The organism is Clostridium carnis, assembly GCF_054657435.1.
Map to the genome: position 1 here is coordinate 57,672 of NZ_BAAHYS010000001.1, position 57,671 is coordinate 115,342.

59 protein-coding genes, 1 tRNA gene and 1 other RNA gene (2 of these 61 cut by a window edge) are annotated in these 57,671 nt (G+C 26.5%); 15 read left to right on the forward strand and 46 right to left on the reverse strand.

Annotated features, from left to right (window positions below; genetic code table 11):
* Together ACYQ1T_RS00320 and ACYQ1T_RS00325 are read right to left on the reverse strand one after the other, a co-directional pair.
* Positions 1-420, reverse strand: partial view of a TspO/MBR family protein gene (locus tag ACYQ1T_RS00320; protein WP_459830669.1) — the 5' portion only. The gene continues 153 nt to the left of window position 1, outside the view; only the first 420 of its 573 coding nucleotides appear in the window; its start codon is at positions 418-420; the stop codon falls past the left edge of the window.
* Positions 421-480: 60 nt separating this feature from the next.
* On the reverse strand, positions 481-1,029 hold the full coding sequence (locus ACYQ1T_RS00325; RefSeq protein WP_459830671.1) for a sensor histidine kinase: 549 nt from the start codon (positions 1,027-1,029) through the stop codon (positions 481-483).
* A 142-nt stretch (positions 1,030-1,171) separates the two neighbouring features.
* On the opposite strand from ACYQ1T_RS00325, the gene ACYQ1T_RS00330 reads away from it, so the two are divergent.
* A protein-coding gene (locus ACYQ1T_RS00330; RefSeq protein ID WP_459830674.1) for an IS3 family transposase occupies positions 1,172-2,340 on the forward strand; the annotation gives its coding sequence in 2 pieces (ribosomal slippage) (positions 1,172-1,436 and positions 1,436-2,340; 1,170 coding nt in all).
* A 128-nt stretch (positions 2,341-2,468) separates the two neighbouring features.
* Here ACYQ1T_RS00330 and ACYQ1T_RS00335 read toward each other — a convergent pair.
* From ACYQ1T_RS00335 to ACYQ1T_RS00345, 3 genes are all read right to left on the reverse strand, one after another.
* The gene (locus ACYQ1T_RS00335) at positions 2,469-3,887 is read right to left on the reverse strand and encodes a hypothetical protein (protein WP_459830676.1); all 1,419 of its coding nucleotides are present in this window, start codon (positions 3,885-3,887) and stop codon (positions 2,469-2,471) included.
* Positions 3,868-5,820 carry a HAMP domain-containing sensor histidine kinase gene (locus tag ACYQ1T_RS00340; protein ID WP_459830678.1) on the reverse strand — a complete coding sequence of 651 codons (1,953 nt, stop codon included), beginning with the start codon at positions 5,818-5,820 and terminating at the stop codon, positions 3,868-3,870. Before ACYQ1T_RS00340 ends, ACYQ1T_RS00335 begins: the two co-directional genes overlap by 20 nt.
* 164 nt (positions 5,821-5,984) lie before the next feature.
* The gene (locus ACYQ1T_RS00345; RefSeq protein ID WP_459830680.1) at positions 5,985-6,902 is read right to left on the reverse strand and encodes an alpha/beta hydrolase; all 918 of its coding nucleotides are present in this window, start codon (positions 6,900-6,902) and stop codon (positions 5,985-5,987) included.
* A 206-nt stretch (positions 6,903-7,108) separates the two neighbouring features.
* Between ACYQ1T_RS00345 and ACYQ1T_RS00350 the strand changes: the two genes are divergently transcribed.
* Both ACYQ1T_RS00350 and ACYQ1T_RS00355 read left to right on the forward strand, forming a co-directional pair.
* Positions 7,109-8,467: a MurT ligase domain-containing protein gene (locus ACYQ1T_RS00350; RefSeq protein ID WP_459830682.1), complete on the forward strand. Its 1,359-nt coding sequence runs from the start codon at positions 7,109-7,111 to the stop codon at positions 8,465-8,467.
* Between the two features lie 15 nt (positions 8,468-8,482).
* Positions 8,483-9,208 (forward strand): type 1 glutamine amidotransferase, encoded by a 726-nt coding sequence (locus ACYQ1T_RS00355; RefSeq protein ID WP_459830684.1) that lies wholly within the window; start codon positions 8,483-8,485, stop codon positions 9,206-9,208.
* 58 nt (positions 9,209-9,266) lie between these two features.
* Here ACYQ1T_RS00355 and ACYQ1T_RS00360 read toward each other — a convergent pair whose 3' ends face one another.
* On the reverse strand, positions 9,267-9,941 hold the full coding sequence (locus ACYQ1T_RS00360; RefSeq protein ID WP_459830686.1) for a polysaccharide deacetylase family protein: 675 nt from the start codon (positions 9,939-9,941) through the stop codon (positions 9,267-9,269).
* Positions 9,942-10,187: 246 nt separating this feature from the next.
* Between ACYQ1T_RS00360 and ACYQ1T_RS00365 the strand changes: the two genes are divergently transcribed.
* The 3 genes from ACYQ1T_RS00365 to ACYQ1T_RS00375 all read left to right on the forward strand — a co-directional run bounded on the left by ACYQ1T_RS00365 (position 10,188) and on the right by ACYQ1T_RS00375 (position 13,162).
* The gene (locus ACYQ1T_RS00365) at positions 10,188-11,480 is read left to right on the forward strand and encodes a D-alanyl-D-alanine carboxypeptidase family protein (RefSeq protein WP_459830689.1); all 1,293 of its coding nucleotides are present in this window, start codon (positions 10,188-10,190) and stop codon (positions 11,478-11,480) included.
* Between the two features lie 101 nt (positions 11,481-11,581).
* The gene (locus ACYQ1T_RS00370; protein WP_459830692.1) at positions 11,582-12,208 is read left to right on the forward strand and encodes a flavin reductase family protein; all 627 of its coding nucleotides are present in this window, start codon (positions 11,582-11,584) and stop codon (positions 12,206-12,208) included.
* A gap of 87 nt (positions 12,209-12,295) precedes the next feature.
* Positions 12,296-13,162, forward strand: coding sequence for a 50S ribosomal protein L11 methyltransferase (locus ACYQ1T_RS00375; protein WP_459830694.1), 867 nt, complete (start codon positions 12,296-12,298; stop codon positions 13,160-13,162).
* Between the two features lie 54 nt (positions 13,163-13,216).
* Here the strand turns inward: ACYQ1T_RS00375 and ACYQ1T_RS00380 are convergent, their stop codons facing one another.
* From ACYQ1T_RS00380 to glsA, 4 genes are all read right to left on the reverse strand, one after another.
* A complete protein-coding gene (locus ACYQ1T_RS00380; RefSeq protein WP_459830697.1) occupies positions 13,217-13,762 on the reverse strand; it encodes a lytic transglycosylase domain-containing protein in 546 nt (181 codons plus the stop codon).
* A gap of 10 nt (positions 13,763-13,772) precedes the next feature.
* Positions 13,773-14,375 carry a dephospho-CoA kinase gene (gene coaE / locus ACYQ1T_RS00385; RefSeq protein ID WP_459830699.1) on the reverse strand — a complete coding sequence of 201 codons (603 nt, stop codon included), beginning with the start codon at positions 14,373-14,375 and terminating at the stop codon, positions 13,773-13,775.
* A gap of 13 nt (positions 14,376-14,388) precedes the next feature.
* The gene (gene polA / locus ACYQ1T_RS00390; RefSeq protein ID WP_459830701.1) at positions 14,389-16,992 is read right to left on the reverse strand and encodes a DNA polymerase I; all 2,604 of its coding nucleotides are present in this window, start codon (positions 16,990-16,992) and stop codon (positions 14,389-14,391) included.
* 120 nt (positions 16,993-17,112) lie between these two features.
* Positions 17,113-18,030, reverse strand: a complete 918-nt coding sequence (gene glsA, locus ACYQ1T_RS00395) for a glutaminase A (RefSeq protein WP_459830703.1) — start codon at positions 18,028-18,030, stop codon at positions 17,113-17,115.
* A gap of 173 nt (positions 18,031-18,203) precedes the next feature.
* Here glsA and ACYQ1T_RS00400 point away from each other — a divergent pair, with 173 nt between their 5' ends.
* Positions 18,204-19,436 (forward strand): aminopeptidase, encoded by a 1,233-nt coding sequence (locus ACYQ1T_RS00400; RefSeq protein WP_459830705.1) that lies wholly within the window; start codon positions 18,204-18,206, stop codon positions 19,434-19,436.
* Between the two features lie 64 nt (positions 19,437-19,500).
* Here ACYQ1T_RS00400 and ACYQ1T_RS00405 read toward each other — a convergent pair whose 3' ends face one another.
* The 10 genes from ACYQ1T_RS00405 to ACYQ1T_RS00450 all read right to left on the reverse strand — a co-directional run bounded on the left by ACYQ1T_RS00405 (position 19,501) and on the right by ACYQ1T_RS00450 (position 29,986).
* Positions 19,501-19,665, reverse strand: a complete 165-nt coding sequence (locus ACYQ1T_RS00405; protein ID WP_459830707.1) for a small, acid-soluble spore protein, alpha/beta type — start codon at positions 19,663-19,665, stop codon at positions 19,501-19,503.
* Between the two features lie 76 nt (positions 19,666-19,741).
* A complete protein-coding gene (locus ACYQ1T_RS00410; RefSeq protein ID WP_459830709.1) occupies positions 19,742-20,563 on the reverse strand; it encodes a glycerophosphodiester phosphodiesterase in 822 nt (273 codons plus the stop codon).
* Between the two features lie 157 nt (positions 20,564-20,720).
* The gene (locus tag ACYQ1T_RS00415) at positions 20,721-21,932 is read right to left on the reverse strand and encodes an NADP-dependent isocitrate dehydrogenase (RefSeq protein ID WP_459830712.1); all 1,212 of its coding nucleotides are present in this window, start codon (positions 21,930-21,932) and stop codon (positions 20,721-20,723) included.
* Positions 21,933-22,221: 289 nt separating this feature from the next.
* Positions 22,222-23,265, reverse strand: a complete 1,044-nt coding sequence (locus tag ACYQ1T_RS00420) for a YeiH family protein (RefSeq protein WP_459830714.1) — start codon at positions 23,263-23,265, stop codon at positions 22,222-22,224.
* Between the two features lie 97 nt (positions 23,266-23,362).
* Positions 23,363-24,247, reverse strand: a complete 885-nt coding sequence (locus tag ACYQ1T_RS00425) for a LysR family transcriptional regulator (protein WP_459830717.1) — start codon at positions 24,245-24,247, stop codon at positions 23,363-23,365.
* Positions 24,248-24,335: 88 nt separating this feature from the next.
* Positions 24,336-24,626 (reverse strand): hypothetical protein, encoded by a 291-nt coding sequence (locus tag ACYQ1T_RS00430; protein WP_459830719.1) that lies wholly within the window; start codon positions 24,624-24,626, stop codon positions 24,336-24,338.
* A gap of 171 nt (positions 24,627-24,797) precedes the next feature.
* Positions 24,798-26,222 carry an amino acid permease gene (locus tag ACYQ1T_RS00435; protein ID WP_459830721.1) on the reverse strand — a complete coding sequence of 475 codons (1,425 nt, stop codon included), beginning with the start codon at positions 26,220-26,222 and terminating at the stop codon, positions 24,798-24,800.
* Between the two features lie 347 nt (positions 26,223-26,569).
* Entirely contained in the window at positions 26,570-27,886 is a 1,317-nt protein-coding gene (locus ACYQ1T_RS00440; protein ID WP_459830723.1) for an NCS2 family permease, read from the reverse strand.
* Positions 27,887-28,268: 382 nt separating this feature from the next.
* Positions 28,269-29,270 carry a GGGtGRT protein gene (locus ACYQ1T_RS00445; RefSeq protein WP_459830725.1) on the reverse strand — a complete coding sequence of 334 codons (1,002 nt, stop codon included), beginning with the start codon at positions 29,268-29,270 and terminating at the stop codon, positions 28,269-28,271.
* A 23-nt stretch (positions 29,271-29,293) separates the two neighbouring features.
* A complete protein-coding gene (locus ACYQ1T_RS00450) occupies positions 29,294-29,986 on the reverse strand; it encodes an iron-sulfur cluster assembly scaffold protein (RefSeq protein ID WP_459830727.1) in 693 nt (230 codons plus the stop codon).
* 251 nt (positions 29,987-30,237) lie between these two features.
* Here ACYQ1T_RS00450 and ACYQ1T_RS00455 point away from each other — a divergent pair.
* Positions 30,238-30,321 (forward strand) — tRNA-Leu (locus ACYQ1T_RS00455).
* Positions 30,322-30,656: 335 nt separating this feature from the next.
* Here the strand turns inward: ACYQ1T_RS00455 and ACYQ1T_RS00460 are convergent.
* Both ACYQ1T_RS00460 and ACYQ1T_RS00465 read right to left on the reverse strand, forming a co-directional pair.
* Positions 30,657-31,013 (reverse strand): TSUP family transporter, encoded by a 357-nt coding sequence (locus tag ACYQ1T_RS00460; protein ID WP_459830729.1) that lies wholly within the window; start codon positions 31,011-31,013, stop codon positions 30,657-30,659.
* A complete protein-coding gene (locus ACYQ1T_RS00465) occupies positions 30,955-31,440 on the reverse strand; it encodes a TSUP family transporter (RefSeq protein WP_459830730.1) in 486 nt (161 codons plus the stop codon). The genes ACYQ1T_RS00460 and ACYQ1T_RS00465 overlap by 59 nt, the downstream gene beginning before the upstream one ends.
* Positions 31,441-31,700: 260 nt before the next feature.
* Between ACYQ1T_RS00465 and ACYQ1T_RS00470 the strand changes: the two genes are divergently transcribed.
* On the forward strand, positions 31,701-33,806 hold the full coding sequence (locus tag ACYQ1T_RS00470; protein ID WP_459830732.1) for a sensor histidine kinase: 2,106 nt from the start codon (positions 31,701-31,703) through the stop codon (positions 33,804-33,806).
* 33 nt (positions 33,807-33,839) lie between these two features.
* Here ACYQ1T_RS00470 and ACYQ1T_RS00475 read toward each other — a convergent pair whose 3' ends face one another.
* Positions 33,840-35,213, reverse strand: a complete 1,374-nt coding sequence (locus tag ACYQ1T_RS00475; RefSeq protein ID WP_459830733.1) for an MATE family efflux transporter — start codon at positions 35,211-35,213, stop codon at positions 33,840-33,842.
* 252 nt (positions 35,214-35,465) lie between these two features.
* Here ACYQ1T_RS00475 and ACYQ1T_RS00480 point away from each other — a divergent pair, with 252 nt between their 5' ends.
* On the forward strand, positions 35,466-36,008 hold the full coding sequence (locus tag ACYQ1T_RS00480) for an NADH peroxidase (RefSeq protein ID WP_459830735.1): 543 nt from the start codon (positions 35,466-35,468) through the stop codon (positions 36,006-36,008).
* A gap of 40 nt (positions 36,009-36,048) precedes the next feature.
* Positions 36,049-36,366: a DUF1540 domain-containing protein gene (locus ACYQ1T_RS00485; RefSeq protein WP_459830737.1), complete on the forward strand. Its 318-nt coding sequence runs from the start codon at positions 36,049-36,051 to the stop codon at positions 36,364-36,366.
* A gap of 51 nt (positions 36,367-36,417) precedes the next feature.
* On the opposite strand, the gene ACYQ1T_RS00490 is transcribed toward ACYQ1T_RS00485, so the two are convergent.
* The 3 genes from ACYQ1T_RS00490 to ACYQ1T_RS00500 all read right to left on the reverse strand — a co-directional run bounded on the left by ACYQ1T_RS00490 (position 36,418) and on the right by ACYQ1T_RS00500 (position 39,058).
* Positions 36,418-37,191: a response regulator gene (locus ACYQ1T_RS00490; protein ID WP_459830739.1), complete on the reverse strand. Its 774-nt coding sequence runs from the start codon at positions 37,189-37,191 to the stop codon at positions 36,418-36,420.
* Positions 37,192-37,472: 281 nt separating this feature from the next.
* Positions 37,473-38,504, reverse strand: a complete 1,032-nt coding sequence (locus tag ACYQ1T_RS00495; protein WP_459830740.1) for a pyruvate kinase — start codon at positions 38,502-38,504, stop codon at positions 37,473-37,475.
* A 122-nt stretch (positions 38,505-38,626) separates the two neighbouring features.
* Positions 38,627-39,058 (reverse strand): hypothetical protein, encoded by a 432-nt coding sequence (locus tag ACYQ1T_RS00500; protein WP_459830742.1) that lies wholly within the window; start codon positions 39,056-39,058, stop codon positions 38,627-38,629.
* Positions 39,059-39,175: 117 nt separating this feature from the next.
* On the opposite strand from ACYQ1T_RS00500, the gene ACYQ1T_RS00505 reads away from it, so the two are divergent.
* Complete coding sequence (locus ACYQ1T_RS00505) at positions 39,176-39,664, forward strand: DUF4883 family protein (RefSeq protein ID WP_459830744.1); 489 nt, start codon at positions 39,176-39,178, stop codon at positions 39,662-39,664.
* A gap of 26 nt (positions 39,665-39,690) precedes the next feature.
* Here the strand turns inward: ACYQ1T_RS00505 and folK are convergent, their stop codons facing one another.
* From folK to ACYQ1T_RS00540, 7 genes are read right to left on the reverse strand one after another with little or no spacing between them, the layout of a single operon-like run.
* Positions 39,691-40,512, reverse strand: coding sequence for a 2-amino-4-hydroxy-6-hydroxymethyldihydropteridine diphosphokinase (gene folK / locus ACYQ1T_RS00510; RefSeq protein ID WP_459830745.1), 822 nt, complete (start codon positions 40,510-40,512; stop codon positions 39,691-39,693).
* 10 nt (positions 40,513-40,522) lie between these two features.
* Positions 40,523-41,332, reverse strand: coding sequence for a dihydropteroate synthase (gene folP, locus ACYQ1T_RS00515; protein ID WP_459830747.1), 810 nt, complete (start codon positions 41,330-41,332; stop codon positions 40,523-40,525).
* A 14-nt stretch (positions 41,333-41,346) separates the two neighbouring features.
* The gene (locus ACYQ1T_RS00520) at positions 41,347-41,820 is read right to left on the reverse strand and encodes an HD domain-containing protein (RefSeq protein WP_459830748.1); all 474 of its coding nucleotides are present in this window, start codon (positions 41,818-41,820) and stop codon (positions 41,347-41,349) included.
* Positions 41,821-41,831: 11 nt separating this feature from the next.
* Complete coding sequence (gene folE / locus ACYQ1T_RS00525; protein ID WP_459830750.1) at positions 41,832-42,383, reverse strand: GTP cyclohydrolase I FolE; 552 nt, start codon at positions 42,381-42,383, stop codon at positions 41,832-41,834.
* Between the two features lie 3 nt (positions 42,384-42,386).
* Positions 42,387-43,145, reverse strand: coding sequence for an aminotransferase class IV (locus ACYQ1T_RS00530; protein WP_459830751.1), 759 nt, complete (start codon positions 43,143-43,145; stop codon positions 42,387-42,389).
* Positions 43,145-44,500: an aminodeoxychorismate synthase component I gene (gene pabB / locus ACYQ1T_RS00535; protein ID WP_459830752.1), complete on the reverse strand. Its 1,356-nt coding sequence runs from the start codon at positions 44,498-44,500 to the stop codon at positions 43,145-43,147. The genes ACYQ1T_RS00530 and pabB overlap by 1 nt, the downstream gene beginning before the upstream one ends.
* Complete coding sequence (locus tag ACYQ1T_RS00540) at positions 44,500-45,081, reverse strand: anthranilate synthase component II (protein ID WP_459830754.1); 582 nt, start codon at positions 45,079-45,081, stop codon at positions 44,500-44,502. The genes pabB and ACYQ1T_RS00540 overlap by 1 nt, the downstream gene beginning before the upstream one ends.
* Before the next feature lie 104 nt (positions 45,082-45,185).
* On the opposite strand from ACYQ1T_RS00540, the gene ACYQ1T_RS00545 reads away from it, so the two are divergent.
* On the forward strand, positions 45,186-46,028 hold the full coding sequence (locus ACYQ1T_RS00545) for a PHP domain-containing protein (RefSeq protein WP_459830755.1): 843 nt from the start codon (positions 45,186-45,188) through the stop codon (positions 46,026-46,028).
* A gap of 50 nt (positions 46,029-46,078) precedes the next feature.
* Here the strand turns inward: ACYQ1T_RS00545 and ACYQ1T_RS00550 are convergent, their stop codons facing one another.
* The 7 genes from ACYQ1T_RS00550 to ACYQ1T_RS00580 all read right to left on the reverse strand — a co-directional run bounded on the left by ACYQ1T_RS00550 (position 46,079) and on the right by ACYQ1T_RS00580 (position 50,680).
* Positions 46,079-46,315, reverse strand: coding sequence for a phage holin family protein (locus ACYQ1T_RS00550; protein ID WP_459830757.1), 237 nt, complete (start codon positions 46,313-46,315; stop codon positions 46,079-46,081).
* Positions 46,316-46,401: 86 nt separating this feature from the next.
* Positions 46,402-47,793, reverse strand: a complete 1,392-nt coding sequence (locus tag ACYQ1T_RS00555; protein ID WP_459830759.1) for an aminopeptidase — start codon at positions 47,791-47,793, stop codon at positions 46,402-46,404.
* Positions 47,794-47,876: 83 nt separating this feature from the next.
* Complete coding sequence (gene hprK, locus ACYQ1T_RS00560; RefSeq protein WP_459830760.1) at positions 47,877-48,785, reverse strand: HPr(Ser) kinase/phosphatase; 909 nt, start codon at positions 48,783-48,785, stop codon at positions 47,877-47,879.
* Between the two features lie 28 nt (positions 48,786-48,813).
* Entirely contained in the window at positions 48,814-49,020 is a 207-nt protein-coding gene (locus ACYQ1T_RS00565; protein ID WP_459830761.1) for a DUF896 domain-containing protein, read from the reverse strand.
* Positions 49,021-49,731: 711 nt separating this feature from the next.
* Positions 49,732-49,923: non-coding RNA, 6S RNA (gene ssrS / locus ACYQ1T_RS00570), on the reverse strand.
* Between the two features lie 68 nt (positions 49,924-49,991).
* Entirely contained in the window at positions 49,992-50,390 is a 399-nt protein-coding gene (locus ACYQ1T_RS00575; protein ID WP_459830763.1) for a hypothetical protein, read from the reverse strand.
* Positions 50,391-50,407: 17 nt separating this feature from the next.
* Positions 50,408-50,680 (reverse strand): DUF1292 domain-containing protein, encoded by a 273-nt coding sequence (locus ACYQ1T_RS00580; RefSeq protein ID WP_459830764.1) that lies wholly within the window; start codon positions 50,678-50,680, stop codon positions 50,408-50,410.
* 240 nt (positions 50,681-50,920) lie between these two features.
* On the opposite strand from ACYQ1T_RS00580, the gene ytaF reads away from it, so the two are divergent.
* Both ytaF and ACYQ1T_RS00590 read left to right on the forward strand, forming a co-directional pair.
* Positions 50,921-51,544: a sporulation membrane protein YtaF gene (gene ytaF, locus ACYQ1T_RS00585; protein WP_459830765.1), complete on the forward strand. Its 624-nt coding sequence runs from the start codon at positions 50,921-50,923 to the stop codon at positions 51,542-51,544.
* An 82-nt stretch (positions 51,545-51,626) separates the two neighbouring features.
* Complete coding sequence (locus ACYQ1T_RS00590) at positions 51,627-52,121, forward strand: L,D-transpeptidase (RefSeq protein WP_459836410.1); 495 nt, start codon at positions 51,627-51,629, stop codon at positions 52,119-52,121.
* A 49-nt stretch (positions 52,122-52,170) separates the two neighbouring features.
* Here ACYQ1T_RS00590 and ACYQ1T_RS00595 read toward each other — a convergent pair whose 3' ends face one another.
* From ACYQ1T_RS00595 to ACYQ1T_RS00620, 6 genes are all read right to left on the reverse strand, one after another.
* Positions 52,171-53,787, reverse strand: coding sequence for a cell shape-determining protein (locus ACYQ1T_RS00595; protein WP_459830766.1), 1,617 nt, complete (start codon positions 53,785-53,787; stop codon positions 52,171-52,173).
* Positions 53,788-54,184: 397 nt separating this feature from the next.
* Positions 54,185-54,313, reverse strand: coding sequence for a hypothetical protein (locus ACYQ1T_RS00600; RefSeq protein ID WP_459830767.1), 129 nt, complete (start codon positions 54,311-54,313; stop codon positions 54,185-54,187).
* Between the two features lie 96 nt (positions 54,314-54,409).
* Complete coding sequence (locus ACYQ1T_RS00605) at positions 54,410-55,384, reverse strand: calcium/sodium antiporter (RefSeq protein WP_459830768.1); 975 nt, start codon at positions 55,382-55,384, stop codon at positions 54,410-54,412.
* Between the two features lie 219 nt (positions 55,385-55,603).
* Positions 55,604-56,278, reverse strand: a complete 675-nt coding sequence (gene deoC / locus ACYQ1T_RS00610; protein ID WP_459830769.1) for a deoxyribose-phosphate aldolase — start codon at positions 56,276-56,278, stop codon at positions 55,604-55,606.
* A gap of 100 nt (positions 56,279-56,378) precedes the next feature.
* Positions 56,379-57,425, reverse strand: coding sequence for a DNA polymerase IV (locus ACYQ1T_RS00615; protein ID WP_459830770.1), 1,047 nt, complete (start codon positions 57,423-57,425; stop codon positions 56,379-56,381).
* Between the two features lie 12 nt (positions 57,426-57,437).
* On the reverse strand, positions 57,438-57,671 hold the final stretch of the coding sequence (locus tag ACYQ1T_RS00620) for a DUF4003 family protein (RefSeq protein WP_459830772.1). 717 nt of this gene lie beyond the right edge of the window; 234 of the gene's 951 nt are visible here — the last part of the coding sequence; the start codon falls outside the window, past its right edge; its stop codon occupies positions 57,438-57,440.

A 57,671-nucleotide genomic window follows, 5' to 3' on the forward strand; every position in this document is an offset into this window, starting at 1 on the left:
TATAAATGATATGGCATATAATCTAAATGTAAAGAATATAAAACTCCACATAAAATTAAATATTAATTGCACTAAATAAAAGAAATATGCTCCCTTATCATCATAGCCTTGTTTATTCTTCATATAAATCCTATAAGCTGCTATTCCCATTAATATATATAATATACTCCAAACTATAGGGAAAATATATGAGGGTGGTGTAAATATTGGTTTTTTTAAGGCTTCATATTTTCCCATTACATTACTATTTAAAAATCCAACTAATAACCCACCTAAAACTGGTATTAATATATTAATTACTAATGGTATAAATTTAAATTCACCATTTACTTTAAATATGTTTAAATTACTTTTCTTTTTTTTATTCTTTTTTATCTTTGGCTTTTTTTCTTTAAGCTTTTTTTCTTTTTTCTTTTTCATTATGCACCTCAAATAATTACTTTAATTATTATATATGCATTATTTTTATAAAGTATGAAATTAGAAATATATATCCGAAAACTCTATATCTACTTTTTCTTCTAATTGATTTATCTCAGGATTATAACTTAAAGTGTTTTTATATTGTATTTTTTCATATGGAAGTATTATTGTAAATGTATTTCCAATATTTTTACCTGAATATATATATATTTCTCCTTTATGCAACTCTACTAATCCTTTAGTTAAAAATAATCCTAATCCACTTCCTTCTGATGGTCTATTTAACGAACTATCAATTCTTGTAAATTTTTCAAATATTACTTTTCTCTTATCTTCTGGTATTGCTTTAGCATCATTTGTAACTTGTATTTTAATCTCATGATGGTTTTTTAATATTCTAACATAAATATTCCCATTTATTTTTCCATATTTTAATGAATTTGAAAGAATATTAAGCATTATTCTTTCAATGTAATCTTTATCACATAAAATATATACTTCTTCATCTTGCGGATCAAAGATTAAATTAGTTTTCTTCAGCTTCATATATTTATTACATAATAATATTATATTCTCTATTATATCTACTAAATTATATACTTTCATATTAGGCTCTAAAAAACCTTCGGATAATTTATTGCTATCTATAAAGTTATTAATAGTCCGTATTAATCTTATGGAGTATACCCAATTTGATAGACACATAGAAAGTACGTATAATAAGAATTAAGAAGGATGTGTTTATTAAATGGGAAACCAAAGAAGATTTACTAAGGAATATAAAGAAGAAATTATTAAGTTGGTAATAGATCAAGGTAAAAAAGCAACTCATGTTGCAAGAGATATAGGTGTTAGTGAAGCAACTGTTAGAGGGTGGGTTAAAAAATATAAAGAGCATGGAGAAACTGCCTTTCCAGGTAGCGGAAAACTAAGACCAGAAGATGAAAAATTAAGAATATTAAAAAAGAAATTAGCAGATATTCAAGAGGAAAATGAAATACTAAAAAAAGCTATACGCATCTTCACAAAGCCAGAGAAATAAAATATAAATTTATTCTTGATAATAGCTCCGTATTTCGAGTGGAGAAGATGTGTAATATATTAGATATAAAGAGGAGCTCATATTATGCATGGTTAAAAAGACCGCCATCTGAAAGGACAATTAATGATGAAAAGCTCGTTTTAGAAATAAAGAGAGTTCATAAAGAATCTTATGGCACCTATGGTGCTAGACGGATAAAGGCTCAACTTAAGTATTATGGAATAGAATGTGGTAAAAATAAGATTTCTAAATTAATGAAGGAAAATAATATTTCTAGCAAGATTACTAGAAAATACAAAGCTACTACTTATTCAGATCACAATTATGCTGTTGCACCTAATTTGTTAAAACAAGACTTTAACGTAGAAGCACCTAAAAAGGCTTATGTTGGTGATATTACTTATATAGGAACTGAAGAAGGATGGCTATATTTAGCGACTGTAATTGATCTGTTTGATAGAGAAGTTGTTGGTTGGTCAATGGATTCTACTATGACTAGAAAGTTAGTTATAGATGCGTTTAATACTGCTATACTAAAAGAACAGCCAAATGAAGGTTTTATTTTTCACTCTGATAGAGGGGTTCAGTATGCATCTTATGATTATCAGGATTTATTAAGAGAGAATGGATGTATCCAAAGTATGAGTGCTAAAGGATGTTGTTATGATAATGCTTGTGCAGAATCCTTCTTCTCATCTTTAAAGAAGGACTTTCTTTATGGAAGAAAATTTAAAACGAGAGCGGAAGCAAAGCAAGCTGTAGTTGAATATATTGAATTATTTTATAATGCAAAAAGATTACACTCTACCTTAGGGTATAAGTCACCAAGGGAGTATAGAAAAAGTTATTATAATAATTTAAAAGAAGTTGCTTAAAATTTAATTATGTGGTACTTGTATAAAATGCACACTACACTTACAAAAAGTTATAAATATATAAAAAAATAGAAAATTGAGAAATCCTAAGAAAATCAGAAAAAAATCGTATATTCTATATGTCTAATCTACTCAGAACACTCCATTAAGCAATTTTGCCTTATAATTATATAATTTTTATCTATCTTTTGTAGTTTTTCTAAAGTATTTAAATTATCACCATTTAATACAACTTCATTTAATTGTAATGCAGAAAAAATAACATTAATGGGCGTAATTAATTCATGAGATATATTAGAATAAAATTCATCCTTTATATTTTCTTCTAATATCTTTTTTTCTAACTTTATTTTATTCTTTTCAAAATTAGTTAATTCTGTAATATCATTAATAAACAAAACTTTATTTAATCTATCAATTACAATTAAATTAATTTCAATAATAACTTCATTATCTTTATTTTCATTAATATAGATTATTTTTGAAAATCCGTTATTAATATTATCCTCTGTTATTTCACCTTTCGTAAGAATACATAAAATATAAAATAGATTTCCTTCTTCATTTTTTATATATTTTTTTAAAAATTCTGTACCTTTAATATTAGAGTATATCAAAAATTCTTCATTAAAAATTATCATTCCCTCTGAAAATGTCTTTAGTATTTCACTATATTTTTTACGACTTCTTTCCATTTGCATTTTTACATCTACAAGTAACTTTTCTCTTTGAACAAGCTCATTATTTAACTGTTTTTTGTTTTTTTGTACTTCTTCTAAAGATTCTAAAGCTTTCTCATAAGCACCTTTAAGAACTCTTTTTTCAACATTTCTATATATAATAAAATAAGCTATAATCTTAAAAATAAAAACAAAACAAGTTAAATTTTCGTCAAAAATAAAGTTCAATACTGAAAAAAGATTACTTATCATTATTAAGGATATTACTTCTAATTTCCATAAATGTTTTTTTAAGTTTTTATATTTTTTTATTTCCTTATAAGTAATAAAAACTAATATAACGTATACTGCTTGATTAAGAATCGTTATATTTTTGACAAAATGTAAATTATACCAATTATTAATACTTACTTTAATTAAAAAAGCCATAATTAGAATCAATGATATAAATGTCTTATGCATTATAGATTTAGATAACTTTTTATTATACATAATCAGCGGTATAAAAATAGCTAATATTTCCAAGTAGTTAAAACCTGAAACAAATGCCATATGAATACCTATAATATCTGTATTTACAATAAATTGTAGCTCAAAAAATCTACATATTCCTATATAAAAGAATCCTACTCCAACATATTTAAAATAGTTAAAATTCTTATCTTTTACATTTATCCTAATCATAACAGCTATTAATATCGATAATAAAAAATATAATATTCTTAATATATATATAAGTTCTTGTCCTTTATCATAAAATATCATCATAAAAGTTAAACATATTAATAATGGAATTAAAAATCTATCTAATAATCCAGTATTTTCATCCATGAATTTTAATTCCTTTTTATAATTGTACCTCTTCATAATTGCTCTCCTTAGGTAACTCAATAGTAAATTGTGTTCCCTTTCCTACCTCACTGTCAAGTTTTATGTCTCCACCTTGAATTTGAATTAAATTATATACAACAAACAATCCTATTCCACTACCGTTTATTACATTATTACTTTTTCCTTTTTCCATGGAGTATTTTTCAAAAGCTTCCTTAGTAAAGGTTTGTCCCATTCCTATACCAGTGTCTATTATTTCTATACAAATCCTTTTTTCATGATTTTTTATATTTACATATATTTTTCCATCTGTAGGAGTAAATTTTACAGCATTTGAAATAAGATTCAATATTATTCTTCTCATCATATCTACATCAAAGAAAATATATATCTCTTCTTCGTCTGTATCAAAGATTAATTCTATATTTTTACTTCTTATATAATATTCTAGTGATAATACATTTTCTTCTACAAACTCTACTATATTTCCTTTAGTTAAAGAAGGGGTTAAACTCTCCATACTTATTTTACTTATATCTATTAGATTATTTGCAAATCTTGCAAGAGTAACACAATTAGACTTACATATAAAATTATATTTTTTTATTCCTTCAATATCCTCTTTCTTTTTTAATATTTGTTCTAATTGAATAGCAGAATATATTACATTAATTGGTATTTTTAAATCATGAGAAATATTTGATAAAAAGTTCTTTTTTATTTCATCATTCATCTCCTTATTTGCTAACTCTTTTTTCATTTCTTCAATTTTCACTTTTTCTGTTATATCCTCAATAATCATTACTACTTCCATTTTATCTTCACTAGAAATAATAAATTTTATATTAAATATCTTGTTACTAATACCATTTACAAATATTTTGTATGTTTTTTCATTATTTTCAAAATCAACTTCTTCATTTATCATTGAAATATCAATAAATCTCTGTACCTTTTTATTTATAATATTTCTTAAATTATCTTCGCCTATTAACTCCATAAAACATTTATTACAATACAAAATTCTTTTGCTAAATCTACTATATGTAATTACTGGTTTACTTAAATTCTCTAAAAAGTTTTTATATAAATTTTGATATTCCAATCTAGTTTTTTGTGATTTTAAAAGTTCATAATTTCTATCTATTAATTCATCATTAATTTTTTCTAAATTCCTATTTGTTTCATATATTTCTTTATATACATAATTATAATTTTCTTGAGATATATTTTTTATTATACAAATTATACTTACAATAAATACCAAACTTTGTATTTTATAAATTGCCGATGAAACAAGAGCATTATCTAAAAAATATGAAATTAAATTTATTACTGCTGTAATTGTAAGCATAATAAAATTTAATTTAAATAAATTTAGTTTTCCATTCCAAAGCAATGTACTTCTTCTCATGTAAACATTAGTTTTTAAAAATAATATTATTATACTTAATACATACGTATATATTAATATTTTGTGGCTATTATAATTTAATATCAAACTAGACTGTATAATTAAGTCTAAAAGAAATACACAACCATACTCTAAATAAATTAATTTATCATTTGAATTTTTATATTTTGCTAATAAATAATAAATCCCAAATAAGGTTATAGAATCCAACCTATAACTCCTCTTAAATCCAACAGAATTTAATATGTATTTTAATTCTGTAAATTGCCCTTCTGGTGTTAATATTAAAATTCCAATAACACAATTAATAATAAAAAAAATCTCTATAACAACATATATCCTTCTATCTCTTATATCTCTTATATGAATAATAAACATCAATAAGATTATATTAGATACTAATATGCAAATCTTTTCTAAAAACAAAGTAAAATTAGGTAAATATACCTCGAAGGCTAAAGTCATTAAATAAGCTATCAAACCCAAAGATATAAATTTATCTATATTTTTCATATCAGTATAATATATTTTATCTTCAAAAGTATAAACTTCCAATAAAAATTACCTCAACTTTCATTATGTTTCTGCATATATTTTACATCATTTTTTTTTAAATATAAATTATTTTAATAAAACAATAATATTTTTTTACTTTTTTCTTTATAAAAATATTAAAAGCTACAAAAAAGAGTAAGGGTTTCTTACTCTTTTTTAATTAGCTATATTCTATTTTTAATCCAAAGCACTATGTCTTTTATAACTTCATCCTTATTACTTTCATTTAACATTTCATGCCTTCCATCTTTATATAGCTTATATTCCACATCTTCTATTTTATTTTCTTTATAAATTTCATATAAATTAATTATGCCTTTACCTAGATATCCTACTGGATCCTTATCTCCAGCAAAAATATAAATTGGAAGTTTCTTAGGTACTGCTTTTTTATTTTCTTCTTTATGAATATCCCATAATCCTCTTATTAAATCATAATAAAATGAAGTAGAACATATAAAACCACATTTTTCATCATGAATATATTTATCTACCTCTTCTTCTACTGAGCATAACCAATCAAATTGTGTTCTTGTAGGATTAAAATTTTTGTTAAAATCTCCGAAGGATAACTTATCCATAATTTTACTTCTAGCTTTTCTTCCCTTAAACATAATTTCTATTTTAGAAACTATAATACCAAGTTTAGTTATATTTTTAGGTCTACCATTTGTTCCTGAAAGAATAAGTGCATCTATTTCATTACCATATATTTGTGCATATCTCTGACTTAAAAAAGACCCCATACTATGTCCAAATAATATTAATTTTAAATTTGGATTCTCTTCTTTTATTATATTAGAAAGTTCCTTTATATCATTTACCATCCAATAAAATCCTTCCTTGTCAGCTATATAACCAAGTTCCTCTTCTGATGATGCTGTTTTTCCATGCCCTCTATGATCATGTGAATATACTATATATCCTTCTTTGCATAAAGCTTTAGCAAAATAATCATATCTTAATGCAGTTTCAGTCATTCCATGCACAATTTGAACTACTGCTTTAGGCTCACATTCTGGAGTCCACTTATAACAATTTATAACCTTTCCTTCCTTATCAGTAAAAATAAAACCATCCATACTTTACTCAACCCCATTTAAACTATTTTTCTTTTATTATCCTCTCAATTATATTTCATGTCAATTTATTATAAAAGTTAAAATATATTATTTTGTATAAAATAAACTTGTGATATACTATTGATATTCATAATTTAGAAATCTTTTTAATTACTGATTAACAAATAGTATTATTGTAAATAATACTTGATAAGTATTACAAGGTGGTGAAAAAAATTAGTATTAAATCAATAATAAGCATAATAGCTTCAAAAATCACAATTTTTCTAACAAAAACAATACTAAAAGGGGGAACTACATTTCCTGGAAGGGTAGCCTTGAAAATTGATAAAAATATATTATCTAAAGTTTCTAAAGGTTATAAGGTTGTATTAGTAACAGGAACAAATGGAAAAACTACTACAACAAGTATGATTTACAATATAGTAAAAGAAAGTGGTCACACTGTTATCACTAATAATACAGGTGCTAATTTATTCTCTGGCATAGTTACAACATTTATCGACAACTATAGTTTCTTTAATAAAGTAACAAGCTCCTATGCGATTATAGAAGTCGATGAAGCCAATATAAAATATATAACTAAATTTATAGAACCTAAAATTATAACTGTAACTAATCTTTTTAGAGATCAATTAGATAGGTATGGTGAAGTATATACTACTCTTAATAAAATTTTAGATGGTGTTAATTTAGTTCCAAATACTACTCTTGTTTTAAATGGTGACGAATCTCTACTTGGAGATTTAAAACTTCCTAATCCAACTGTATTTTATGGATTTAACGCTAAAATTAATGAAAATAAAACCATAGATGTTAATGCAGATGCTAAATTTTGCAAATTCTGCAAATCCCCTTACAATTATAACCACATTACATATAATCATTTAGGTGATTTTTACTGTACAGGCTGTGGTTTTAAAAGAGAATCTTTAAAATATGCTGTGGAAGAAATATTAGAGCTTACTCCTGAAAGCTCTACAGTTAAGTTTAATAATCTTGAAATTAACATAAGCCAATCAGGAGTTTATAATATTTATAATGGTTTATGTGCTTATGCTATTACTAAAGAGTTAAAAATATCTGATGATATAATAAAAAAATCATTAGAAAAACAAAGTTCTAGCTTTGGTAGACAAGAAATGCTAAATATTGAAGGTAAAGATGTTAAGATTATTTTAGTTAAAAATCCTGCTGGATATAATCAAGCATTAGATACACTATGCCTAAACAAAGAGGAATTTGCTACAGCCTTTTTATTAAATGATAACTATGCAGATGGTAGAGATGTATCTTGGATTTGGGATGTTGATTTTGAAAAGCTTCATTCTCTTAATATCAAAGAAATATTTGTTTCAGGTATTAGGTGTTATGATATGGCTGTTCGTTTAAAAATAGCTGGCTTAGATCCAAATAAATTCATTTTAGAAGAAAATTTTGAGGCTTTAACTGAAAAAATCAAAAATGGTAATAGTCAAAAAGTATATATACTTGCTACTTACACTGCTATGATAAACTTTAGAAAGTATCTTCACTCAAAAGGATACATTAAAAAACTTTGGTAACAGGAGGAACTTTAAATGGAGTTAAATATTTGTCATCTTTATCCTGATTTACTTAATGTTTATGGTGATGTAGGAAATATATTAATCATTAAACATAGAGCTGAAAAAAGAGGGATAAAGGTTAATGTAATACATTGTTCTTTAAACGACACTTTCGATGAAGAAAATACAGATTTTCTCTTCTTTGGTGGTGGCCAAGATTTTGAACAATCAATAGTTTCTGATGACTTAAAAACTATAAAAAAAGATTCTTTAGAAAAATATATTGAGTCTGGTAAGGTTACTCTTGCGATATGTGGCGGATATCAACTTCTTGGTAAATACTACATGGCTCCTACTGGTGAAAAAATAGAAGGTTTAGGTATTTTAAATATCTACACTATTAGTGGAGAAAAGCGTTTTATAGGAAATACTGTGATTTTCAACGAAGAGTTTAACGAAACATATGTAGGTTTTGAAAATCATTCAGGAAGAACTTATATAAATCGGTTAAATCCACTTGGAAAATGTAAACATGGTTATGGTAATAATGGTGAAGATAATGAAGAAGGATGTATTTATAAGAACACGTTCTGTACATACTTCCATGGATCTTTATTAGCTAAAAATCCAGAACTTGCTGATAGATTCTTAAGACTTGCTCTTGAAAAAAAATATGGTCCAATTGAACTTAAGCCATTAGATGATAGTTTAGAACTTAAAGCAAAAGATGTAATGATAAATAGACTTTCTTCTAACTAAATTTACATTAATAAAAAATAATCCTAACAATTAGTACGAATTGTTAGGATTATTTTTATTATTTATTTAATACATGTATTTTTTCTAAATATTCTATTTCCCATTCATCTATATTATCTAATGTTTTAAATTCATATCCTTTTCTTTTGTAAAAGTCAATTACATTTTGTAATGAATCCACTGTTGTTTGCTTATTACCTAAATCATGCATTAAAACAACTTCAACCTTATAAAGCCCACCATATTCTCTAATATGCGAATTAATTAATTCTACTGTGCAATTGTATCCCTCACTATCTCCACTGTCTACAGACCAATCTATATTATATATTCCTTCCTCTTTAAGGGTTTCCCTTATTGAATCTAATATTTTCCTATCAGCTATATTATTATCTGAGCCTCCTGGCATTCTAACAAACATTAACTTTCCATTTCCTATTACTGATTCTATTGTTTCTATACAATTATTTAAATCCTTAAAATATTCGTCTTTACTACTATAAATATTTTTATATTCATGTATGTCAGTATGAGGCATAATACTCATACCATTATTCTTTAACTCTTTAATTACCTTTGGAAAAAGTCTAACATTAGATCCAACAACAAAGAAAGTTCCTTTAACATTATTTTTTAATAAAACTTGTGAAATTTCCTTTGTAATTCCTGGAGATGGTCCATCATCAAAAGTCAAATATACAACTTTCTTATTTTCTTGTGAATTGAAAGCCAAAACTTGGATATAATTTATACTATTGATAACTATTGCAAAAATAAATATAATTAATAATTTTTTAAATTTATTAATTAGAACCACCTCCTATATTAACCTATAAGTATATTCTATACATTAGTATCATTAAATATAATATGTAAATTCAACCACTTTTTTAATTCTCTTATATGTTGTTATTATGTAACGTAAATGATATACTAAAAAAAGTGAATTTAAATTTTATACAGAGATGGGGAGATGAATTTGAGAAAAAGAAATTTACTAAAATCATTTGCAGTAGCTCTTTCCATATCATTAGTAGCACCTTTTGCTAGTAGAGTTAATGCACAAGAGACAAATATTACAGCACCTGAAATAATAGGACAGTCTGCAATAACTATGGATATGGATACTGGAGAAGTTATTTATTCTAAGGATGCTGATATTAAATTATCACCAGCTAGTACCACTAAACTTATGACATCACTTATTTTCGCTGAGAATAAATCTAAGTCAGACACACTAACCTTTACTCCAGATGTCATTAAAGTTACTGAAACATCTTTAAATAACTTTAAGCACTTTAATCCAGGTGATACTATTTCTGCTAATGATATAATGAATGCTGTTATGATTTACTCAGCCAATGATGCAGCATATCTTATGGCAGACTCTGTTGCTGGAAGTGTAGATACATTTGTAAAAATGATGAATGAAAAGGCTCTATCACTTGGTTTAAAAAATACAAAATTTGAAAATCCAAGTGGACTTGAAATCGATCCTCTTAATCCAAGCAATACTAATACAAATCTTACTACAGCTCATGACTTAGCCATTATTGCTAAAGAGGCTTTTAAAAATGATTGGATTAGAGAAACCATTTCTCCTAAAAATAGTAAAGCAACTATAGACCTTAAGGGATCACCTTTTCCTATTGAAACAAGAAATAAAATTCTTGGTAAAAATGGAAACATAGGTGGTAAAACTGGAACTGAAACTAAAGCTGGTCATTGTTTCGTAGGATTTTATGAAAAAGATGGAAGAGATTTAGTTACAGTTGTTTTAAATTCAGAATATGGTGCAGATGGATTAAATGTATTTCATGATACTGAAAAAATAGCTGATTATAGTTATAATGTACAAAAAGATATTTACAAAAAATCAGGAGATGAAGTTGGAACAATAGATTTAGAGTATAAGATTTTTAGATTCTTTGGACCTAAGAAAATAATCACTGCTCCTATATTATTGGCTGAAGATGTAAATTATTATAAAAATGATTTAAATGATAAAATTCTTTCTATTAATTATAATGATGATACAACTAATGCTTGGAAAGTTACTAGTGGTAAGGAAGTTAAATTATCATTAACAGTTGCAGATTCTACTAAGGAAATCAAGGGAACTGTTAAGTTAACATCTGGAGACCTATTTAAAGCAAACTTTGCTTTTTACTTAGCTGCATTACTAATTATAGTTGTTATAGGAACTTTAATTATCATAATAGTTAAAATTATAAATATGAAAAAAAGAAGAAGACGTAGAAGAAGATACTAATATAAAATGGATTAGCTAATTAGTTAATCCATTTTCTTATTTTTTATTTTTTTCAAGTATGCTATAATCCTAAATAAACTGTATTTAATAAGGAGTATTATATGAATAAAGTTAATTTTAAAGGCAGTGTTGTATTAAACCCTGTTCCTGTTGTATTAATAACTTCAAGAAATAAAGAAGGAAAAGAAAATGTATTTACAGTAGGTTGGACTGGAACTATTTGTACAAAACCTCCTATGCTTTCAATATCAATTAGACCAGAACGATTGTCTTATGAATATATAAAGGATACAATGGAATTTGTAGTAAATATGCCCTCTTCAAATATGGTTAAAGCAGTTGACTATTGCGGAGTAAAACCTGGAAGAAAATTTAATAAAATAAAAGAAATGGGCTTTACAATGAGAGAAAGTGAGAATATAAATGTACCTTATATAAATGAATGTCCTGTGAGTATTGAATGTAAAGTAAAACAAATTATACCACTTGGAACTCATGATATGTTTATTGCTGAGGTTGTTGGATCTCATATAAATGAGTCTCTTATAGATGAAAAAGGTAAAATACACTTTGAAAAAGGTAATTTACTTACTTATTGTCACGGTGAATATTATAAAATGCCTCAAAACTCCATAGGAAGTTTTGGATTTTCAGTAGCTAAAAAAAAATTATCTAAAGCAAAAAAATCTTCTAAAAATATTAATAAAAAAAATAAAAAAAGTTTATAGGAGTTTTAATTACATTCCTTGACATTATCTAAAAATCTATCTATACTACTATAAGTATTACAAAATGATTAAAGTGAGGGATACACCATGTTCGTTCTATCTTATAATATTAATTCTAATGATCTAGATAATAAAATTGAAACACTTCAAATAAATGATATTTTTGATGTATTTTATGAAACGCCTCTAGAAATAACTACTGATGATTATGGTTATGGCTACTTAGAAAAACCTTCTGAAACAATTGAATTAAAAATTGCATTTCAAGGTGAATCAACTGAGGTTAATTCATTTAAAGATCAAGTAGATGCTTTATTAAATTCACACGCTATAAAAATAGAGAAAATTACTACTGATTATACAAACTATGATTTTCCTAGTGTGAGTATAAATGACGAATGGGTACTAGCTTCCCCTAATGATATTATAGATAATAAAAAAAATAAAATTAGTTTTATTTCTCAAGGTGCTTTTGGTACTGGTCTACATGAAACTACTCAAGATATTTTAAATATAATACTTACTAAATTAAATTTAGTAAGTAAATCGGTATTGGATATTGGTACTGGATCTGGTATCTTATCAGTTGCATCATCAATTATAGGTGCTTCACATGTAACGGCTTTAGATATTAGAGATGTACGCGATGAAGTTCAATTAAATGCATCATTAAATGGATTATACAACATTAATGTCATAGTTGGAGATGTCTTGTCTTCTGAAGTTGAAATCACCGATAAATATGATTGGATTTATATAAACATAGGTGGTGAAGAAACTCAAATGTTTATGGAATTTATATGTGAGCATTTGTCTCCTAACGGCAAGCTTTTAGTTTCTGGATTAGTAGAATGGAGTTTTGAAAAAGTCAAAGATATTGTAGAAAGTTATGGCTTTACTCTTAATGAAAAATACCAAACAAATGAATGGATAACTGCAATATTTTCAAATTAAGATAAAAGGACTTAGAATATTAAATAATTCTAAGTCCTTTTTTAATAAAGCAAACTATTTTCCATATAAATATTTATATACACTATAATTTGTTTTTACCTTATCTACATATTTTTTAGTTTCCTTAAATGGAATATAATGCAGTTTTTCACCATCCTGAGAATACTCTTCATCACTAAGCCACTTATTTACATTACCTCTTCCACCATTGTATGCTGTAATTACTAACTCCATATCTCCAAACTCATTCATTAAATTTTTTAAGTACCAACAGCCAATCCTTATATTAAATTCAGCATCATATAGCATTGATGGTAAAAAATAATTTATTCCAATTTCATTAGCTGCCCATTCACCTGTTTTATCCATTATTTGCATTAAGCCTTTTGCCTCTTTATTTGATACTGCCTCTTTATTAAAATTGCTTTCTGCTTTCATAACAGATAATACTAATAATGGATCAACTCCAAACTCTTCACTATATTTATCAACATACTCCTTATATCTATAAGGAAATATATATTGCTTCATTATAAATGTTATTCCAAAGTAAACTACAACTATTGCTACTAGAACTGTTAAAATACGTCTAAACTTCATTCTTTTCTCCTTACTTGCAGATTACCTTTAAGAACTCAGCCACACCATTTACCTGCTTTTTAGTTTTTAAAATATCTCCATTATTATCAATAATTATTGTCGCATACTCTCTTTTTTTATCTAAAGGTATCTGAGCATTTACTCTATTTATTGCTTCATCTCTTGAAATCATATCTCTATTTTTCACCCGCATTATTTGAGTAGTATTATCAACCCAAACTATTATAATATGATCCATTTCAAGATGAAGATTATGTTCAATTAATGTTGGAGCATCTAAAATAATCATTTTCTCTCCATTTTTTTCCTCTTTATCTATTGCCTCAAAAATCTCTCTTTTTATATAGGGTATAATTATATCCTCATATTTCTTCCTTTGTTTTGGGAATCTAAAAATATGACTTCCGAATTCTTTTCTTCTAAATTCCCCTCTCCAATCAAAAAAACCTGATCCAAATTCTATTTTTACCTTCTCTAGAATTTCTGGATACTTAGAAAGAACCGTTCTAGATATATTATCAGCATCTATTATTTTAAATCCCGTATCATTAAGAATTTTTGAAACAGTGCTTTTACCAGATCCAATTCCTCCTGTTAACCCTATCTTAATCATTAATTAAGCCCCCTTATTTAGCTTCATACCAAGTCTTTCCTAAATTAATATCTACTTCTAAAGGAACAGCAAGCTCTAATACATTTTCCATTTCATTTTTTACAATTTCACTTACTTCATTAAGTTCTTTTTCTTTAATATTTAATATTAATTCATCATGAACCTGTAATATTATCTTACTTTCTAACTTTCTTTCATTTAATTTGTTATATACATTAACCATTGCCAATTTAATAATATCTGCTGCACTTCCTTGTATAGGGGCATTCATTGCCAATCTATCCCCTAAAGCTTTTACAATTCTATTTGAAGATTTTATTTCTGGTATAAATCTTCTTCTATTTAAAATAGTTAAAACATATCCTAACTCTTTTGCTTCTTTAATAGCTCCATCTAAATATCCTTTTATCTTAGGATATCTATCAAAGTATATCTCCATATATTCTGAAGCTTCTTTTTTTGTAATTTTTAAATCTTGTGAAAGACTAAAATCACTTATTCCGTAAACAATACCAAAGTTAACTGCTTTTGCTCTTCCTCTCATTAAAGGTGTCACTTCTTCTACTGGAACTTTAAACACTTCTGATGCAGTTTTTGTATGTATATCACTATGGTGCTTAAATGCATCAATCATATTTTCATCTCCAGACATATGAGCAAGAACTCTTAACTCAATTTGAGAATAATCGCAAGATAATAAAATATCACCAGGTTCTCTTGGAATAAATACCTTTCTAATTTCTCTACCCATTTCATACTTTATAGGTATATTTTGTAGATTAGGTTCAGTACTCGATAATCTACCTGTAGTTGTTACTGTTTGATTAAAATTAGAATGAATGTAGCCATCTTTATCTATTACATTTTTAAGTCCTTCTACATAAGTTGAGTTTAATTTTGTAATTTGTCTATAGTAAGTTATCTTAGGTATAATCTCATGCTTATCTTGTAGTTTTTCTAGCACTTCAGCATTTGTTGAGTATCCTGTTTTAGTTTTCTTTATTACAGGTAAATCTAACTTTTCAAATAATATCTTGCCAAGTTGTTTTGGAGAATTAATATTAAATTCTTCTTCTGAAAGAGCAAATATTTCTTTTTCAGTTTGTATTATTTCTTCTTTAAACTTAACAGCTAGTTCATCTAACTTTTCACTATTAATGTTAAATCCTAAAGTTTCCATAGAAGATAAAACAAATATTAATGGATGTTCAATCTTATAATAAAGTTCCTCCATTTTATCTTCTTTAAGTTTATCATTTAATATATTATATATATCCTTTAATTTTCTAACAACTTTTCCTGCAATGTTTATGCTATCTTCTTTTATATCTTCACCAAGATATTCGTTAATAAGTGTTATAAGGTTATACTCTGACTTAGATGAATCTATTAAATAAGCAGCTATTGCTGTATCAAAATTAAAAGATTTAATAGAAATTCCTAATTTGTTTAATGCAGTAACTAAAGCCTTTCCATTATGTATAACTTTTGTTACTTCATCTTTTTCCATTAAATACTTTAAAACTTCTATTGCTTTGTTTTTTTCTTCATTACAAATACTTGTAAAATCTATAATATATACTTTATCATCATTCATAATATTTAATTTGTCTATTTGTAATTCTGAATATTTAGATGAATTTAAAACATCATAAGTTATATATAACTCATTGGAAATATTATTAAAAAGCTCTTCAAAAGTTTTAATGTCTTTTACTTCATTTACTTCAATTTCTTCTTCTTCAAAATTTTCATCATCTTTTATTTTACCTATAAGAGATTTCATTTGTAGTTTAAAGAACATCTTTTTTAGATTTTCTTTATCATAATTTTCTTGGCTCTTAATTTCTTTAAGATCAAAATCTATAGGAACTTCAGTCATAATAGTAGCTAACCTTTTACTAAATATTGCCTGCTCACTAAAAGCTTCAAGATTTTCTTTTAGCTTTTTACCACTAATACTATCTATATTCCTTAATACATCCTCTACAGAACCATAAGTTTGTATTAATTTATATGCTGTTTTTTCTCCTACACCTGGAACCCCTGGGATATTATCTGATTTATCTCCCATTAGCCCTTTTACATCTATAAATTGAGTTGGTGTAACTTTAAATTCTTCTATAAATCCTTTTTCATTATAAACTGCAGTTTCCGTTACTCCTTTTTTAGTTATTACAACATTTATATTAGTTGAAGCTAACTGAAGAGCATCTTTATCTCCTGTAACTATAAAAACTTCTATTCCATTTTTCTCTGCATATTTAGCTAGTGAACCTATTATATCATCAGCTTCAAATCCATCTATTTCATAAGTTGTTATTGATAAAAGCTTTAACATATCCTTTACTAATGGAAATTGTTCTGCAAGTTCAGGTGGCATCTTCTTTCTACCTGCTTTATAATCTTCATATTCTTTATGTCTAAATGTAGGTGCTTTTCTATCAAATGCAGCTACAATATAATCTGGATTTAATTCTTCTTTCATTTTAAATAGCATATTTGCAAATCCATAAACTGCATTTGTGTGTATTCCTTCTTTTGTAGTTAATGGTGGTATTGCATAAAAGGCTCTATTTAAAAGTGAGTTAGAATCTAAAATAAGTAATCTTTCCATCTTTTCCTCCATATTAAGGATATATTTCCTTAATGTTATTATCAAATTAAATTATACTATTTTTTTAATAATAAATCATTAAATCATACTATTTTTTATAATAGTTTAAGATATTAAAATTTAAAAAATACTTAAGTCTAATTCTTCAGATAAATCTTTCATAAAATGAAGTCCAGCTATGCTATTACCTTTTTCGTCTAAAGATGGTCCAAATATTCCTATACCATATTTTCTTGGTACTGTTGCTAAAACTCCCCCACCTACTCCTGATTTAGCTGGTATTCCAACATGAACAGCAAATTTTCCTGAAGCATCATACATTCCACATGTAACCATAATAGTTTTAACTATTCTACAGACTTCCCTTGACATTAATCTATCATCACTCCATGGAGTAACACCATCATTAGCTAAAACCGATCCAAACCTAGCTAAATCTATAGCTGTAACCTCAATAGAACATTGCCTAAAATATAAATCTAAAATTTCTTCAACATCACCATCTAAAATACCAGTACTTTTCATAAAATAAGCTAGAGATCTATTTCTATCTCCTGTAGCTTTTTCTGATAAATAAACTTCTTCATTTACAGTTATATTAGGATTATTTGTAGCTAGCCTTAAAAAATCTAATATTCTAGCAAATTTCTCATCCTTTGTTTTTCCATCTATTAAGGAAGTTGTAACAATAGCACCTGCATTAATCATAGGATTATATGGTCTTCCAGAATCTCTAACTTCTAAGTTTACTATGGAATTAAAGCCCATACCTGTTGGTTCAACATTAACCTTTTTAAAAACATTTTGTCTTCCGTTATCTCTTAATGCTAAAATTAATGTAACTACTTTAGATATACTTTGAATAGTAAACTTTTTATCACATTCACCTGCATAATATTCTTTACCATTTAAATCTACTACACAAACACCTAAATCATTTGGATTTGCTTTTAATAATGCTGGTATATATGACGCTACCTTTCCATCTTTTCCATATATCTTATTTCTATCAACTAATGTATTTAATAAATTAAACATTAATATCACCTCTCACTATCTTTAGTATGCTCAAAACTTAAGTATTTCTATTATAGTTATATTTATTGTTATATACAAGGGAAAATATACCTAAAATATTTTCACTAGACTACTTTAGAAAATTATGTAAAAATGGATATATTGGTTATAATATAAATCTAGAGGTGATATAAATGAATATAGAAACAATGTTAAAAAAATATGCAACTTTAACTGTTAAAAAAGGAGTAAATGTACAAGAAAATCAAACTGTAATTGTAAATTCTCCAATTGAATGTTCTGATTTTGCAAGAGCAATTGCTGAAGCTGCTTATATTGCTGGAGCTAAAGATGTAGTAGTACATTACAGTGATCAAAATTTACAAAAAATCCGTTTAACTCATGCTTCTAATGACACTTTATCAAATGTTCCAAGTTGGGTAGTGGATTCTTATACAACTTATGCTAGAGAAGGGGCTTGTGTTATTTCTATCTCTGCTTCAGATCCTGATTGTTTTAAAGGAATTCCTATGGAAAAAATATCAATTATGCAAAAGGCTCGTCAAATAGCACTTGAAGAATATTATTCATATTCTATGTCTAATAAGATAAGATGGACTGTTGTTTCTGTTCCAACAGAGGCTTGGGCTTTAAAGGTATTTCCTAATGAAAGTGCTGAAAATGCAGTAAGTAAACTTTGGGAAGTAATTTTTAATGTTGTAAGAATTGATAAAGATGATCCTGTTAAAGCTTGGGAAGAACATAATAAAAACTTTAAAGAAAAACTTAAATTTTTAAATGATTCTAAATTTAAAAAACTTCACTTTAAAAATAATATAGGTACAGATTTAACAATTGAACTTCCTGAAAATCATATTTGGTTTGGTGGTTCTGAGGATTGTGCTAATGGTATAGAATTTAATGCTAATATGCCAACTGAAGAAGTATTTACACTTCCTAAAAAAGATGGGGTTAACGGTGTTGTTAAGTCCTCTAAACCTTTAAGCTATGGCGGAAATTTAATTAACAACTTTTCACTAACATTTGAAAATGGTAAGGTTATAGATTTTTCAGCTGAGGAAGGTTATGATGTGCTAAAAAAACTTTTAGATAGTGATGATGGTGCTAAACATTTAGGAGAAGTTGCACTTGTTCCTTTTGATTCTCCAATTTCTAATTCTAATTTAATTTTCTTTAATACACTTTTTGATGAAAACGCAGCTTGTCACTTAGCATTTGGTAAAGCATATCCTATATGTATTGAAAATGGTACAGAAATGACTAGCGAAGAGCTAAATAAAAATAGTGTAAATACATCTTTAATTCATGTAGATTTTATGATTGGTACTTCTGACTTAGAAATAATGGGATTTACTAATAATAAAGATGGTATAAAATTATTTTCTAATGGTAATTGGGCAATTTAATAAAATAATAAATTAAAATAAAAAATGCATTTCCATATGAAATGCATTTTTTTATTTTAAAATTCTAATTATTATCTTTAGCTCTTAATTTATTTTTTCCAAGCTTTCTAGATTCCTTTGAATAACCAACTTCATCTGCTGTTTCAACTTGCATCTTTTTTACTTCTGCTTTTGTTTTTTGACTTGATTTTTTATTATCTTTAGAATTTTTATTATTTTTATGAGACATAAAAACACCTCCTTTGCTTATATATATTTTTAGCTTATAAAGTGTTTTTATTCTAACTAATTTTACTTATTTACCCTTAATATTCCTCATATATAATGTTATCACAATTTAATTTAGCTTTTTCATAATCAGCATTGCTCTTAATGGTCCAACCAAGTACTGGCACACCTTTCTTTCTTTGCTTTTCTATAAATGATTTAGGCAAATAATTTATGTCATAAGAAATAAATGCTGGCTTACTTTCAAAATTTAATAAAAGGTTACTTAAAATAAATCTTTTATAAGGTTCCATATCTGAATCATATAATCCTCCTGATAACTGCCCTCTTATAATTTCTGGTGCATTCTTTCTAAACCATGAAAGTACATATGGATTAAATGCTTGAATTGCCATTTCACCTTTATAACCTTGTATAATCTTATAGACCTCAGCCTCTATTTCACCTACTTTTCCTTCATTTTTTATTTCTATTAAAACAGGGACTTTTCCATCTACTAATGTTAATACTTCATCTAAAGTCGGAATGTACTCCTTAGTTCCAAGCAATTTTAAATCTAATAGATCTATATAATTTAAATCTGATATATTTTTAGAAATTCCAGTCATTCTTGTTAACTCATAATCATGAAAAACTACAACCTTCTTATCCTTACTTAGTTGTACATCGAGTTCTATAGCTACATTATTTTCGACTGCCTTTTTAAATGCAGACAAGGAATTTTCAGGAATCCCTTCTTTATTATTATATAATCCTCTATGCGCTATTTTTACACTTTTGATCCAATCTATATTTTTATTTTCTACTAATTCACATTTTCTCATATATGAAATAGTAAAAAATAAAGTAACTATCACTACTATTACTATAGCTATAATACTTATAATTTTATTTCTCATAATATCCTCCTATACCATATCATAAGTTATAGTCTTTTAATTGGCATATTATTTTATTCATATTTTCACATAAATATTTTAACATATTTTAGCAAGTTTGGGATAAAATTTTAAGGTATAGCTAATAAAATTTAACTATACCTTGTATTTTATAACTTTAAATATATAAATTTTCTAAGTTTACTCTTATTTTTTTTATAAATTCAAAAGAATTCACAACTTTAATATTTTCTAATGATGATAATGATGCTAGATCCTTTGTCATAAATCCATTATCTATAGTACATAATGAAGCTTTTTCTAGATTATCTGCAAATAATTTTAATTCATTAATGTTATCTAATTCACCCCTTTTTCTTAAAGCACCTGACCATGCAAATATCGTTGCAATAGAATTAGTTGATGTTTCTTCTCCTTTTAAATGTTTATAATAATGTCTTTGAACTGTTCCATGAGCTGCTTCATATTCATAATTTCCTTCGGGTGAAACTAATACCGATGTCATCATTGCAAGGGAACCAAATGCAGTTGCAACCATATCACTCATAACATCTCCATCATAATTTTTGCAAGCCCATATATATCCACCTTCTGATTTTATTACTCTTGCTATTGCATCATCTATTAGTGTATAAAAATACTCTATACCTACTTCTTTAAATTTATCCTTATACTCATTTTCAAATATTTCTTTAAAAATATCCTTAAAAGTATGATCATATTTTTTTGATATAGTATCTTTAGATGCAAACCATAAATCCTGTTTACTATCTAATGCAAAATTAAAGCAGCTTCTTGCAAAGCTTTCTATAGATTTATTTAAATTATGCATTCCAAGAACTACACCATTATCTTTAAAATCATGAATTAATTCTCTTTTTTCTTCACCATTTTTACCTGTAAAAACAAGTTCTACCTTTCCTTCTGATTCTATTTTCATCTCAACATCTTTATAGACATCTCCATAGGCATGTCTAGCTATTGTTATTGGCTCTTTCCATGTTCTTACATAAGGCTTTATAGAGTCAATTAAAATAGGTGCTCTAAATACTGCTCCATCAAGAATTGCTCTTATTGTTCCATTTGGACTTTTCCACATTTCTTTTAAATTATATTCAGTAACTCTATCTGCATTTGGAGTTATAGTTGCACATTTCACTCCTACCCCATATTTTTTAATTGCATTTGCAGAATCAATAGTAATCTTATCATTAGTTTTATTTCTATATTCTAATCCTAAATCATAATATTCTGTCTTTAAATCAACAAACGGTTTTATAAGTTCTTCTTTAATCATGCCCCAAAGAACTCTCGTCATTTCATCTCCATCCATTTCTACTAATGGTGTTATCATTTTTATCTTTTCCATATTTTTGCCCCCTTTATATGTTTAAATATTACAACACTATAATTATACCTTAATAGTAATATCTTTACAATTAATTTAAGAAGTTTTTTGTCCATTTTTGAATATTTATATATCTAATCTTTCATTTTTAAAAGTAATTCAATTTTTCTTACATATAAAAAACCTCCTCCTCACTCTCATAAATCCTTTTAATTTCAATAAAGTTAATCTATTAAATAAAAAACGAGATGAATTTCCTTCAAAATCCATCCCGTATAAATGCAAGTTTTTTTATACATAATTCATTTCGTTACTTTATTAAAAGTCTAATTAATATTATTGCAAATATTATTTGACACCCACCTACAAGTAATCCATATAACATCGCCATTGGTCCTTCTTTAATTAGATCTCTAATTTTAACACGCATTCCAATACCAGCTAAAGCTATAATTTCAAAATTACTACTTATCCATTTAAACGCCTTTGATATAAAGTCTGGAATAATTCCTATAGTATATAGAATACAGACAACAAAAAATCCAGTTATAAACCAAGGAATATTAAGTCTCCTTCTTTTTTTAATAACTTTTTCCTTACAAGCATCTTCTTTTATATTTTCTAAATCTAGCGTTTCTACTTCTGTATCTTCTGGAAAATTAATTTTTTCATATACTAATACAACAACTACTATTAATATTATTCTTATTATTTTAAAAACAGTTGCTAATTTAACAACATCATCACTTACAAATTTTGCAGATCCAATTACTTGCCCTACAGATTGAAGTATTCCCCCCATCATAGCGGAAGTTTCTAATGTTGAATTATTATATAAAGCCGCTGTTATAAATGGGAGTAAAATCATTAATATAGTACCAATGACATTAACAATTGTAATTGATATTACTTTATCAGAGTCATCAGCATTAATAACAGGTGCTGTTGCTCCTATTGCAGAGGATCCACAAACAGAATTTCCTGATGACATTAATAAGCAATATTTTCTATTAAATTTAAGCTTTCTTCCTATTATGTATGTTATAGTCATAGTTAATGACATTTGGATAATTATAAAAATTAATCCATTAAAACCTAACTGAAGTATTTCTGTTAAATTTAAATTAGCTCCCATTAAAACAATTGAATAATTTAAAAGATCTTTTTCTGCAAACTTAGTTCCGTTATCATACTTTTTATTATGAAACAATGTATTTCCTGCAACTATACCTATAAAAATTGCAAAACTAGCAGCTCCTATTGTACTAAATTGCTTTCCTAAAAACTCAGAAATAATACCTATAATCAAACATATCGTTAAGCCTGGTAAAACTTTTTTTACCTTTTCTAGCATATACTCTCCTCCATACATCTATTTTAATCTATATCAAGATTATATATGTTACACATCGAAAGGTAAAATACAGTTTTTTTATAATATTAATAACTTTTTACTTATAAGAACTTTTTATAAACTTTATAAATTCATTTATATTATTTGAAATATATTTATCTTTGTGTTGTATAAATAATAAATCTCTTTCTATTTTGCCACTTTCTAATCTAAATATACTTAAATCACCTAATATCACTTTTTCTTCAATCGCTCTATATGAAATACAGCCTATCCCTAAGTTAGCTTCAACAGTTCTTTTAATAGCCTCTGTATTTCCTAATTCCAAAAACACATTAAATGGAATTTTATTGTTTTTTAAGTAAGCTTCTATAACCGCCCTAGTACCACTACCTAATTCTCTCATTATAAATTTTCCATTTGATATATCATTGTTTTGTACAACTTTTTTATCTTTAAATTTATGACTATCACCACATATAAATACTATTTCATCTTCCCAAATTTTTTCAGTTATTATTTCATCAGAGTTTATATTTCCTTCTACAAAAGCAAAATCAACTTTATTTTCTAAAATTAACTTTTCTATATGATTTGTATTTTCAATTATTAAGGAAATTTCAATATTAGGAAATTTCTCTGAAAAATCCTTAATTATATCTGGTAAAATATAAATTCCTATTGTAGTGCTTGCCCCTATTACTATTTTTCCATTAGAATTACTTTTAAAATCTTCAATTGTTTTTATACCTTCCTCATAAAGATTTAATATTCTTCTAGTATAATTTAGAAAAACCTCTCCTTCATGTGTTAAATATATTTTTTTGCCAATTCTATCAAAAAGTTTTGCCCCAACCTCTATCTCTAATTCACTTATACTTTGGCTTATAGATGGCTGGCTTATGTACATTTCCTTTGCTACCTTAGTCATATTTAAATAGGTAGCTGTTTCATAAAAAATTTTTAACTTTCTAAGATTCATAGTTCCTCCCCTATATTCTAAAAACAAGATATATTTATTATAATATAAAAAAACTCAGCAAGTGCTGAGTTTTATAAATTTAACTATTTTATTTATTACTAATATCCTCAAAATCTACATCTATAACTTCATTTACTTCATCATCTTGTATAGAATTATTATATTCATTTTTAATATATGTATTATCATATAAATCTTCTCTATTATACTCACTATTATTTTTCTTTTTTGAAATCATATTTTTTATTTTTACAAATAAATAGATAGCAATAATAAATGGTAATGCCCAAAATAATAATTGAATTGCTAAAACAGCAATTAATCCAATAATTAAAACTCCACCCACTATATATAACCCAGTTTTAAATCTATTACTCATATTCATCTACCTCAATCTCGTTATTAGTTTTATATTCCTTTGTCCTTATTATACTACAATAATAAATGTTTTTCAATAAGAGATAAACTATATTTCATAAAATAGTTTTAATTACCCTTTGTTACTTTTTATAAAATAAGAGTTATCAAAATTTGATAACCCTTATTTATATTAATTATTATTCTTCTTTGCTAACTTAGGAAGTATTAATCCAAGTCCTAGTAATACAAATGGTGTAGCTATATTAAGAGAAATCTGGAACCACCACTGTGATGAATAAGTATCAACTCCTCTTGGGAACATACCCATTATACATGCAAAAGCTGTAAATATAAAACACCAGACACCTAGTACTAATGCAATAGTATCATTCTTAACAAATTTATAATCTGATGCAAACTTTCCTTTAAGCTTTTTAAGCATTATAAACGCTAAAAATACCCATAGATATCTAAGTGGCATAACAACTGAATTTAACTTTAATAGCCAATCAAATAAAGTATTCATATCACCAATACCTAAAGCTGGCACTATTATTAAAATTCCAACTAATACCATAGTCATATAATATCCATTTATTGGTGCGCCATATTTATTTGTTTTAGCTAATTTTTTAGGTATATATTTTTCATCAGCATCTGCTAGTAAAACTTTTAGAGGTGCATCTATTGAAAATACTAAAGCTGATATTTGTGCTAGAACATTTGAAATTGCATAAATAACTAAAAATAATTTCCCTACTCCATAATATTCACCTAACATTTGGAATGCATAATATTGTCCATTCATCATAAGATCCTTTGGTATATTATCAGCATTAAACATCATCCCCATTGCAACTGAACCAAGTAATGCTGAAATTGCAACCATTGCAGCCAATATAATCATTCCCATTGGAAATTCTCTACTAGGCTTATTCATATTATTTACATATGGCGATATCTTTTCTGCTCCACCTACTGCAAATACTAACATTGAAAGAGTAGTAAAATATGCAAAATTAAATTCTGGCATTATACTATCAAATGTAATATTGGTTGTTGCAGGCTCTATTCCCCTTATAGCTGGTGCAGCCATCATTAGTACTATATAAAGCATAGACATTACAAAAACTGCTATACCTGCTATAGTACCTATCTTTTTAAGAGATGTTACTCCTCTTGATGCAATCCATAAAAATAGTAAAAATACTGCTAAAGTAAGTCCTTGAGCTGCTAAAGTATTCATATTCTTTATTAAAGTTCCATCTTGCTTTACAGCCCAACCAAGGGCAATAAGAACTGATTGTGGCTTTTGAGCTAAATATGGAATATGTACTACCCAATAAGTCCATCCTGCAAAATATGCAAGAGTTGGACCCATAGTTTCCCTTATCCAAGTACTTACACCACCTTTTCCATCTTTAAAGGTTGACCCTAACTCTCCAACCATTAATGCATAAGGAACAAAATATAATGCAATTATTAATACCCATGATACAATTACAGTTAATCCTTGATTTGCAAAGTTGTTAACTACATTTCCAAATCCCCAAACAGATACAAAGGCCATTAATGCAAGATTATACCATCTAATTTTTTTATCATCATCTGTCATAAAACTAGTCCTCCTAAAATATATATTTTAATTCTTTAATAAAAGATAATTTCATTAATCATTTTACCAATTCGACACATTTTCGACAACTATTAAAGTTATTAGAGTTTCTTTATATTGTCATATTATAATTTCATTATAAATTTCATTGTTAACATGGTATTTTTATGCTATATTTTGTAATACATTGATATAATGCCCTGAAAAAACTTATTATATTCTTTTATTTCATCTTAGTAAATTAGCTAGTTAAATTTCATAAAAAAAGAGTCGTTAACGAAAAATGATTTACATATCTTTTCGTAACAACTCCTATTTTATATTTATTTTTTTAATCTTATATAGTCCTATATTAAAAACTTAAGAACAAAAACAGCTCCTATTATAACAGTTGTAATACTTATATCTTTTACTCTTCCTGTAAATAACTTAATAAGTATATATGATACTACCCCAAAAACAATTCCATCTGAAATACTATATGATAATGGCATCATTATTATTGTAAGAAATGCAGGTAGAGCTTCTGTCCAATCTTCTAAGTTTATTTCCATTATCGGTTCTAACATAAATAATCCAACTAAAACTAGTGCTGAACATGTTACAGCTGGTGTAATTACCCCAAATAATGGAGCAAAAAATAAAGATAAGGCAAACATAATTGCTGTTGAAACAGCAGTTAAACCAGTTCTTCCACCTTCTGCTACACCTGATGCACTTTCAACAAAAGTACTTACAGTACTAGTACCTAAGCAAGCTCCTATTGTTGTTCCAACAGCATCTGCAAGTAAAGCTTTATTAATATTTGGTACTTTACCATTTTCATCAAGCATTTTAGCTTTTGTTGCAACACCTACTAAAGTTCCTATAGTATCAAACATATCCATAAACAGTAGAGTAAATAAAACTATTACCATGTCTAATGAAAATATATTATGCCACTCAAACTTCATAAATACAGAACTAATTGATGGTGGTGTACTAATTACAGCTTCTGGTAAATGTGTAATCCCCATTGGAATTCCAATAATTGCAGTTATAATCATTCCAAAGAATAAAGCACCTTTTACTTTTCTAGCCATTAAAATACCAGTTATAATTATCCCTATAATAGCAAGTAATGCTGGACCTTTCGTTATATCTCCTAAAGAAACTAAAGTTCCTTCTCCTTTAACAACAACTCCAGCTCCTTCTAATCCTATAAGAGCTATAAATAATCCAATTCCAACTGAAATTGCTTTTTTAATATTATTAGGAATCGAATCTACAATAGCTTCACGAACATTAAATATAGTTAATACTATAAATATTAATCCTTCTAAAAATACTGCTGTTAATGCAAATTGAAATGAATATCCCATTTGTAGAACAATTGTAAATGCAAAAAATGCATTTAAACCCATTCCTGGTGCTTGAGCAAATGGTAACTTAGCATAAAGTCCAGTTAATAAAGTTGCAATTACAGCTGAAACTGCTGTAGCTGTAAAAACTGCCCCACTATCCATTCCTGCTGCTGAAAGTATTGATGGGTTAACTATTAATATATATGCCATGGTCATAAAAGTTGTAATCCCTGCTAATATTTCAGTTCTAACATTTGTATTATTTTTTGATAATCCAAAGTAATTATCAAGTAAATTATTTTGATCAGATAAATTTTTCATATTATCCCTCTTTCGTATATATTTATAAATCACTGAACTATAATACAACATTTTTCGATAATTTCCAATAGCAAATGCGAATATTTTCCCTATTTTTTAAAATATTTTTTGTGATAATATTTACATATATAATATCAATATAAAAAAACACTGAAAATATTCGTATTTTTATAATAGTTACCTTCTCTACTCTAACTAGTATAATAAACTTATTTCTATTATTTATTCTAGCTTCTTATTTATAAACATATTATCAAGCATAGTAAATCCACTACTTAAACTATGTCTCTCCTGATATTCTATAAAATTATTCATAAATTTACTTTCAGTATAATTTCAAAAAAAATCTGTGTAAGTAAATACTTACACAGATTTTTAAAAATTACTTGTTCATTGCTTCTTCTATAGCAACTGAAACTGCAACTGTAGCTCCAACCATTGGGTTGTTACCCATTCCGATAAGACCCATCATTTCAACGTGAGCTGGAACTGATGATGATCCTGCGAATTGTGCATCTGAGTGCATTCTTCCCATAGTATCAGTCATACCGTATGAAGCAGGACCTGCTGCCATGTTATCTGGGTGAAGAGTTCTTCCAGTACCACCACCTGATGCAACTGAGAAGTATTTTTTACCCATTTCAACACATTCTTTTTTGTATGTTCCAGCAACTGGATGTTGGAATCTTGTAGGATTAGTTGAGTTACCAGTTATTGATACATCAACTCCTTCGTGATGCATTATAGCAACACCTTCTCTAACGTCGTCTGAACCGTAGCACTTAACTGCAGCTCTTGGTCCGTTTGAGTAAGCTTTTTCTCTTACTATATTTAATTTACCAGTTGAGTAATCAAACTTAGTTTCAACATATGTGAATCCATTAATTCTTGAAATTATATAAGCAGCATCTTTTCCAAGACCGTTTAATATAACTCTTAATGGTTCTTTTCTTACTTTATTAGCTTTTTCAGCTATCTTTATAGCACCTTCAGCAGCAGCAAAGCTTTCATGTCCTGCTAAGAATGCGAAACATTTAGTTTCTTCTCTTAAAAGCATAGCTCCTAAGTTTCCGTGTCCAAGACCAACTTTTCTATCGTCAGCAACTGAACCTGGAATACAGAAAGCTTGTAAGCCTTCTCCGATTGCTTCAGCAGCATCTGCAGCCTTTGTGCAACCTTTCTTTATTGCTATAGCAGCACCTAAAATGTATGACCACATAGCATTTTCAAATGCGATTGGTTGAGTTGACTTAACGATTTCGTAAACATCAATACCCTTTTCATCGCAAACTGCCTTAGCATCTTCTATTTTAGTCATTCCGTACTTTTCTAGTACAGGAGTGATTTGATTAATTCTTCTTTCATAACTTTCAAATAATGGCATGATACTTGTCCTCCTTCAACTTATTATTCGTGTCTTGGATCGATAGTTCTAACTGCATCGTCAAATCTACCGTATTGACCTGTAGCTTTTTCCATAGCTTCGTTAGCATCCATTCCCTTAGCAACGAATTCCATCATTTTTCCTAAGTGAACAAATCTGTATCCAATGATTTCATTGTCAGCATCTAAAGCTAACTTTGTAACATAACCTTCAGCCATTTCTAAATATCTTGATCCCTTAGCAACTGTTCCGTACATAGTACCAACTTGTGATCTTAATCCTTTACCTAAGTCTTCAAGACCAGCTCCTATTGGTAATCCACCTTCTGAGAAAGCAGTTTGAGTTCTTCCGTAAACAATTTGTAAGAATAATTCTCTCATAGCTGTGTTTATAGCATCACAAACTAAATCTGTGTTTAACGCTTCTAAAATTGTCTTTCCTGGTAATATTTCTGAAGCCATAGCAGCTGAATGAGTCATACCTGAACATCCAATTGTTTCAACTAATGCTTCTTCTATTATACCATCCTTAACGTTTAAAGTTAATTTACAAGCTCCTTGTTGTGGTGCACACCAGCCCACACCATGAGTTAATCCTGAAATATCTTTAACTTCTTTAGATTGTACCCATCTTCCTTCTACAGGAATCGGTGCTGAACCATGGTTAGGTCCTTTAGCAACAACACACATTTCTTCAACTTCTCTTGAATACATCATATTATTGATTCCTCCCTAATTATTAAATAGTTATAACTTGTCCTATTAACTGTAAAGTTTATATGTAGACTATGTATAACTGGGTCAAAATATAACCCACTGGGTTAAATTTATCCTATATTTATAATAACAGATGTATGAGCTCCTAACAATATGTTCATGTAAAAAATTTAACTTTTATGGTATAAAAATTTATATATTGATATTTTACTCCTCTTTTGGTATAATATTTTTATATTAAATATACATTTGTCGGCATGGCGGAACTGGCAGACGCACATGACTCAAAATCATGCGGTTTTACCGTGAGGGTTCGATTCCCTCTGCCGGCACCAACGTTTAAAAGAAATGACTTTATCACTAGATTTAAATATCTTTTGGTAAGGTCATTTTCTTTTAAATTAGTATATTTACTAATACTACCCTTAAGTAAAAATAAACTATTAAATATTTTAATAGTTTTATTTTGTATTTATATTGATATTATTATTTTGCACTATCTATTAATAAACTTATCCAAATCTAAATAATAAATTTATCTAATTAAATAAAGAATCTCATAAAGTTTTAACTTAATAAAATTTATTAGATTCTTTATTTTTAATATATAATCATTTATAACTTTTCTTAAACTATTTATTGTTTTATAAACTACCTTTCATTATTTATCTTAAATATAGGCAGCTAATCCATTATAAACATTCAATACAATAACTAAAATTAAAACTACTTGATAAACTTTAAAAACTATTTTACTAGATAATTTACCACTTAGCATTGCCCCTGTAAAACCTCCAAATATAGCTGCTGGTATAATAAACCATAATATTGATAAATCAAACATTCCATATCCTGTAGAAAATTTAATTGCTAATATCTTTGCAAGTTGAGAGAAAAATATAGTGATAATAGAGTACACTGTCGCCTCTTTTACTTCTATTCCAAAGCATAGCATAAGTAAAGCAACATTAATAGGTCCTCCTCCTATCCCTAGTAAAGTTGATATAAATCCTAAAAAATATTCCAATTAAAATATACCACATTAAATTTTTAAGATTTAAAGACTTCCACTTGTATTTTGTATATAATAAAGCAAATACTAAAGTGATAATCGTTATAAGAATCTGTATTATTTGTACTTTTTGCTCATTTTTAAAAAAGTATAAAAACTGCTCAAAAGTATAATTTCCTACTATTCCTCCTAAAACCGATCCAATCGATACTAAAATTGCCATTTTTATATTTAATGTTAATTTATTTTTTAACTGTCTTAAAGTAGAAACAATTGACATTGTAAAAACAGCTACACTTGAATAAAATGATATAGCTGCTATTGAATGAATGCCTAAGGCATCCATAACTGGTTTTATAATAACTCCACCTCCCATACCTGAAATGGCTCCAACTGTATTAGCGATAATAATAACAAAAAAATAAATAATTCCTGTAATCATTTAGTTATATCCTCCTCTTGTTTAATTAGAAATCTTTTATTTATATCCACTATTCCTATTAAAAATAAAACAATACCATTCTATACTTATATCCCTACATAAATATTATAAATCATTTTACAAACTATTCCATATATATATTAAAAATATATTTTTTACTTTAATTTTATTTTTTACCTTTTAAAAGTTTAATAGACATTTATAGTAAATTATAGTAAAATTTATTATTGTGATTATTTTATCTAAGGAGCGTATATGTCATGCAAACCTATGAAATTAATACATATAATTTTAAAAACTTAATTACTAAGGTTGCTTTTACACCTAACTCGTATATAAATATTGATGAATTAAATTTAATAATAAAAAATTCAAAATCTTTTATAGCAAATAAAAAAAATAATTCTTATAAAGATTTATATTTAGCTAATTTTTTAATAGGCATTTGTAATCTTTCTTTAAAAAATCTAAAAACTGCAATTAATAACTTTACCACTTGTCTTAATATTGCTAAAAATTTAAATAAAGATTACCTTTTAGGTTGCACATACACAATGTTATCAATAAGCTATATTGAAATTGAAAACTTTTCAAAGCATAATAAATATTTTAATTTAGCAGAGGAAATTTTACATATAAATAAATATAATGAAGAATTGCTTTATTTATATGTAAAAACAATCATTTTACGATTTAAATTTTATGATGCAAAGAAAAATATATCTTATTATATGGAAAAAGCATTGAATTTATTATCTGAAACACAATGTGAATATTCTGCACAAGCTTATATGGAACTAGGTTTTATTTACTCTACATATTTAAGTTCTGATAGTTATTCTATAGAATTATTTACTAACGGACTTAATCTTGCTCGTAAATATAACCAAAGTAATATAGAAGTTATGCTACTTTATTATATTGGAACAAGACATTTTGGTCTTAGTCAAAATTCACAAGCACTTATAACTTTTAATAATCTTTTAAAAGACTATAAAGAAAATTTATCTACTACAATGAAATTATTAATTTTTATAGAAATTATTGAAATTTATCTTGAGGATAAAGAAAACCTATCTTACGTTAATAATCTTATAAATAATATCGAAAGTGAAATTTCTACATTATTAACTTCTGATAAAGAAAGCTTTATTGCAAAAATACTACTTCTTAAGGCTAGACTAAATTTAATAACTAAAAATGAAGATTTCTCTTATACATTAAAACAATTAATAAGTGCAAATACACTTTATTTAAAAAATTTAACTTGTTTTAAATTTACTCACTTTGATTATTGGCTTGAGATGACTTTTGGAAATTTATATTACGAAATGGAAGAATATAAAACTTCTCTGCTTCGTCATAAAGGTGCCTTAGATTGTGCAAACAAGTATGAAATAAAATATAGAGTAAATTCCTATACTAAAATTTCTAATGATTATGAAGCTTTAGGAGATTATAAAAATGCATATTTTAATATGAAAAATGCTAACAATTTACTTAATTATGTAGAACATAGAGATTTAATAGATGAATATACTAAAATATATAATGATTTTCAACAATTAAAAGATCACGATAAAGATAAAAATGATTTTTTCACTAATTTATCTCATGAATTAAAAACACCTATTAATTTTATTAATTCATCTATTCAGCTTTTAAATAGTTTTAAAAATTCAGATTGCAGTAATTTTAAAAATCATTATTTAAAATATGAAAAAAGCATTACTAAAAATTGTTTAAGAATGTTAAAGCTAGTTGATAATTTAATAGATATAACTAAAATAGATTCTGGTTCTGCACAATTAAGTGTTGTAAATTTAGATATAGTATCTTTTGTTGAAAGTTTAATAGACTCTGTAATCCCTTTTGTTAAGTCTAAAAATCTAAATATAGTATTTGATACAGAAATTGAGCAGATATATACTGATATAGATCTTCTTGCATTGGAAAGAATTATATTAAACTTACTTTCAAATGCAATTAAGTTTACTAATTCAAATGGTAATATAACTATTAGTATATATACTAAAAATAAAACAATAAATATAACTATAAAAGATGATGGTATTGGAATCCCAATAGATTTTCATAAACATATTTTCGAAAGATTTTCAAAAGTTGATAAATCTCTCTCTAGAGAAAAAGAAGGAAGCGGACTTGGTTTATATCTAGCAAGCTCTTTAGTTAAAATGCATAACGGATCAATATCAATAAATTCTGAATATACTGATGGTTGTGAATTCATTGTTACTTTACCTATTATAAATAGTGGTTTATATAGCTTACAAAATACAGATAACTTCCCTATTAATGATCAAAGAATATTGGCAGAGCTTTCTGATATATATGAACTTTTTTAATAGAAAAAGGCTGCTAAAATAGCAGCCTTCTTTCTATATAACATTATGAATCCACTTATAACTTTTAAGTCTTATAATTGAAATTATAAATTTACAAACCTCTTCTAGAGTAACCATTAATAGTACTATATATATTGGCAACCCTAAAATACCTGCTCCTATAAATGCCATAGGTACTCCTATTCCCCACATTGTAAATGCCTCTGTCTTCAATGCAAATCCTGCATCTCCGCCCCCTCTAAATACACCAACTATTAAAACTAAGTTTACAACTCTTATTGGGTAAAATAAGCTATAAATTCTTAATATTATTATTGAATTTTCTTTTACAACATCTGAAACATTAAATAGCCCTAAAATCGGTCTTGCTAAAAGTAGTACAAGAAGTCCAAGTAATACTCCTATGATAATAGAAAGTATTGCAAATTTCCTTCCATATCTTTTGGCCGATTCTTCCTTTCCTGCACCTATTTTATTACCTATCATAACAAGAGACGCACTCGCCATACTAAAACAAAGAACAAAAAACATATTTTGTATATTATTAGTTATTTGTACTGATGCTATTGCCTCTGTTCCTAACTTTCCATAAGCTATTGAATAAAAAAATGTTCCAAGCCCCCAACAAGCTTCATTTAAAACTACTGGAATTACTGACTTATATATATTTATAGCAAATCTTCTATTAAAGTCTATATATTCTTTAATACTTCCCTTTAATACATGATTAAACCTTACTTTTATCATAATAAAAATACATTCTATAAATCTTGCTATTACAGTTGCAACTGCTGATCCTGCACATCCCATAGCTGGAAATCCTAACTTTCCAAATATAAAAATATAATTTAATACTATGTTAGTTATTACAGCTATTGCACTTATAATCATTGGAGATTTTGTATCCTCCATACATCTTAAAGATGTTGCAAATGTAAAAGTAATTGCTGTAGCTATATAACTTATACTTACTATTGATAAATATTTTGCTGCTTCTTTTATTACAACTTCATCACTACTAAATATCCCAACTATTAGTTTAGGAATTATAATTGCAATTAAAGTTGATATTATTGCAATTATAATAACTGTAATACCACCAAGTCCAACTACTTTTTTTATATTCTCCTTGTCCTTTTTTCCCCAATATTGAGAAATAAATATACTACATCCACCAGTTGTCCCAATAACTATTAAATTAAATAAAAACGAAAATTGATTACCTATTCCAACAGCTGCTACCTGTTTATCTCCTAACGCTCCAACCATTAATACATCTGCCATATTTAGTGAAGATGTTAAAATATTTTGTATTACTATAGGTAGTGCTAATACAAATAATGTTTTAAAAAATCTAGAATCATTAAAAAAATTTGATATTCTATTTTTCATGTATACTCCTTTCAAAAAATAATAACCACCTTGAAGATTTTCAAAGTGGTTACTTCTCACTTATCTAATAAATAATTTTAATTATTTATTAGACTATTATTTTTATTTTAATTATTACGATTATATCTTTTTATATTATTTTTTTCAATATTATTATTTAAATTTAATTATATAAAACTTTAAGTATTTTTTTTTACTAATAGCAAATACTTAATATTAGACTTTTATTTATGGTCAAAATTTATTTATACTTAGGAGGATTACCCAATGAAAAAATTTGTTTGTACTGTTTGTGGATATATCCATGAAGGAGATACTCCACCCGAAATTTGCCCTGTATGTAAAGTAGGTGCTGATAAGTTTATTGAAATGTCTGGTGATATGCAATGGGCTGATGAACATAGAATTGGAACTATTGATAGCTTAGATTCTGAAATACTTGAAGGATTACGTGCTAATTTTACTGGAGAATGTACAGAAGTTGGTATGTATCTAGCAATGTCACGTCAAGCAGATAGAGAAGGCTACCCTGAAGTAGCTGAGGCTTATAAAAGAATTGCTTATGAAGAAGCTGATCACGCCTCTAAATTTGCAGAACTTTTAGGTGAAGTAGTTGTTGCTGATACTAAAGCAAATCTTAAAGCAAGAGTAGAAGCAGAATTTGGTGCTTGTGATGGTAAAAAGAAACTTGCTACTTTAGCAAAGCAAAAAAACTTAGATGCAATTCATGATACAGTTCATGAAATGTGCAAAGATGAAGCTAGACATGGAAGAGCCTTTAAAGGATTACTTGATAGATACTTTAAATAAACTTTATAAAAAATAATTTGTTAAAAAGGAGATAGTATTTATGCAAAAAATTAATTGTAATGTCAATAATTGTTCACATAATAACTCTGGAATCTGCTATTCAAATAGAGTTGATATAGGTGGTAAAAATTCAAATAGTGATTGTGCTACATGTTGTGGATCTTTTTTAGATAAGCAACTTTATAGTGATTTAACAAATAATACTTATAGTGCTGGAGAATGTGATTGCTTAGTTTGCAAGGTAGAAAGCTGCGCTCATAACTGTAATAATCTATGTGATTTAAATTCTATAGATGTTTCAGGAAATAATGCAAGAATATATAGTGAAACTAATTGTTCTAGCTTTGAAAAACAATAAAAATAAAGGATAGAAGCTATTTTGTTTCTATCCTTATTTTTTATTATTCAGTTATTTTCCCTTTAATGATTTTATTTCTTTTTGAAGCATACATACCCTTATATGTGATTTTAACTTAGCTATAAAAATATCCTCATCTACAGGTTTTATAATAAAATCGTCTGCTCCAGAATCTAATATTTTTGCTAAAGTCTTATTATTATCTAATGATGTAACAGCTATAATAGAAGCATCTATATTATCTCTTCTCACTTTTCTAATAATATCTTTTCCAAACTCATTTTTTAATATAATATCTATTAAATATATATCGTATTTTTTTTCACTATTTATTAAGGCCTTTCCTGATTTAAAATAATCAACCTGGTCTATTCCGTATTTAGTTAGAATTTCTTTTTCTATTAATGTTGCAAATGCATTATCTTCTACTACAGCTATATTAGCATTTTTCAGAGCCTTCATATATTCATCTTCTCTAAAAATAGTATCTATATGTTTTTTAATTTCATTTTCTAAATCATTTTTCAAAATATATTCGCTTATTCCTAAATTTATTAATTCTTTTCTTTTATCATCTACATTATCACTTGTTACTATAAAAATAGGTATATTAAATTTTTCGTTTATGTCTTTAACAAACTCTTCTATTACTCCATCTTTAGAATATAGAGCCGTTATTATTAAATCAACATTTTCCTCGCTTAAAACTTCATTTGCCTCATTAAAAGTTTCTACTTGTATGTATTTATATCCCTTTTCTTCAACTATTCTTTTTACTAATTTACTAAAAAAACTACTTTGTTCTATATGTAATACACTATACATATCCCTTCTCCTTTTTTCAACATCTTTACTTATATATCGTTCTTTTTTATATTTTCTTTATATATTTTTTATTCTATATATATTTTTTTATATAAATTTGAATATACTATTAATTTCATAAAAAATACAGAGTACTTTAACTTAAATAGTTAGTTACTCTGTACCTAATATATTATTTAATTACACTACTCTCTTATAAGCTTCAATCATTATTAATATCATTACCACTCCTAATATTATCCAAATAATATTTATTATAATTTCTTTTTTGCTTATATCTTTCATACACTTTTTTCCTTATCTATTTTATAATAATTAATTATTTCATTGAAAAAGTTAATAGTTTTTATAGGAACCTTACCAATAGATGTTTCTCCTGCTAATAAAAAACCATCTACACCCTTATTTATAAATGTATATATACTTTCAACTTCTGGAAATGTAGCTTGTTGACCATTTTTCATACTATTTAAAAGGTGTGTTGCTATAATTGTTTTTTTATTATTTTCAACTAAAAATTTTATTGCTTCATATTCTAATTGAACTGCATCTAATATACCTGACTCTGGAACTAAATCTCCTCTTCCTATAACAATAGTATCTGTTCCTTGTATAATTTCCCTTAAATTTTTTATTCCCTTAGGAGTTTCTACCTTAGCCCATATTTCTGGCACTTTGACTTTTAACTCATTTTTTATATATTCTTTTACTATATTAATTTCATTTAAACTTTCTACAAATGATTGACAAATTATATTTATATCATTATTTATTGCCCACTTTATATTTTCTTTATCTTTATCACTTAAATAATTTTTATTATGCTTTAAATTTGGTATATTGCACCCCTTTCCTGCTCTTATTATTCCACCTTTTAATACTTTTGCATGTATTAACCCGTATTTCTTTCCTAATACTTGAAAATTCATTGTATTATCTTTCATTGATATATTACTTACATTGCTTTTAAGTAAATCATCTGATTTTAATGTTAATGGAATAAGCTTCATATCATTAAGATTATTCCTATCTATATTTTTATAAAAATCTTCTCCACAAAAATATATTTCTTGTCCATTATATATCTTATATATATATGCTAACTCCTGTGATACTCTTATTTTTCTACCACATAAATCAACCATTATATGTATATCCTTTTTTATCTCTTTTGCCCAGTTTATTATATTTTTAAATTCTTCATCATTAAAATGAGAGCAATTTAATCTAAGTATATCTACTCCATTTCCTATAAGCTCTTTTAAAATCCACTTATCATATGATTTAGGTCCTATTGTTGCTATTATATGCATATTATCTTCTCCTATTATTACTAACAATTATTTTTACTATCAAATTTATAGAAATATTACTATAAAACAAAATAAGCTTGTGATTTTTATATATAATCACAAACTTATATTTAATAACTCATTTAAATATCTATTAATATATCTACAATACTATCTATATATCTTTCCTCAATTAATCCTATATCCTCTTTAGGAATTCTTATATATAATGTTGGTGCATTAATATTTTTAACTAGATATAAATGTGTACCTACATCATATATAATTTTCTCATTTTTTAAAGATAATAGTTTTTTTATCTTTTCGCTACATATTTTTGATAAATTGTTATCATCATAGAATATTTCATATTCAAGAAGCTTATCTTCAAATTCCATACACAAATAGAAATCTACATTAGTAATATTAGCAAGTAAAGTTTTCCTAAATACTAATTGCCCTTTATTACTACTAGCTTCTTGAGAAAAATCTACAATATAATGCCCACTATCTTTCATCCGTTCAGATATGGCTTTTAAAACATTTAAATTATTTATATCTATACCGTATTTCATTTATCCCCCAAGGACAATTATTTTAATTCATTGTATTCTCATCTTATACAAAATGTTCTAAAAATAGATTTTAATGAATAAATTTATAAAGAAATTGTTGACCTAGGAGGTTTTATAATGAAGAGATATTTAAAGCTAATTATCTCATTACTTTTAATATGTATTTTGCCTGGTTGTGCTCTAAACAAGCCTCAATACATAATATCTAAAAATAAACCTAATGATTATTATTATACAAGTGAAATTTATTCTCGTCTTATGAATAAAAAACCGTATACTATTAAGATTTTTGATTTAAATGTTTATAAATATTATGATGTAAATCCTGAAGAGCATAGTATTATATTAGAATTTATAGATTCTTTAAATAATGATAGCTATGGCAAAGAAATTGATGAAAATATTACCCCAAGATTTAAAGTAATTATTGAATTTAGTGATGAAAAATTTATAATTAATGCCTATAATGATGAAATGATTTCTATACATCCTTGGGATGGGGTTTATGATGAAGATAAAATATCCATGAAAGGTGTAAAAGACTATTATAATATTTATAAATTTTGTGAATATATAGAAAAAGTATCTAGAGGTTTTGAAGGTTAAAAAAGCTGCTAATTAAGCAGCTTTTTTTATTGTCTATTTTTATTTTCTTCAAAAAGTATAAATACTCTCTTATTTAATACTGGATGTAATACATATGGTGCTATTTCATTTAATGGCTCTAAAACAAAGTTTCTAAATTCCATTCTTGGATGTGGTAATATAATATCTTCATCACTAGATATTATATTATCAAAAAATATTATATCTAAATCTATTATTCTAGGTCCCCATCTAATTATTCTTTCTCTTTTCATTTCAGATTCAATTTCTAATAAAACCTTCATTAATTCTCTATGAGAAAGTGTTGTGTCTATTTCCATAGCTCCATTTAAAAATTCTTCTTGATCTTCATATCCCCAAGGTTCAGTTTTTATTAATGAAGATACTTTTCCTATTTTAATTTCTTTATGATTTCCAATTTTATCTATTGCTTCTCTAATATTTTGTAGTTTGTCTCCAACATTGCTTCCAAATGATATATAAGCCTTATGCCAACTTCTTGTAATTTCTATTGCTGCATAATCCAAATGTCTTCCAATAGGTGCCCATGGTTTTTTTAGAGTTACCTTTACCTCTTTTACTACACTATAATTATAAAGAATAAATTCCGCTACTTTTTCAGCTGCTGTTTCAATTAAGTTATGACTTTCACTTTGAAACTCTTTTTCAATTTGATGACATAATTCTCCATAGTGAACTGATTTATTTAAATCACCTTTTTTTCCTGCTTCAGATAGATCTAAAGTAAGTTCTACACATAATATAAATTTTTGACCTAAATTTTTTTCTTCTTGGAAAACACCATGATTCGCAAATATTTCAACGTTTTCTAAATATATTTTATCCATAACTATTATCTTACTCCGCTTTAATTATTTTGTCTGTCATTATACATGCTCTTTTATTTTCTAATACATCATGAACTCTAATAAAATTACAGCCTTTCATTATTCCCATTACAGTTGTTGCAATAGTTCCCTCAAGCCTATTTTTAACATCTACATCTAATGCTATTCCAATCATTGATTTTCTTGAAGTTCCTAAAAGAACCGGGTACCCAATTTCAACAATTTTTTCTAAGTTATTCATAACAATTAAATTTTCTTCGTAGCTTTTAGCAAACCCAATACCTGGATCTAAAATTATATTTTCACTTTTAACTCCAGCATCTAAAGCTAAATTTATACTTTCAATTAAATCAAGTTTAACATCTTTTATTAAATTCATATAATTATTATCTTCTCTATTATGCATTAAAATACATTGAACATTATATTTAGCTGCAACCTTTGCCATTTCTTTATCCTTTTTAAAACCCCATATATCATTTATAATATCTGCTCCTGCTTTTATAGCCTCTTCTGCAGTTTTACTTTTATAAGTATCTATTGATATAGGAATATCAATTTCCTTTTTTATTGCCTTTATAATAGGAACTACCCTTCTTATCTCCTCTTCTTCAGATACATAATCAGCTCCTGGTCTTGTTGATTCTCCACCTATATCTATAATATCAACACCATCTAAAACCATTTGCCTTGCCCTATTAACTGAAGCTTCTAACTCATTGAATTTCCCACCATCTGAAAATGAATCTGGTGTTATATTTAATATTCCCATTACTAATGTTCTTTCATTTAAATTATATTCCTTATTACCAATTCTCATTTTTATTCCCCTTACTAATATTTAATATCTAAGTTTTTTTTCTCTTTATTCCACTTACATTCTTTAGATGCATTGCACATAAAACAATTTCTTGATAACTTATCACTTTCATATATTATTTTAGCTAAATAATTATTTCCTTCATTTCTATGACCTTCTATACATTCTATTATTAAATTTTTTTCTATTTCATTAAAATCTGTTTCCTCTAATAAATTCTTAGCTAAAGCTACACTTCCAATATGATGTGGCGTCCCATCTTCATACTCTAAAACTCTTCCTATATCATGCAATAATCCAATTGCATATATAACTTCTTTACTACACTTAATATTTTCCTCAAGAACTCTTATATATGCAATTCTAGATAAATCTAAAAAATGTTCTATATTATGTTTACAAAATATTCTATCTTCCTCATACTTATTTAACTTTTCTATAAGATCTTTATATTTTTTATTATGAAGAATTTCATTTACTTTATTCAAAGTTATCACCTCTATTTAAGTAAGCTTAATACTTCTCTTCTTAACTCATAATTTTCTTTAAAGCTTCCTCTATAAGTTGTAGTTACAGTTTTAGTTCCTGGCTTTTTAACTCCTCTCATAGTCATACACATATGTTCACCTTCAATAACAACCATTACCCCCTCTGCATCTAAATATTTCATTAATGCATCTGCAATTTCTGTTGTAAGTTTCTCCTGAAGTTGTGGTTTTTTTGCATATACTTCTACGCATCTAGCTAATTTTGATAATCCTGCAACTCTTCCCCTAGGTATATATGCAATATGTGCTTTCCCATAAAAAGGAACTAAATGATGTTCACACATTGAATAAAAGGTAATATCCTTTTCTATTACTAAATCATTTTCTTCTACCTTGAAGGTTTTACCTAAAATCTCTTCAGCAGTTTGTCCTATCCCTGAAAATATTTCTTCATACATTCTTGCAATTCTATCTGGTGTTTCTAAAAGACCTTCTCTCTCTACATCTTCGCCAATAGCTTCTAAAATTAATTTTACGCCCTCTTTTATCTTTTCTTTATCCATTACTTACTGCACTCCTTCTGCTTTTGCTATATAGTCCTCATAAACCTTCCTTATGTAATCTACTTTAATATTATTTTTAAAAGATTTATTTTCTATATTACTAACTTTAATTACACCTACTAAACTATTTGTAAGAAATACTTCATCACTTTTTAACAATCTATCTAAAGTTATTTCTTCTTCATATACGTTAAATTTATTAATAATAAATTTTCTTACAGTTCCATTTAAAAGACCACATTCTATTTTAGGTGTAATAATTTTATTCCTCTCTACAATAAATAAATTTGTTGTAGCTCCCTCTGTTAAAAATCCCTTTTCATTTAAAAATAAAACTTCATTGTATCCTTCTTTATAAGCACTTTCTTTTTCTAATAAGTTATCCATATAATTACAGGATTTTATATAAGTTAATAAAGATGTTGAGTTTCTTAAAACTTTTGAAATTTTAATATTGAATCCAAATTTATATGTATTCTCATTATAAGGTACTTTTCTATTATTTATAATAATGTTTTTTTCTGTTACTATTATCTTTAATACACAATTATTTAATCTTAATTTTCCTATTTCTTTTTCAATTTCTAAAAATTCTAATGATTTACCTATTTTAAGTACTTCTATACCATTATTTAACCTTTCTAAATGCTCCCTTAAAAAAATAGGTTTTTCTTTAATTAAAATTGTTTCAAAAACACCTCTCCCAAAAAATATTCCACTATCTACTATAGCTTTTTCTCCTTGATAAATTACTTTTCTCATTATAAAACCCTCATTAACGCTTTTGCTTTATCTAAAGTTTCATTATACTCATCTTCCTCAATTGAATCATAAGTAATTCCACCACCAACCCCAAAATAAGCCTTATTATCTTTTTTAACTATAGTTCTAATTACTATATTAAAATCTGAATTCCCCCTAAAATCAAAATACCCTATACAACCTGTATAAAGATTTCTCTTTAATCCTTCTAATTCTTCAATTATTTCCATAGCTCTTATTTTAGGTGTTCCAGTTATGGATCCACCTGGAAAACATTCTTTTATACACTTAACAGAAGATACATTATTTTTAAGTTCTCCATAAATAGTAGATACTAAATGAAATACAGTATCATACTCTTCAAGCTTAAATAATTCTGTTACTTTAATTGAATGTGGTTTACAAACCTTGCTTAAATCATTTCTTTCTAAGTCAACTACCATTAAAAGTTCTGCTTTATCCTTTTCACTATTTATAAGTTCTAGTTTATTTTTAATATCCTCTTCTTTAGTTTTTCCCCTTGGCCTTGTACCTTTAATAGGCCTTGTATGTACTTTTTTATCTTTTATTTGAATAAATCTTTCAGGAGAAGAACTAATTACTTGAAAATCTTCAAAATTCAGAAAAGCGGAAAATGGAGCTTTGTTTATATTCCTTAATTTCTTATATATTTCAAAGGAATCCTCTTTACTTTCACAAAAAAACCTTTGTGTCATATTTGCTATATAAACATCTCCACTAACTATATATTTTTTTAATTTACTTACAGCATCCATATAAGATTCTTTTGTAAAATTAGATTTAAAATTTATATTTTTATTTTCTATTTGCTTTATTTCAAGTTTTCTTCCATTATTAATTCTCTCTTCTATTTCTTCAATAGTATCTTTAGATTTTTTTAAAATATTTATTGAAGTTATATATTTTTTATTATTTAATAAATCAAAACAAATTATATTATTATAAAATATAAATTTCATATCATTTAAATTAAAGTCTTCTATAGATTCATCTGGCAAACTTTCTATCATTCTTCCTGTATCATATGAAATATATCCAATGGCACCAGATATTAATGGTATTTCATTATATTTATCATTTTCTATTTTATATTTTTCTAAATAGCTTTCTAAAACATCAAATGGATTTCCATTAACTCTTTCTCCATTTAGAAAAGCATTATTTCCTTTAGACTCGAATATTAAAAATGGGTTTATTCCAATAAATGAAAATTTCGAAAGTTTTTCATCTTCTTTTGAAGAGTCTAAAAAAATAGTATTTACTTCATCTTTAAATATATTATAAACTTCTAAAGGATTTAAAGATGTTTTTATTTCTTTTAATATAAGCCCCATTAGTTTCCTCTTTTCTTTGTTATGTTTATAAAGTTTTTTATTATCTTATGTCCTTCTTCAGTCATTTCTGCTTCTGGATGAAACTGTACACCATAAATAGGTAATTCTTTATGTTTAATCCCCATAATTACACTATCCTCTGTTTCACATGTAACTTCTAAGCTACTTGGAACAGTTTCTCTTTTTAATACTAAAGAATGATATCTTGTAACTCTTAATGGATTTTTTACATTTTTAAAAATCCCATCATCATTATGAGTTACTAAACTCATTTTACCGTGTACAGGCTCTCTTCCTTTTACTATATCACCATTAAAATAATGACCTATACATTGATGACCTAAACATATTCCTAAAATAGGTATCTTATTTTTAAAGTTATCGATTATTTCTAAGCTTATTCCAGAATCTTTAGGGGATTTTGGACCAGGTGATAAAATTATTCCATCTATAGGTAATAGTTTTATTTCTTCTATAGTTATTTTATCATTTCTATATATTACTACTTCTTCATTTAATTCTTCTATATATCGTACAAGATTAAATACAAAAGAATCATAATTATCAATCATTAAAAGCATATTCCCCTCCATAATTTCTAAAACTGCTATTATTATGTTAAAATAAATTATAACATAGTAACATAAAATTTTAAATTTTTATTGATTTATGAAAGGAGATTTTTATGGTTAAATTTGACCTTCATACCCATTCAACTTCTTCTGATGGACGATATGATCCTTCAGAAATTATAAAAATGGCTTATTCTAATAATGTTGATTATATTGCTTTAACTGACCATGATACTATTTCTGGATTATCCTGTGCTTATTTAAAAGCTAAAGAACTTAATGTTAATTTTATTCCTGGAATAGAGTTATCAACAGAACATAATAATGAATCAATTCATATTCTTGGATTTTTTAAAGACAATAGTTATACTTCTAAGGATTTAATAGCCTTCTTAGATTCTATTAAGAAAAAGAGAATTAGTAGGGCGGCTGAAATAATTTATCGTTTAGAAAAATATCACAATATAAAATTAGATTTAAACAAGGTACTTTCTAATGGTAAAGATACAATTGCACGACCTCATATAGCTAAGGCTATTATAGATGCTGGTTATCCATATGATAATAACTATATATTTTCAAATATTATTGGAGATAAATGTGCAGCTTATGTACCATCTTCTAAGCTTTCTACTAAAGATGGAATAGACCTTCTAAAAAAATATAATGCTTATGTATTTTTGGCTCACCCTGTACTTATTAAGAAAACTCCAGTTTATGATCTTATAAAACTTGGTTTTGATGGAATAGAGGCATTATACTTTAGAAATAAAAAAGGTGATACTAAAAGATTTATTTCTTTAGCTAAAGAACTTAATTTATTTATCTCTGGTGGATCTGACTTTCACGGAATTCCAAATGATGTTGATCATGGATCTGTAGGAGATGTATTTTATCCAGATAATATAGATTTAAACCCATTAATTCAATGGATTCAATATATAAATATTAAATAAATTAAAAAGAGAAGTTAAATAAATGTTTTAACTTCTCTTTTTAAATTTCATTAACCTTCTTCTTTTTCTTCTGTAATCTTACAGTCATCTCTAAACCATTTTGAAGTTGTTGTAGGATTATTTAATAAGCCAGCTGCAACTAATATCGATAAAATTGTATTTGTTATGGTTTGATACTCCTCGGGTATAACTTTAATACCAAAAAGATTAAGAACCATTGGTATTAAAGCGGCTATTGATACCCATAACCCATAATTTCTAAATCTTGACCAGTCAAAATTTTTCATAAAAAAGCCTCCTATTTCCAAAAATATATACTTTATAATATTCACAAAGTATATATTATGTGAAAGAGAAGGCTTTCTATTATTTTTTATTTTTCTTCTAAGAAAGCTTTATAACCTTTCATAGTTTCATATATATCAACCTTGCTTGCTATTTCCCAAGGTGCATGCATATTTTGTAGCGCCACTCCACAATCTATAACTTCCATATTGTATTGTGCTAAAATATAAGCTATTGTACCTCCACCACCTTGGTCTACCTTACCAAGTTCAGCTGTTTGAAATGCAACATTATTTTTATCCATTATATTTCTAAGCCATGCCATAAATTCAGCATTTGCATCATTACATCCACTTTTTCCTCTTGCTCCTGTATATTTACTAAATACAAGACCTTTTCCAAAGTATGCTGAGTTTTTCTTTTCCATTACTGAAGGATAATTAGGATCATATGCAGCAGTTACATCTGCTGATAACATTTTTGAATTTGCTAATGCTCTTCTAAGCTTAAGTTCTGAGTAATTTCCCACTCTATCCATAACTTCTGCTACTGTATTTTCAAAGAATTTAGAGTGCATTCCTGTAGCTCCATTGCTTCCTACCTCTTCTTTATCTACTAGTAAAACTACTGATGTATAGTCTACAGCTTCTAATTCTAATAAAGCCATAAGCGAAGTATATGCACATATTCTATCATCTTGACCATAAGCCATCACCATACTTCTATCTAGACCATAATCTCTTGCTCTTCCAGCTGGTACTACTTCAATTTCTGCTGATAAAAAGTCATCTTCATCAAAATCATATTTTTCTTCTAGAAGCTTTAATATATTTGCTTTTACAGCATCCTTTTCTTCACCTTCTAAAGGTATATTTCCTACTAAAAGATTTAAATCTTCTCCTTCAATTACAGTTGATGCTTTCTTTTGTAATTGGTCACCTGAAAGATGAATTAAAAGATCAGAAATACCTATAACAGGATCATTATCATCTTCACCTATAACTACATCTATTTTACTTCCATCTTTTTTAACTACAACACCATGTAATGCTAAAGGAAGTGTAACCCATTGATACTTTTTAACTCCACCATAATAGTGAGTTTCCATCATCGCAAGCTCTCCATCTTCATATAATGGATTTTGCTTTATATCTAATCTTGGAGAATCCACATGTGATCCAACTATTCTCATTCCTTTTTCAATAGGTTCATTACCTATAATAAAAAGAGCTAAAGCTTTGTCCATGTTATTTATAAATATCTTGTCTCCACTTTTTAATGTTTCTCCATTTTCTATTATATCTTCTAAGTCTCTATATCCCATTGCCATTGCCATATCAATAGCTGTAAGTACACATTCTCTTTCTGTTTTACATACTGACATGTACTCTATATAGCCTTTACAAAAATCAAATATTTCCTCTTTGCCACTTGCATCATATCTTAACCATGCATTTTTTTTATTTTCTTTTTTTGTCATTTATTAGTCCTCCTAATTTTATATAATACACCTATTTATATAAAGATCGTCTAATACGATCCTTCTCTCTTTAAACTTGTAAATTATTCTATTACCTTATCCATTCTACTTTCTATAATATCTACTGGAGTAACCTCAGACATAAGTGAATATCTATAATTAACTGCTGCCGCTTCAATAATTACAGCTATATTCCTACCCGGTCTTACTGGAACTCTTAATCGTTTAACTTTAACCCCTAACACTTCTTGATACTCGTTGCTAACACCTAGTCTATCATAATCTCCATCATCTTTCCAATGTTCAAAATGCATAACAATTTGAATACCCTTTTGTTGAAGAACAGAACTTAATCCATATAATGCTGAAACATCTATAATTCCAATTCCTCTAACCTCAAGCATACCAATTGTTATCCTTGGGGATGTACCTATTAACTCTCCATCAATTTCTTTTATATCTACAGCATCATCAGTAACTAATCTATGTCCTCTTTTTATAAGTTCTAATGCTGTTTCACTTTTTCCTATACCACTTTCACCAGTTATTAATATACCTATTCCATATACATCTACTAAAACTCCATGCAATCTTGTTTCTGGAGCTAGTTTATCTGCTAAGTATATTGTAAGCTTACTCATAAACTTAGTCGTAACAAGTTTACTTCTTAATAACCATACTTTATTTTTTTTAGCTGCTTTTACAATTTCATCATGAGGATCTAAATCTCTAGTTATTATTAGACATTTTATATTAAAGCTAAAGTATTTATCTACTCTCTTTCTTCTTAGCTCTACTGCCATAGCATCTAAAAAGCTCCATTCAGCTTTTCCTATAACCTGTATTCTTTCTGGAGTAAAATAATTATAAAATCCTGCTAATTGTAGGCCTGGTCTATTTATATCATTAACAGATACTACAGCTTCTTTCTCACCTTCAACTAAAACTTCCATATCAAAATCTTTTATTAATTTCTCAACTGTAACTGCCACACTCATCACCCTTCAAAACATTTTACTTTTAGTTTACTTTTTTACCTGATTTATTTTTAGGTTCTATTCCTTCTAATTGAACTTTGAAATTACTTTTTACACTATCTATATATCTTCTTCTTAATTTTTGTTGTTCTTCTTTTTCTAAATCATTTAATCCTTCTTCTTTACTCTTTTTGTATAATTCATTTATTCTCTTTATTACGTCATCTATTTTCATATTTGTATAATCCATGTTTATTACTTCCTTTCCTTTTGTTAAAATAAGCCTTTATTACATTTTACCTTCTATTTACACCAATATCAACTTATAATATTTCGACAATACATAATATACTCTAATATGTAGTTTTAATGCCTTTTATCATCATTTGTCAACATTTTCCATTTTTAATATTTTTCTATTTTATGAAATTTATGGTAGAAATTTGGAGGTTTTTGTAACTATTTGTTTAACGGTTTAATTTTACATTATTATCCTTTTTGGTATAATAATGTTATAAAGCGATGGAATTTGTAATATATGGAGGTGTTGCTAAAATGACAAAATCACACAAAAAACAAATATTAATAAAAAAGGCTATTTTAAATTACTTACTAAACTATTTTTCCCCAACTAATAGACTTATTATTTATCTTTCTCAAGATTTGGACAAGATAGTAAGCAAATATCAAAAACATATTTATGTTAAATATCAAAGGAGGAATTGTCTTAGCAGACCTTTAAGAAAGGTAGCTTAACTATTTTACTTAACAAAGACATAATTTTTATATAATAATACCGGTATTATATAAATTAATCTACTTATCCAAAGTTCCCACAAGCTTTGGATAAGTAATATATCTTAAAACATATTATTTTGTACATATAAGTATTTAAATATATATTATTATTTAAATTTTAAAACAACAAAAAACGCCTCAAAATTGAGGCGTTGAATGCTGTTAATCTCCCAACATGCCGTTCACTTAAATATTCATACCTGCGTCTCGCAGGTGGGTTAAGCTCACCTTGACTCTGTTATCTTCTGCCACATAATGTGAATTACTGAAGTCCAACATAATCAAAAGTTGTTGCAAATCCCGTAAAAGTTATGTAGGTTGAATATTATAAGCTTAGCGCACATCTCAGGATTAATTATGCTTTTATTATAGCACATATATTTTTATATGCAATAGAATTTTTTTCATAAAAATCCAAGATTTTTAGCAAATGAAATCCTTTACCACATCTTCTATTGCTATATTATTGTCTTCCTCAGTAAATAATGCCATAAACTGAACAAAATTAGAGTTATTTGAATCTATTTGAAATGCCATCATTTCTCCAGAAACATCACAATCCTCTACTATATCTTCTATAATTGATAAAACTTCATCATTTGCATAGTCATATAAATAAGGAATAAAATACTCTGTACTCCATTCTGAACTTTGTTCCTCATAATCACTTTCATCATTGGCATATGCTTTTGCTGCAGCCAAAACATCTTTATCAAAATCGAAATAAAATTTTACAAGCAGTAAGCCTTCTTCACTTCTTAACTCTTCAATTTCTGATAAATTATTTTCTTCTAGTATACTTAATATTTCATTACTATTCATATTTTGTCACTCCTTTACTAATATAAAAGTTTTTTATATTCCTTTTTAACTTCTAAAAACTCCTTATCATCTTCTACAAGATTTAACTCTTCTTTTCCATCAATTTCATCTACTCTAAATACATAAATGTCCTCTGATTCTTTATCATCAACAGGCGATAGTAATAGATACTCCTTTTCCTTTAAATATATTCTTGCGATTGCTTCGAATTCTACCTTATTTCCTTCTTCATCTAAAAAGGTCATTATTTTTATTTCATCTTCATTTATGTTTACTTCTTTATTATCCATTATTTATTTCCCCTTTAATTATATTTTATTGTAATTATACTTTATTATTTTATCCTTATAAATATTTTTTTGCTACTATTTTTTTATAAAAATTTCTTTGTAAAAACTTTATACTAACAATCTGATAAAGTCAAATGATGTATAAATTTCCAATACTTTAAAAGTATAGGTCTCCTTTTGTAACTAAATATAATTATTTTCATATTCTATAGTGATAAATAAATTTCTGAGGATAAATTAATGTTTGAAACACTTATACTAGTATTATCAGTATCTATTGATTCTTTTTTAGCCAGTATTGCATATGGTACTGATAAAATTAAAATACCTTTTTCTTCTGCATTGATAATAGATATAGTATGTTCAGGTATGCTTGGAATTTCTCTTGCATTAGGCTCTATTCTCAAAGACTATTTACCAGTTAATACGGCAAGAATAATTAGTTTTCTTATATTATTTATTCTTGGTGTTTATAGGCTTTTTGAGAGTATATTTAAAACTTATATAAAAAAGAAATCTTCACTTATATCACCATTAAAATTTAAATTATTTGATTTTAATTTTGTACTTCAAGTTTATGCTGATGAAACTAAAGCTGACTTTGATAAATCTAAAATACTTAATGCTAGAGAATCTTTTTATCTAGCATTTGCATTATCTTTAGATAGCTTAGCTGTTGGTTTTGGTAGTAGTTTAGTTTCCATAAATTATATAGAGGCCACTATTATTTCATTGATACTTGGAATAATTATGATTTCTCTTGGGGAATACATTGGAAGAAAGTTTGTAGAAAAAGTAAATTTAAATCTTTCCTGGCTTTCAGGAGCTATGTTAATTCTTCTTGCTTTTATGCGTAGCTTTTAGAAATAAAATTATATTATCATGCATATTTTTAAATTAGAATAATTTTTAAGGAGTAACTATGTCTAACATAGTAAAAGGCTATATTAAAAATATTTATAAAAAACTTTCTTATAAAGCCATCATCTTTAAAAGAACTTTTAAAGATGATTCTAATTATTTAAATATTGCAACAGATTTTATAAATTCAAAGAATTTTTCTAGCCCAACTTATTATTTTATCTGGGTAGATACAAAAAATTTTAAAACAAATATTTTTGAAGGATCTAATAATAATTGGAAACTAATTAAAAGTTACCTTTGTAGTGTTGGTAAAGCTTCAACACCAACTATAAAAGGTAATTTTAGTATTGGAATTAAAGGTCTTTACTTTGGAGTAACCCATGGATATAAATGTTGGTATTACTCTCAGATAAAAGGAAATTATCTTTTCCATTCTATTATTTATAATTTAGATGGCTATATAAGAGATGGTAGATTAGGAGTAGCCATATCTGATGGTTGTGTAAGACTTGCTAAAGAAAATGCTAAGTGGATTTATGATAATATTCCAAGAAATACTTCAATTTATATTTCATAAAAACAAAAGAAATCATACCAAATATCTTGATATGATTTCTTTGTTTATTTTATTGAGATTTTAAATTTAAGTTTTCAAAAGAATTTGTTAATACAAATTTACCATCTCCAACTTTTATAAATTTAATTAGTATTTTATCTCCGACAGAACTTAGAGCAACTTCTCTTGATGTTTCAGTTGAAACAGAAAAAATGCTATTATTTCCTTTTATCTTAATATCATAAATACTCGTTCCATCTTTAACAACAATTCCTATTCTCTCTATTTCACCTTCTAAAGTTTCTTCACTACTACTACCTTCTAAAGATATATTAGTATTAGTTAATCCTTCTAAATATTTATTTAATGTTGCTTGAAGTGAATCTCCAACTCCTACAATGTTATAATTTTTAACATTTACCATTGCATATTGTTTTACCAGTCCATTTGAATCTTTAAGTGTTGTAAAATATGTTGGCTCACTTTGTATATTAATTAAATATGGAAAAGTTGCCTTATATCCATATTGCTGAACTTTACCTTCTGCTGATTTCATACTTGCAGTTTCTGTTGCTCCTGCCGTCTTATACATCTTAGTTTCACCAGTTCTTGTATTAGTTAATGTAAATCCTACTAAGCCTTCATCATTACCAACTGATGTAATACCTGTGTAGTAGTAGCATGTATCATTATTAAATATTAAATTCATACCTTCTGTACTTTTAAGTTTATCTTTATCACTAAAGTTAAATACACCATGTACAAGTTCTCCCCATTTATCTATATAAGATTTTATATATCTATCTGGTTGTATTCTATCAACCCATTTTGGTGTATTTTCTATATCATATACATTAGATTCTCCTGTTTGAGCATCTATTATTAACGCTCCAATTGCTTTTGCTTCTGCAATACCTATGGCATTATCATATCTACTCACAACCCAATAAGGTTTTCCTTCATCATCTAATTCAAAGGTATAATCTGTATGTCCAGATTTCATATCTCTTAAATATGCCGCCCTATCTAAATCACTTAAAAGAAATGCTGATTCTAAATACTTTATTTTTAAAGATGTTCCATTTAATTCTGTAACAAGTTGTACATCACTTTGGTTAGTAGCACTTACTTTTATATAACCTGAAGTTCCTTCTCTATTTGTTATCCACTTAAAAAATGATGAATGTTCTAAAGGTGCTACATAATAAAGTTGTCCATTAATACTTTGTAAATCTAAATTTCCTATAGTAACTTGACTTCCCAAACTAGGAATTTCACCAAGCTTTTTATCTGCAAGCTTATATGCTACTTCTTTATCTATAGTTGGAAGCTGTTTTAAATCTATATGTTCAATTTCATGGGTAAAATCTACTTCTTCTATATCACCAATTAAAGCCCTATGTGCTTTATAACTTATAATTGGACTAAATATTATAGTAGTTGCAAGATATATTATTATTCCTATAACTGCTGCAACTCCATATTTTTTATTAAATGTTATAACTGAATATACTAAGCTTACTCCAACAAATATTGCAATAATGTAAAAGAAGCTTAAAGTAACATCAAATATTAGCTTACTATTAAATAATAATACTACTCCTATTGCTATGTATGCTAAAGCTAACCAGCCAAGATAATTTTTAAAAGATCCCTTTTTAGGTCTTATTTCACGAATGTTATCCATATATTCCTCCATAAAAAATATTTTTTCATTATTATAACATAAAATTCTTAAAATATAATTTATTTTTTTGTAAACATACTTTATTATATGTTATTTAAATACTTATTTACAGTTTATTTAAACCATTATTGGCAATAAACATTACTTATGATTATTGCCAATACACTTTACTTATCTTCAGATTCCTTATTATCTTTTTTATATCTATTTAAATAAGGTGCTACATCTATTAATGCCATTAAAATTCCAGTAGCTATTATTAATGTTATTTGAAATAACTTCATACTACCACTTTCCTTTTTTTCTTTTATAATATAGTATGGTTATTTCTATAAAATAGTTATTTTAAAATAAATTAAATACCACATTCTAATCGAATGTGGTATTTAATAAGTTTTTATTTTCCCCACTGATTATCAGTAGCAGTTTTTTTAGCTTTTCCACAACTACCTTCACCACAATTATGTGTATGAGTGACTTTGTTTGTATCTTTATGCTTACTATCGCAACCGCATTTATGTGTCATTATTAACACCTCCTTAACATTATTAGTTTGTACATTATTAAAAAATTAATGTTATAAAAACTATTGTAAATATGGTTTAATATTCTATATATAATTTTAGTTTCTCATCACTATATATATAACATACCCTATATATAATGTGGCTAAACAAACTCCTTCAACTTTACTAAGCTTTAGTTCTTTTCCTTTTCCAAGGAACATAAATCCTCCAAGAATTAAAGTTACTATTATTAAAAATATCATATCAAAACTTAAAGTCATAGCAACTGGTATTGGATTAATTAATGCTGATACTCCTAAAATTAATAATATATTAAAAATATTAGATCCTAATACATTACCTATAGCAATATCATTTTCTCCTTTTATAGCAGCTACCATTGATGTAACTAATTCTGGAAGAGATGTTCCAACTGCAACTATAGTTAATCCAACTAGCTTTTCACTCATCCCAAAAGAATATGCTATATTAGTAGCTGAATCTACCACTAGTTTTCCTCCAATAATTACACCTGACACTCCTACTAAAATCTTTATTATACATTTTCCAATATTAATATTATTTACAGTTTCTTGCTCTTCTTGATTATCCAAATTGTTATTATTTGTATTTTTAGTTATATTTATTAAATATATAGTATAAGAAATACATCCTATAATTAAAATACTTCCTATTAATCTTCCTATAATTGGTTCATAGCCAACTATCACTTGACCAAATGTAAAAACTAATAATGCTAATGCTACTAACAGTGTAATAATATAGTCTTTTAGAACTGTTGCTTTTTTTACTACTATAGGCATAATAATTGATGTTACTCCAAGTACCATTAATGTATTAAATATATTTGATCCTAAAACATTTCCTATTGTTATTCCATTATTCCCCTGTACTGATGATATTAAACTAATTGCAAGTTCCGGAGCACTTGTTCCAAGAGATACTATTGTAAGTCCTACAATAACAGTTGGGATTCCTAATTTTTTTGCAACTGCTGCTGCACCATCTACAAATATGTCTGCTCCTTTTATTAAAAAGGCAAATCCAATAATTAATATAATATAATTCATTTCTTTTCTCCCTTATCTTTTATGCTTTATATATCTTTTATAAATATATAATTTATTTTTTCCTAATAAATTATATAAATTCTTATTATTTCTTCATTAAAAAAGTAATTTTAAATTATGTACCTTCTTTTAAATATTTATTTAAACAATATCTACTAAATCAAAAAGACTAAAAATTTGAAAATCAAATTTTTAGTCTAAATTGATTTATATTATATTTTAATAATTTGAGTTTGATTTTTTACCTTCACATATAGCTATTGATGCTGAAGCTCCTATTCTTGTTGCTCCATTTTCAATCATTAATAAAGCATCTTCTCTACTTCTAACTCCCCCTGAAGCTTTAACTCCTAACTCTTTTCCTACTGTTTCTCTCATTAATTTAATATCTGCTGCCGTTGCTCCACCAGTTGAGAATCCAGTTGAAGTTTTAACAAAATCAGCTCCTGCTTCTTTTGATAACTTACATGCTATAACTTTTTCTTCATCTGTTAAAAGACATGTTTCAATTATAACCTTAGTTAATGCTTTTCCTTTCGCTGCATCAACAACGGCTTTTATATCATTTTTAACGTATTCTAAATCTCTTTCTTTTAATTTTCCTACGTTAATAACCATATCAACTTCATTGGCACCATTTTTAATAGTATTTTCTGTTTCAAAAGCTTTTACTTCCGTAGTAGTTGCTCCTAAAGGAAAGCCTATTACTGTACAAACCTTTACTTCGCTGCCTTCTAATACTGATGCAGCTGTTTTTACCATAGATGGGTTTATACATACAGATGCGAATTTATACTCTATCGCTTCATTACAAAGCTTTACAACTTCTGCTTCTGTAGCCTCCGGCTTTAGTATTGTATGATCTATCATTGCTGCTAAATCTTGTTTATTCATTCTAAGTCCCTCCTAAATTTTTTCTTTTCTTTAGTAGTTTAATTATAAATCAAAAATACTTTATATGAAAGGTTGTTTTTATAAAATAAATTTTAATTTATTAAAATAAACTTAATTGTTCTGTTTCAAATTCCATAAATGATGAGATGGTTATTCCTATAAGCCTTATTCCACCTGAAAAATCCTCTCCATTTATTATTTCTACACAAATACTATAAACCTCTTGAAAATCATTAGTATAATGATTTATTGTTCTGCTTCTAGTATGATTTTCAAAATTGCTCATTTTATACTTAACTGTAATTGTTTTTCCCTTAATACCTTTTATTTTTAAATCATTAGTGATACTAAGTGAAAAATCTTTTACATATCTTAATATTTCGTCTTTATCATCTGTATCACTTGTAAATGTTCTTTCTTTACCATAAGACTTTCTATCTCTTTGAACTTCTACTTCCCTTTTATCTATTCCTCTAATTCTATAATATATATCCATTCCATATTTACCTAAATATTCAATATAAAATTCTCTAGGCATTTCGTATAGATCTTTTACTTTAAATATGCCCATATTATTTAATTTTTTAACAGATTTACTTCCTAAACCATATATCTTTGAAATTGATAATGGAAATAAAATATCTGGTAACATATCTCTTCTTATTATTTTTATTCCATCTGGTTTATTCCAATCCGATGCAAGCTTTGCTAAAAATTTATTATAAGATATACCTATAGATAGTGTTAATCCTAACTCCTTAAAAACTTTATTTTTTATATATTTAGCTGCTTCTAATCCATCATCAAAATAACCTTCACTTAAATCTAAATATGCCTCATCAATAGAAAGAGGCTCCACCAAAGGTGTAACCTCTTTAAGTATATCAAAAACTTTTTTTGATATTTCTTTATATCTTTCATGTCTAGTTCTTAAATAAATTCCATGAGGGCATAACTTTTGAGCAATAAATATTGGCATTGCAGAGTGAATACCATATTTTCTAGCTTCATAAGAGCAAGTAGATACTACGCCTCTTTCACTAACACCACCAACTATTACTGGTTTTCCTTTAAAACTTGGATTATCTTTTTGCTCAACAGATGCAAAAAATGCATCCATATCAACATGTAAAATAACTTTTTCCATTTATTTTCCCTTTTAAACTAGAACCTCTGAAAACATTCCTTTATTTTTAGATTTTATAAAGCAATATACTCCTTGAGCTAAAAGTTCATCAATATATCTCCTTTTTTCAGAAATTGTACAAAATGCTACTATTGAAATTGCTATTATAGTTCTAAAGCCCTTATCCATATAGTATTCATATTCGCCCTCTTCCTCACACAACTCTTCTATAACCCCTTCTACTAAATCAGCATTCATTCTTGGATT

Bases quoted from the DNA above. Each gene is read 5' to 3' on its own strand.
- ACYQ1T_RS00325 (WP_459830671.1), bottom strand. From the start codon at position 1,029: ATGAAAGTATATAATTTAGTAGATATAATAGAGAATATAATATTATTA.
- ACYQ1T_RS00335 (WP_459830676.1), bottom strand. From the start codon at position 3,887: ATGAAGAGGTACAATTATAAAAAGGAATTAAAATTCATGGATGAAAAT.
- ACYQ1T_RS00345 (WP_459830680.1), bottom strand. From the start codon at position 6,902: ATGGATGGTTTTATTTTTACTGATAAGGAAGGAAAGGTTATAAATTGT.
- ACYQ1T_RS00355 (WP_459830684.1), top strand. From the start codon at position 8,483: ATGGAGTTAAATATTTGTCATCTTTATCCTGATTTACTTAATGTTTAT.
- ACYQ1T_RS00370 (WP_459830692.1), top strand. From the start codon at position 11,582: ATGAATAAAGTTAATTTTAAAGGCAGTGTTGTATTAAACCCTGTTCCT.
- ACYQ1T_RS00375 (WP_459830694.1), top strand. From the start codon at position 12,296: ATGTTCGTTCTATCTTATAATATTAATTCTAATGATCTAGATAATAAA.
- ACYQ1T_RS00380 (WP_459830697.1), bottom strand. From the start codon at position 13,762: ATGAAGTTTAGACGTATTTTAACAGTTCTAGTAGCAATAGTTGTAGTT.
- coaE (WP_459830699.1), bottom strand. From the start codon at position 14,375: ATGATTAAGATAGGGTTAACAGGAGGAATTGGATCTGGTAAAAGCACT.
- polA (WP_459830701.1), bottom strand. From the start codon at position 16,992: ATGGAAAGATTACTTATTTTAGATTCTAACTCACTTTTAAATAGAGCC.
- glsA (WP_459830703.1), bottom strand. From the start codon at position 18,030: ATGTTTAATTTATTAAATACATTAGTTGATAGAAATAAGATATATGGA.
- ACYQ1T_RS00400 (WP_459830705.1), top strand. From the start codon at position 18,204: ATGAATATAGAAACAATGTTAAAAAAATATGCAACTTTAACTGTTAAA.
- ACYQ1T_RS00405 (WP_459830707.1), bottom strand. From the start codon at position 19,665: ATGTCTCATAAAAATAATAAAAATTCTAAAGATAATAAAAAATCAAGT.
- ACYQ1T_RS00410 (WP_459830709.1), bottom strand. From the start codon at position 20,563: ATGAGAAATAAAATTATAAGTATTATAGCTATAGTAATAGTAGTGATA.
- ACYQ1T_RS00415 (WP_459830712.1), bottom strand. From the start codon at position 21,932: ATGGAAAAGATAAAAATGATAACACCATTAGTAGAAATGGATGGAGAT.
- ACYQ1T_RS00420 (WP_459830714.1), bottom strand. From the start codon at position 23,265: ATGCTAGAAAAGGTAAAAAAAGTTTTACCAGGCTTAACGATATGTTTG.
- ACYQ1T_RS00425 (WP_459830717.1), bottom strand. From the start codon at position 24,247: ATGAATCTTAGAAAGTTAAAAATTTTTTATGAAACAGCTACCTATTTA.
- ACYQ1T_RS00430 (WP_459830719.1), bottom strand. From the start codon at position 24,626: ATGAGTAATAGATTTAAAACTGGGTTATATATAGTGGGTGGAGTTTTA.
- ACYQ1T_RS00435 (WP_459830721.1), bottom strand. From the start codon at position 26,222: ATGACAGATGATGATAAAAAAATTAGATGGTATAATCTTGCATTAATG.
- ACYQ1T_RS00440 (WP_459830723.1), bottom strand. From the start codon at position 27,886: ATGAAAAATTTATCTGATCAAAATAATTTACTTGATAATTACTTTGGA.
- ACYQ1T_RS00445 (WP_459830725.1), bottom strand. From the start codon at position 29,270: ATGCCATTATTTGAAAGTTATGAAAGAAGAATTAATCAAATCACTCCT.
- ACYQ1T_RS00450 (WP_459830727.1), bottom strand. From the start codon at position 29,986: ATGATGTATTCAAGAGAAGTTGAAGAAATGTGTGTTGTTGCTAAAGGA.
- ACYQ1T_RS00465 (WP_459830730.1), bottom strand. From the start codon at position 31,440: ATGATTACAGGAATTATTTATTTTTTTGTTATTATTATCGCTAATACA.
- ACYQ1T_RS00470 (WP_459830732.1), top strand. From the start codon at position 31,701: ATGCAAACCTATGAAATTAATACATATAATTTTAAAAACTTAATTACT.
- ACYQ1T_RS00480 (WP_459830735.1), top strand. From the start codon at position 35,466: ATGAAAAAATTTGTTTGTACTGTTTGTGGATATATCCATGAAGGAGAT.
- ACYQ1T_RS00485 (WP_459830737.1), top strand. From the start codon at position 36,049: ATGCAAAAAATTAATTGTAATGTCAATAATTGTTCACATAATAACTCT.
- ACYQ1T_RS00490 (WP_459830739.1), bottom strand. From the start codon at position 37,191: ATGTATAGTGTATTACATATAGAACAAAGTAGTTTTTTTAGTAAATTA.
- ACYQ1T_RS00495 (WP_459830740.1), bottom strand. From the start codon at position 38,504: ATGCATATAATAGCAACAATAGGACCTAAATCATATGATAAGTGGATT.
- ACYQ1T_RS00500 (WP_459830742.1), bottom strand. From the start codon at position 39,058: ATGAAATACGGTATAGATATAAATAATTTAAATGTTTTAAAAGCCATA.
- ACYQ1T_RS00505 (WP_459830744.1), top strand. From the start codon at position 39,176: ATGAAGAGATATTTAAAGCTAATTATCTCATTACTTTTAATATGTATT.
- folK (WP_459830745.1), bottom strand. From the start codon at position 40,512: ATGGATAAAATATATTTAGAAAACGTTGAAATATTTGCGAATCATGGT.
- folP (WP_459830747.1), bottom strand. From the start codon at position 41,332: ATGAGAATTGGTAATAAGGAATATAATTTAAATGAAAGAACATTAGTA.
- folE (WP_459830750.1), bottom strand. From the start codon at position 42,383: ATGGATAAAGAAAAGATAAAAGAGGGCGTAAAATTAATTTTAGAAGCT.
- ACYQ1T_RS00530 (WP_459830751.1), bottom strand. From the start codon at position 43,145: ATGAGAAAAGTAATTTATCAAGGAGAAAAAGCTATAGTAGATAGTGGA.
- pabB (WP_459830752.1), bottom strand. From the start codon at position 44,500: ATGGGGCTTATATTAAAAGAAATAAAAACATCTTTAAATCCTTTAGAA.
- ACYQ1T_RS00540 (WP_459830754.1), bottom strand. From the start codon at position 45,081: ATGCTTTTAATGATTGATAATTATGATTCTTTTGTATTTAATCTTGTA.
- ACYQ1T_RS00545 (WP_459830755.1), top strand. From the start codon at position 45,186: ATGGTTAAATTTGACCTTCATACCCATTCAACTTCTTCTGATGGACGA.
- ACYQ1T_RS00550 (WP_459830757.1), bottom strand. From the start codon at position 46,315: ATGAAAAATTTTGACTGGTCAAGATTTAGAAATTATGGGTTATGGGTA.
- ACYQ1T_RS00555 (WP_459830759.1), bottom strand. From the start codon at position 47,793: ATGACAAAAAAAGAAAATAAAAAAAATGCATGGTTAAGATATGATGCA.
- ACYQ1T_RS00565 (WP_459830761.1), bottom strand. From the start codon at position 49,020: ATGGATTATACAAATATGAAAATAGATGACGTAATAAAGAGAATAAAT.
- ACYQ1T_RS00575 (WP_459830763.1), bottom strand. From the start codon at position 50,390: ATGAATAGTAATGAAATATTAAGTATACTAGAAGAAAATAATTTATCA.
- ACYQ1T_RS00580 (WP_459830764.1), bottom strand. From the start codon at position 50,680: ATGGATAATAAAGAAGTAAACATAAATGAAGATGAAATAAAAATAATG.
- ytaF (WP_459830765.1), top strand. From the start codon at position 50,921: ATGTTTGAAACACTTATACTAGTATTATCAGTATCTATTGATTCTTTT.
- ACYQ1T_RS00595 (WP_459830766.1), bottom strand. From the start codon at position 53,787: ATGGATAACATTCGTGAAATAAGACCTAAAAAGGGATCTTTTAAAAAT.
- ACYQ1T_RS00600 (WP_459830767.1), bottom strand. From the start codon at position 54,313: ATGACACATAAATGCGGTTGCGATAGTAAGCATAAAGATACAAACAAA.
- ACYQ1T_RS00605 (WP_459830768.1), bottom strand. From the start codon at position 55,384: ATGAATTATATTATATTAATTATTGGATTTGCCTTTTTAATAAAAGGA.
- deoC (WP_459830769.1), bottom strand. From the start codon at position 56,278: ATGAATAAACAAGATTTAGCAGCAATGATAGATCATACAATACTAAAG.
- ACYQ1T_RS00615 (WP_459830770.1), bottom strand. From the start codon at position 57,425: ATGGAAAAAGTTATTTTACATGTTGATATGGATGCATTTTTTGCATCT.